This window comes from Streptomyces sp. NPDC005266 (assembly GCF_040607655.1).
In the GTDB taxonomy this organism is placed as follows: Bacteria; Actinomycetota; Actinomycetes; order Streptomycetales; family Streptomycetaceae; genus Streptomyces.
Genome location: NZ_JBEXHC010000001.1, coordinates 1 through 57,156, shown reverse-complemented (window position 1 = coordinate 57,156; position 57,156 = coordinate 1). Strand labels below are relative to the sequence as shown.

Here is a 57,156-nt window from a genome sequence, read left to right as displayed (position 1 = left end):
TCCGCCTGCCGCCAGTTCGCCTCCGAGGCGGCGATCCACTCCGCGCCCGGCTGGTCGACCGCCCCCTTCTCGCGCGGCTGGTCCACCCCGGGCAGCCGCCACCACATCCGCTTCAGCTCATCCCGCGCGGCGTACCCGGCGCCCCCGGCCGCGCCGAGCCCGGCAGCGGTGCCGCCGAGCACCAGGGTGCGTCTGCTCACGCGGCGCCCACCGCCGGTCGTCGTCTCGCTCACGGACCGCTCAACGCGTGGGGGAGGCCATCCCGTTCCGGTTTTCGCGGATCATGGCGGGAACCCTTCGTATGGGACGCGTCGCGCCACTCCGGGAAGGCCGAGGTTGAAGTCAACGTCTGTAACCATGGCCCATGTCTCTCGACGTAATGAGGAGCCGACGTTATGCGCATCGGGTTCGCCCTTCCCCAGTTCGGTGAGCTGAGCCATCACCCGGAGGACATCGCGCGGTTCGCGCGCCGGGCCGAGGAGCTCGGCGCGGACAGCCTGTGGGTGGGAGACCGGCTGCTCACCCCCGTCCATCCGACCGTCGGCTACCGGGGCACCAATGTGATACCGCCGGAATTCCGTAGCGCCCTGGACCCCTTCACCGTGCTGGCCACCGCCGCGGCCGCCACCGAGCGGGTCCAGCTCGGCACCAATGTGATCAACGCGCCCTGGTATCCGCCCGCGGTGCTCGCCCGCTCCTTCACCACCATCGACCGGCTGAGCGCGGGCCGGCTGCTGGTCGGGCTCGGCACCGGCTGGTCACCGGAGGAGTATGAGGCGGTGAACGTGCCCATGGCGGAACGCGGCCGCCGCCTCGACGAATGCATCGACGTCCTGACCGCCTGGTGGACCGAGAACCCGGTCGAGTACCGCGGTGAGCACTGGACCGTGCCCGCCGCCCATGTCGACATCAAGCCGGCCTCCCGCCCCCACCCGCCGATCTACCTCGGCGGCTTCGCCCCCGTCGCCCTGCGCCGGGTGGCCCGGCGCGCCGATGGCTGGCTGCCCTCCGCGCTCGTCACCGCGAAGCCCGGCGGACCCGACCCCTTGGCCCCCTCACCGAGCGCCTGGGCGGGGTGCGCGAGGCGGTCGAGCGGGAGGGGCGTGATCCGGCGCGGTTCGACGCGATCCTGCGGATCAACACGGACACCACCGCCTCCGTCGAGGACATCGTGACCACCCTCGTCCGGGCCGAGCGGGAAGCGGGCATCGAGCACGCCTTCGTGGATCTTCTCTATCTCGCGAAGGAGACCGACCAGGCGCTGGACATCGCACAGCGGGTGCTGGAGCGGGCGCGGGCGAGCTGAGCGGGGGCCGGACCCCATCTCATTAGTCGATGCACATGCGGCGACTTATGCTGGCTGGGTTATGACTGACTTCCCCGGTGCGCCCACAGGTCCCCGCGACGGCCGTCGGCTGCGTGTCCTCGCCGCCATGTCCGGCGGCGTGGACTCCGCGGTCGCCGCCGCCCGCGCGGCCGAGGCGGGCCACGATGTGACCGGCGTCCACCTCGCGCTCTCCGCCAACCCGCAGTCCTTCCGTACCGGCGCCCGGGGCTGCTGCACCATCGAGGACTCGCGCGACGCCCGGCGCGCCGCCGATGTGATCGGCATCCCCTTCTACGTCTGGGATCTCGCCGAGCGCTTCCGCGAGGATGTGGTCGAGGACTTCATCGCCGAGTACGAGGCGGGCCGCACGCCGAATCCGTGCCTGCGCTGCAATGAGAAGATCAAGTTCGCGGCGCTGCTGGACAAGGCGCTGGCCCTCGGCTTCGACGCCGTCTGCACCGGTCACTACGCCACGGTCGTACAGCGCGAGGACGGCACCCGTGAGCTGCACCGCGCCAGCGACATGGCCAAGGACCAGTCATACGTCCTCGGCGTCCTCGACGAGCGTCAGCTCGCCCATGCGATGTTCCCCCTCGGTGACACCCTGACCACCAAGGACGAGATCCGCGCGGAGGCCGAGCGGCGGGGCCTCGCCGTCGCCAAGAAGCCCGACAGCCATGACATCTGCTTCATCGCGGACGGCGACACCCAGGGCTTCCTCGCGGGCCACCTCGGCACGGCCGATGGCGACATCGTCGACGAGGACGGCCGCAAGCTCGGCACCCACGAGGGCGCGTACGGCTTCACCATCGGCCAGCGCAAGGGCCTGCGCATCGGCCACCCCGCGCCCGACGGCAAGCCGCGCTACGTCCTGGACATCTCCCCGGTGAACAACACGGTCACCGTCGGCCCCGCCGAGGCCCTGGACGTCGCCGCCCTGATCGCCATCAAGCCCCGCTGGTGCGGAGCCGCACCGACGGGCCCCGGCACCTACACCGCCCAGCTGCGCGCCCACGGCGGCGAGACCGAGGTGACGGCCGAGCTGGTGGACACCCCGGACGGCGCCGAGCTCCAGGTCACCTTCACCGCCCCGGTCCGGGGCGTGGCCCCCGGCCAGGCGATCGTCCTCTACGACGGCACCCGCGTCGTCGGCTCCGCCACGATCGCCACGACGGAGCGCGCACCGGCTGCCGCCCAGCAGGCATAACCTCGGCCCCACCCGCCACCGCGGCAGGTGGGTCCCGATTCCCGCGCCTGGTTCACCTCGTACGACAGGTGGTAGTGGGCGTCGTCCCGAGTGAACTCCAGCACCCCGCTGCCGCCCGTCACGGTGTGCTCGCCCAGCAGATCGTCGCTGTCCCCGGGCCCGTAGTCGGCCTCGTAGAGCTTGATCACGGCTTTGCCGGTGAAGGTCACGTACTCGTCGAGCGTGTCCGTGGTGCCTTCCTTCATGGAGCGGAAGTCCACGGTTTCGCCGTTGACCTTGAGCACGATGTCGTCGTACGCGGTCCAGTCCTCCTGTTCTCTGCACGTGATCTTTTCAGCCAGGGCTCGGGCATCTCGCACTCCTGTCGTTGTCGAAGATCAACTTCCCTGGCGCACCTTCCGCGCCTTCAAGATCTCAAACGTGGGGGGCGCTCAGAGAAGCCCCGGGGGCGCGGGGGCGCGCGAAGGGGTGTGCACCTGCGCCAATGCCAAACCGCTGGTGCGGCGGGAGGCCGCTGGGACCAGCGAGGCGTATTCGGATAAAGCTGAATCGATACGTCCTCACCAGGCGGTTTGTGGTCACCTCTCCCACGGGGAATCTGGCTTTCAGGAAATCGGGGGGAGAGCACCATGAGGGTTCGTGCGGTATGTCGCCGTCGGGGCAGGGTCGGGCGGGCGATATCCGCCGTGGTGGCGTTGGTCGTCGGGATGGGCCTGCTGGCCGGCGGCTGCGTGAAGAAGGCCGCCGTCGCGGCGGAGGCAGTCGGTGTGGTCGCCGAGTCACCGTTCTTCGCACGGCTGGGCGGCGGTGACCACGACGGGGTCGGGCCCGCGGCGGGCGGCGGGGAGCAATCCGGGGCGAAGAAGGGGCTGTTCGGCGGCAGCCTCAGCAAAAAGCGGTGCAAGACAGGCGCATTGATCAGCTTCCTTCTCGACCCGAAGAACAGGAAGAAGGCGCTGGCCTGGGCCGAGGCGCTGGGCATCGACGTGAGCGACATCAAGAAATTCATCGCCGAGCTGACGCCCGTGCTGCTGGGAAACGACACGCTCGTGCGCAACCACCGCTTCAAGAACGGCAAGGCGGAGGGTTACGACGCCCTTCTCCAGGCCGGTATCGCGGTTCTCATCGACGCGCGGGGCGTGCCCGTCGTCAAGTGCAATTGCGGGAACCCGCTCAAGGAGCCCAAGCACGACCTGGGCGACATCAAGGTGGAAATCCCGGACGATCTGAGCAAGCGATGGAAGCACGACAAGGACAAGGACGTGATCGTCCGCCCAGGCAAGAAGAAGGTCGGGAAATTCGTGCTCCGGGACGTCGACCGGCCCGGCAGGGTCATCGACCGCCCGGTCGGCCCCGCCACCGGCGACACCAGCCGCAAGGACACCGGCGACGACGACTCGCACGGCGGCGACGGTGAGGAAGTCCTCGTCCCCGACCTTCGGGGCGCGTCCCGGGACGAGGCGACCCGTAAGCTGACGGAGGCGGGTCTGACCGCCGAGTTCACCGAGCAGCCCTCGGACACGGCCGGCCCCGGCACGGTCATCTCCCAGAGCCCGGACCCGGCCACCACGCTCAAGCCGGGCGCCACCGTCACCCTCGTCATCGCGGTCGCCACCGCGAGCCCCAGCCCCGAGCCGACGGGCCCCCTGGTGGAGCCCACGGAGCCCGGATCGCCCCTCCCATCGGTGGACCCCACCCAGCTGGCGCCGTCCACCGAGCCAGCGCCGCAACAGACCCCGGGCGAGCTGCCATGAGGGCGTCGGACATGGGATGACGACAGCGTGCGCATGGAACTATTTCCCGGCACGCAGCGACCGCGCTGAGGAGCCGTGAGTCGAGGGACGGTCGCTCAGTAGGTGTAGAGCGCCGTGGTGTCGAGCGCGGTGTCGATCGGCTCGCCGATCGGCACCGGCTCACCGAAGTCGGTCTCCAGCGACGCCTTGTAGTGGTCCCCGCTGGGCAGCGAGTAGAGCAGGCACTTTCCGTCGATGGGGTTGACGACCAGGTAGTACGGGATGTCGGCGAGGGCGTACTTCTTGACCTTCTTCACGGTGCCGTTCTCGGGATTGGACTCCGAGACGACCTCGACGACGAGGATGATCTCGTCGGCGGGGAATTTGGCGAGCCGCGCGGCCCGGTAGGAGGAGTCGGCGATGGAGATGTCCGGCCGGAGCAACGTCGTTCCGTGCCACCCGTCGTGGACGGTGTCGACCTCGGTCATGACACACCACTTGGACATGAGCTGGGCTCCGATGGCCATGACCATCTGCCCGTGAGGGCTGGGGGCCATGGTGCTGACGTGGACCTCGCCATCGATCATCTCGGCGTGGAGTTCCGGAAACGCCGCGTGGAGATGATCGAAGCGCCGCACCTCCGTGGTCCGCGCCCGGCTCTCCCTCGGTGTCGTCACGGTGCCTCCCAGGGGTTGAAGACCCGGGCACCGGTGCGGAGCAGGTGCTTGGTGTTGCGGCTGGCTACGGTCCAGCCATTGGCTAACGCCGTGGCGGCGATGAGAGCATCCGGCGGATCGATGCACGTTCCGGCGCTCTTAAGCGCTTTGTGCAAGGTGAGGTAAGTCGCCGCTTCCCGCTCGCCGATCTCGGCAACCCGCCCTCGGTATTCGTCCCGGAGATGCTCCAAAGCCCTCGCGTACACGCCACGGCGAGCTGGATCGGAAGCCGTGTCGACGCCTATCTGGACTTCACCCAACGTGATGACACTGAGATAAAGGCTGTGCGCCTCCATCGACCGCGCCCATGCCACGACGGCCGGTTCAGGCTTGGGTCTGACGCTTATTTCGGCGATGACGTTGGTGTCGAGCAAGTAGATCACTCGTTGTCCGCCTGTTGATCGTAGGAGCGGGCTCCGAACTCCAGCCCCTCGAACGGAGTCGAGAGCAGAAAATCCAAGAACCCATCAGTCCCCAGCGTCGCCCACCGGTTCAGCAGTGCGGGAAGTTCGTCGATATCGGTCTCCGCGAGTTCCCTGTCGAAGTGGTGTAGCTGATCCTCGGGCAGGGATTCGCGGATCTCGCGAATGGTGCGCAGCGGATGCTTGCCCTCGTTCGCAGCGGTCGAGCGCGGGGCGCCGTCGGGCGAAGATGTCATGATCAACCCCTCTGCTGCTATGCGTGCGGTTTGCATTGCTACTCCTTCCAGGCTAGAGGCCCTGAGCCCCGAAGAGGGCGAGGGCGGTTGGTTCATCCACCGTCATGCGGCGAGTGGTGCGGCGGCCTCTGTTCGCGTCCGGCAGTCTCGGCAGCGCCCTGGGTGAGGTGAGCGGAAGGCGCGGTCGCAGCCCTTGCAGGTCCGCAGTGGGGCGACGGGCCGACGGGGCGGTCCAGTGGCCGGGAGGGACGTGGGCGGGCGCAGGGCGGTCAGGCGGTATGCGAGCAGCCGGGCGGGGCGGCGGTCGATACGCTCCGGGAGCCCGGACGTCAGCGCCTCGGCGATCTCGTAGGGGCGCACCCCGCGATCCAGCCACTCCGCGACGGCGGGGGCCAGCGCCGCCGTCTCCCGCTCAGACAGGACGAGGCGCGGATCCCGGTGACGCAGGGAGCCGAGGACGGCGGCGGCGCGGGCGTCGGGCGGGACATCCGGGCCCGGCGCCGGCGCCGGTTCTGTGGCAGTCCGGACGGGGGCGGGCGGCTTGGCCTCGGGGACGTCGCGCCCCACCCCACCAGGCGCGTCGTACATAAACGTCCGGGTGACGATCCGCCCGTCCGGCCCCCGCTCGACCCTCCGCTCCAGCCAGCCCTCCGCCTCCAGCTCCCTGAGCGCGGCGGAGATGCGGGCCCGGCCCTCCTTGAAGTGTGCGCAGAGCGCGTCGATACGGATGGAGGCGCCATCGGGTAAGGACAGGATGTACGCCGCGACGCCGACGGTCACCGCACTGCCCGCCCGCTGGGCGAGTTTGTTCGAGAGCACGGTGAAGTTGGCGGTGTGCCGGGTGCGGATGTGGATGACGCCGGACGTCGGAGCGTCGGCGGAAGTGCGCATGGGCGCACTAGACTGCGGCTCAGCCATCGGGAAGCTGTTCTCTTCCTGGGTGGTGAGGCCCTCGTTCGGGATGGCAGTCCCGGCCGGGGGCCGTCGTCTGTGTGAGGTTGTCGCGGCGAGCGTAACCCGATCGCTGGCATATTCGCGCCCAAGTCACCCGATGGGGTGAGGAGTTGGGTGGGGTGGGTGGGATTTCTCTACCAGGGTCCTTAGGTAGGGCCCCGCCCCACCGCCTGTCGGCCCCCCGACACCTGGCCCCACCCCACCGGCTTACGGCCGTCCGACATCCGGTCTGACCTGCGGCGCGTACCGTCCCAGCGTTATCAGGAGGCTCGAACGACCGCACGCCCGACCGACAGACACCGACGGGTGCCCATGCCCGCGATGACGCGGGAAGCTCTGCGGGAGGCCGTGCAGGGGCTTGCGCAGTCCGACCTCTGGTTACCGCGGCGCCCTGCCGTCATCCTTCGGTCTCACCGCGTCATCGGCCGTCGGGCTGAGCCGAGTTCAGCCCGCAGAGCGATCCTCGGCGACCCCTCTGACTGGGATCTTCATTACCGAAGGCCCAGCCACCGCCCACCGCCGAAGCCGAGGACCGCACATGCAGCCGCTCCCGCACGTTGAAGAACCCACCGCCGCCCGTCCCGGACGACTCCGCGCCGCATGGCGGGCGGCCCACGAGCCCGTTGCCGGAGTGTCTCGGCAGATGAAACTCGTGGCCTACGCGGTGCCGTTGACCGTCCTGCCCTCCAGCATCTGGCGGCTCCCGGTCGCGTTCGACGACGGCATCGGGGCCGGCGAGCGAGCGTACGTCGTCTTCCTGTCGATCCTGTCCGAAGTTTTGGCGTTCACCGCGATCGGCCTGGTCGCCCGCTGGGGCGAGGTGTTCCCGGGCTGGATCCCGTTGCTGCGTGGCCGCCGGGTCCCGACGAAGGTGGCGGTCGTCCCGGCCGCCATCGGGGCCACAGTTCTCACCCTCCTGTTCACCCTCCTGTTCATTGCCTCAGAGATCAGGGGCACCACGATCCGAGGTGATGACCTGCCGACCGACGCCCCGAGCCAGGCCAGCGGCTGGGAGGCTGCCTGGTTCTCTTTCTGCTACGCGCCGCTGATCATGTGGGGGCCGCTGCTGGCCGTGCTGACCGTCGCGTACTGGAAGCGCCGTCGCGCGGCCGAGAAGGTGCCTGCGGCGGCGTGAGTGCCGGGAAGGCTCGGGTGGCCCCTGACGGTGCTCGCGCGACTCACCCGCCGCCTGGGCTGACGTTCAGTGGCACAGCTCCAGACGGCGAAGCGAACAGCTGACGCAACTGCATGGGCCTTGTAGCCTCTGGCTGCGCGCTCAGTTGTCGGCGGCAATAAGCTGGCGGGCGGCGAAGCCGACGAAGGCCGACCAACGTGCTGCGCCATGCCCGCCTGATGCTCGCCGACCCGAAGGTCCCGCGCGGCGAGTTCCGGTTTCTCTCCGCCCGTCTGGCCGAGGCGCTGCAAGACGCGCTGCGCGTGGCGCGGAGCCGTGAGGGTGTCGGACCCGGCTCGTAGAGTGACCCGCATGAACATCTGCGTCTTCTGCTCCGCCGCCGACCTCGACACGCGCTACACCGACCCCGCCCGTGAGTTCGCCGAGCTGATCGGCAAGGGCGGGCACACGCTCGTCTGGGGCGGGTCGGACGTCGGGCTGATGAAGATCATGGCGGACGGGGCGCAGGAGCACGGCGGGCGGCTGGTCGGGGTCTCGGTGGAGTTCCTGGCCGCGAAGGCTCGGGAGAACGCCGACGAGATGGTGATCGCCAAGGACCTCGCGGAGCGCAAGGCAGCGCTGCTCGCCCGTGCCGACGCGGTGGTGATCATGGTGGGCGGGACCGGGACGCTGGACGAGGCGACCGAGATTCTGGAGCTGAAGAAGCACGGGCTGCACATCAAGCCGGTGGTGCTGCTCAACGCGGCGGGGTTCTACGACGGCCTGAAGCAGCAGTTCCAGCGGATGGAGGAGGAGGGGTTCCTGCCCCGGCCGCTGAGCGAGCTGGTCTTCTTCGCGGAGAACGGGGCCGAGGCGATGGCGTATCTGGAGGCGGTGTAGGGGCGTGTCCGGCGTGGGGGCGCCGGGAGGACCGGGACGAGCGGTCCGGTCGGCGCGGAGGGTCAGTGCGACGGCTTGGTTCGCGGACTGAGAGGATCGCGGGGAGCTCAACAGAAGAATGGGGGATGAGCATGGCCGTGCTCGTTTTGTCCGGCGTCCTTGTGCTGGCCGTCGGAGGGTGCGTCTGCGTCGTGTGGGCGGCGCGGGGCGGCCCGCGCTGGGTGCGTGCGGTGGCCGCCGTGACACTGGGGGCGGGCGAGCTGGTGCGCCGGTCGGGGCATAGGAGCCGGAGTCGGACCGTGGGTCAAAACGGCGACTCGGACGGCTAAGCGGATGCGGTCAAGTTCGCCGCTGATCCCTCGCCGTTCGGCCTGGCCGAGGGCTTGGACGCCGAGAAGGATCAGCACTTGACTTCGCCGTAACCGCTTAGCCCCCACCGGCTCGGACAGCCCGGCCCGCCGTTACAGGATGGGGGCGACCGGCGGGAAGCCCGCGCCCGCTTCGAGGTACGGGATCGCGCCAAGCCCGCAAGATCACGAGGGTGGGCGGGGCCGCAGCCACCGGTGAGGCAAGCTGGGGGGCATGCGAACGCATCTGATCACTGGGGCAGGCTCGGGCATCGGCACGGCGCTCACCGAGCGGCTCGCCGGGCGCGGCGACGAGCTGTGGCTGCTGGCGCGGGACGCCGGGCGGGCGAAGGAGCTGGCGGGGCGGTTTCCGGGGGCTCGTACGGTCGTCGGCGATCTGGCGGATCCGGAGAAGCTGTCCTGGGCGCTGAGCCACCAGTCGCTGCCCGAGCGGCTGGACTCGCTGGTGCACAGCGCCGGGGTGGTCGATCTGGGGGAGATCGGTGAGCTGACCCCGAAGGCATGGAACCGGCAGCTCGCCGCCAACCTCGTGGCCCCCGCCGAGCTGACCCGGCTGCTGCTGCCGCAGCTGCGGCTGGCGCAGGGGCATGTCGTCTTCGTCAACTCCGGTGCCGGGCTGCGCGCCAACGCCCAGTGGGGCGCGTACGCCGCCAGCAAGCACGGGTTGAAGGCGCTGGCCGACGCGCTGCGCTGGGAAGAGAGCGGCAACGGCGTACGGGTGACGACCGTCTACCCGGGCCGCACGGCCACCCCGATGCAGGTGAAGGTGCACCAGCAGGAGGGCAAGGAGTACGAGGCCGAGCGCTGGATCGCCCCGGAGACGGTCGCGACGACCATCCTCACGGCGCTCGATCTGCCGCGTGACGCGGAGATCACCGACCTTCAGGTGCGGCCGCGCGGTTGACGGACCGGGCCGCCCGTCGCCACCGGTTCACGCGGTACCCGCCCCGGCTCGTACCCTTCCCAGGTGAACGAGAAGACCACGAACAGGCACAGCTGGGGCGCGGGGGCCGCGAGCGGCGTCGGATCGATGCCGGGCGGCGACGCGCGGGAGGCCGCGAAGACCGTCACCGGGTCGCTGGAGGCCCTGCCCTACCTTCCGGAGCTGCCCGCGCGGGGGCCCGGCGCGGACATGATCGGGCGGACCGCCGGGATGCTCGTCGAGCTGTACGCGCATGTGGAGCCGAGCGGCTGGCGGATCAGCGACCGGCCGGGGCGGGACACCCGGCGGGCCCGGTCCTGGATGGGCGAGGATCTCGACGCGCTGGAGGAGTTCACCCAGGGGTACCAGGGCGCGCTCAAGGTGTCGGCCGTTGGGCCGTGGACCCTGGCCGCCTCCCTGGAGCTGCGCAACGGGGAGGTCGCGCTGAGCGACCCGGGGGCCTGTCGCGATCTGACGTCCTCGCTGGTGGAGGGGGTGCGCGTCCATCTGGAGGAGGTCCGCCGGAGGGTGCCCGGCGCCGAGGTGGTGCTGCAGCTGGACGAGCCGTCGCTGACGTCGGTGCTGCGCGGGAGCGTCCGTACGGCCAGCGGGTACCGCACGCACGGCGCCGTGGACCGGGGTGTGGTCGAGGGCGCGCTGCGGAATCTGGTGGAGGCCGCGGACGGGCCCGTGGTGGTGCACTCGTGCGCGCCCGCCGTGCCGTTCGCTCTGCTGCGGCGCGCGGGCGTCAGCGGGATTTCGTTCGATCTGTCGCTGCTCACGGAGAGTGAGGAGGAGGCGATCGGGGAAGCCGTGGAGGGCGGTACGGCGCTGCTCGTCGGCGCGGTGCCCGGCACGGACTCCACGTTGTCAGACCCTGCGAGTAGCGTCGGGGGTGTCAGGACGCTGTGGCGCAGGCTGGGGCTGGCGCCGGGGACTCTCGCGGAGTCCGTGGTGATCACTCCGTCGTGCGGGCTGGCGGGCGCTTCGCCCGCGTACGCGCGCGCCGCGCTGGCCCACTGTGTCCGGGCGGCGAGATCGCTCGCGGACAACCCTGAGTAACGGGAGGACCATACGGTGGCCGGCGAACAGCAGTCGACAGTGCCCGCTGAGGTGCGGGACCAGCACGCCAAGCTCGCTGAGCAGATCGAGGAGCACCGCTTCCGGTACTACGTCAAGGACGCCCCGGTCATCAGCGACGCGGAGTTCGACAAGCTGATGCGCGAGCTGGAGGCCCTGGAGGAGAAGTACCCCGAGCTGCGGACGCCCGACTCGCCCACCCAGAAGGTCGCGGGCGCGTACGAGACGGAGTTCACCGAGGTCAAGCACCGCGAGCGGATGCTCAGTCTGGACAACGCCTTCGACGACGAGGAGTTGGAGGCCTGGGCCGACCGCATCGCCAGGGAGCTCGGCGACACCACGTACCACTTCCTGTGCGAGCTCAAGGTGGACGGCCTCGCGGTCAATCTGACCTATGAGCGGGGGCGGCTGACCCGCGCCGCGACGCGGGGCGACGGGCGCACGGGGGAGGACATCACCCCCAATGTGCGCACCATCGCGGTGATCCCCAACCGGCTGAAGGGCGAGGGGATTCCGGAGCTGGTGGAGGTCCGCGGCGAGATCTACTTCCCCCGGGACCGCTTCGAGGAGCTCAACGCCCGCCTGGTGGAGGCTGGAAAGCCGCCCTTCGCCAACCCGCGGAACGCGGCGGCCGGTTCGGTGCGCCAGAAGGACCCCAAGGTCACCGCGAGCCGCCCACTGAGCATGGTGGTGCACGGCATCGGCGCGCGCGAGGGCTTCGACGTCGACCGCCTGTCGCAGGCCTACGAGCGGCTGCACCAGTGGGGGCTGCCGACCGCGGCCCACTACAAGGTCGTGGAGTCCCTGAAGGGCGTCCGCGAGTACATCGAGTACTACCAGGACAGCGAGCACCGGCACTCGCTGGAGCACGAGATCGACGGTGTGGTCGTCAAGGTCGACGAGATCCCGCTGCAGGGGCGGCTGGGCTCCACCTCGCGGGCGCCGCGCTGGGCGATCGCCTGGAAGTTCCCGCCCGAGGAGGTCACCACCAAGCTGGTCGACATCCGGGTCGGCGTGGGGCGCACCGGGCGGGTGACGCCGTACGCGGTGGTCGAGCCGGTCACGGTGGCGGGCTCGGAGGTCGAGTTCGCGACGCTGCACAACCAGGACGTGGTCAAGGTCAAGGGTGTGCTGATCGGCGACACCGTGGTGCTGCGCAAGGCCGGCGATGTCATTCCGGAGATCGTGGGGCCGGTCGTCGACCTCAGGGACGGCACCGAGCGCGAGTTCGTGATGCCGTCCGAGTGCCCGGAGTGCGGTACGCCGCTGCAGCCCGCCAAGGAGGGCGACGTCGATCTGCGCTGCCCCAACGCGCGTTCCTGCCCGGCACAGCTGCGTGAGCGGGTCTACTACCTCGCGGGCCGCAAATGCCTGGACATCGAGGGCCTCGGCTATGTCGCCGCCACCGCCCTGACCCAGCCGCTGGAGCCCGCCGAGCCGCCGATGAAGGACGAGGGGGATCTGTTCGATCTGAAGGTCGAACAGCTGCTGCCCATCAGGTCGTACGTCCTGGACCCGGACAGCGGACTGCCCAAGCGCGACCCCGAGACGGGCGAGGAGAAGGTCGTCACCTTCTTCGCCAACCAAAAGGGCGAGCCCAAGAAGAACACCCTGGTCATGCTGGCCAATATCGAGGCGGCCAAGCAGCGCCCGCTGGCCCGCTTCATCACCGGCCTTTCGATCCGTCATGTCGGGCCGGTGGCGGCCACGGCGCTGGCCCGCGAATTCCGTTCGCTGGACCGGATCGCCGAGGCGAGCGAGGAGGAGCTGGCGGCCGTCGAAGGCGTGGGGCCGACCATCGCCGCCTCGGTGAAGCAGTGGTTCACCGTGGACTGGCACCGCGAGATCGTGGAGAAGTGGCGGCGGGCCGGGGCGCGGCTGGAGGAGGAAGGGGGCGAGGCCGAGGGGCCGCGCCCGCTGGAGGGACTCACCGTCGTGGTCACCGGCACGCTGACCTCATATACGCGGGACGGTGCGAAGGAGGCACTGCAGAGTCGCGGGGCGAAAGTCACCGGATCAGTTTCGAAAAAGACCGATTTCGTCGTTGTGGGCGACAATCCCGGTTCGAAGTACGACAAGGCGATGCAGTTGAAGGTTCCCGTGCTCGATGAGGACGGCTTTGCCGTTCTGCTCGAACAGGGGCCCGACGCGGCGCGAGAGGTCGCGGTGACGCCTTCGGAGGAGCCCGGCGAACCGGAGGAAGAGACAGCCAAGTAGCCCTGGACTCAGCCCATTGGAGTAGTCGGGTCCTGCCAACTTGCGGAGTAGTCCGGCCATCTTGTCCGTTCAGCGGTTCAAAGCTGGCCGGATTACGACTGGGAGCACTTCCCTCTCACAGCCGACGGGCATCACCCTTACAGCGCATACCAGAAGGTTACGGATCGTCGGGTGGCATTCGGGCAACCGCCGCCGATCGCCGCCCGCCATCGCCTTCTGCCGCCTACTGTTGAGGTGTGCGCCTGCCGTGGCGCTGGCACCGCCGGCTGTGAGAGGGACGGGTATGAAACCGACCGAAAGCGCCGCCCCGGCGTCGCGGCTGCGCCGGGCAGTGCTGCCCGCGCTGCCCGCCGCGGCGGTCGCCATGGCCGCTTTCGCACTCGGCATCGGGGTGTTCCGAGTGCTCGACGCGGGCCATGCGCTCTTTCCCGACGGCACCGAGGGCTGGTCGCTCGCCGTGCTCACCGGAATCATCGTCGGGCACCTGGTCGCCCTGGGCCGTGACCGCTGGTGGGGCGGGACCGGATCCGGCGCCGCGTTAACCCTGGCCGCCCTGCTGCTGTACGGCTGGATGCCGGCCATGCTCGTCAGCCTCGCCGTGGTCGTGCTCGTCGGCGCCGCCCGCCGGCATCGCTGGCGGCAAGCGGTGCTGCACGGCGCCGTCGACATCCTCGGGGTCGGCGCCGCCGCCCTCACCCTCGCCGCCTTCGGCACCACCCCCTCCGTCGAACATCCCTGGCGCAGCGCCACCTGGGACGTCTCGGCCATCCCCCAGACGGTCCTGGCCGCCTTCGCCTACCTCGCGATGACCCGCGCCATGCTGTGGTACTCCCTCGCGCCGCCCGGCGCCGGACTGCCCACCGTCGCCCGCACCGCCCTCTTCCGGCAGGCCCTCGTCGGCATCGCGCTGCTCGGCATCGCCCCGCTCGTCGTCGTCGTCGCCGGAGACACCCCGCTGCTGCTCCCGCTCTTCGCGGTGCCGCTGGTCGCCCTCGACTCCACGCTGTGGATCGCCCGGGTGCGCGCCGAGGAGCAACTGCGCGATCCGCTCACCGGGCTGCCCAACCGCCAGTGGCTGCTGGAGCGCACCTGGACCGCGCTGGACGAGGCCGAGCGGGGCGGCACCCGTACCGCGCTCGTCCTCCTCGACCTCGACCGCTTCCGTTCGGTCAACGACACCCTGGGCCATCTGGCGGGCGACCGGCTGCTCCTCCAGATCGCCGAACGACTGCGGCTGGCGCTGCCCGGCGGGGCGGAGGTGGCGCGGCTCGGCGGCGACGAGTTCGCGGTGCTGCTGCCCACCACCGACTCGCTCACCAGCGCCCAGCGCACCGCCCGCGTCCTCGTCGGCGATCTCGGCTCGCCCCTCGACCTGGACGGGCTGACCCTGGTGCTGGAGGCCAGCGCCGGGGTCGCCGTCTATCCCGACCACGCCCTGGACGCCGAGGGGCTGCTGCGCCGCGCCGACGTCGCCATGTACCAGGCGAAGCGGGACCGCAGCGGCGTCGAGCTCTACGAGGCGCGGCGCGACGGCAACACCCCCGACCGGCTCGGCCTGCTCGGCGATCTGCGGCGGGCGCTGGACGCGGGCGACGTGGAGCTGCACTACCAGCCCAAAGTCGGCTTCGACGGCCATGTCTCCGGCCTGGAGGCACTCGTGCGGTGGGACCACCCGGACCGGGGCCGGGTCCCGCCGGACGAGTTCATCGCCATGGCCGAGAGCTCCGGACTGATGCCGCGGCTGACCGAATACGTGCTGGAGACGGCGCTCGGCCAGGTCGCGCGGTGGCGCGCCGACGGTCTGGAAGTGCCGGTCGCCGTCAATGTCTCCCCGCGTGACGTCCACACCCCCGGCTTCGCCGGCGCGGTCGCCGGCCGGCTGGCCCGGCACGGGGTCCCCGCGGGCGCCCTGCAACTGGAGATAACCGAGCACGTCCTGCTCGAGGACCCCCAGCGAGCCGCCGACACCCTGGCGGGGCTGGCCGGGCACGGCGTGAAGATGTCCCTGGACGACTTCGGCACGGGATATTCCTCCCTGGTGCATCTGCGGCGGCTCCCCGTGAGCGAGCTCAAGATCGACCGCTCCTTCGTGGCCCGGCTGGCCGTGGACAACGAGGACGCGGAGATCGTCCGCTGCACGGTCGACCTCGCACACTCGCTGGGGCTGCTGGTCGTGGCCGAAGGCGTCGAGGACGACGAGACCTGGGAGCGGCTGCGGGACCTGGGCTGCGACGCGGTCCAGGGCTGGCTGGTGGCCGCCGCGATGCCGCCGGAGGAGACGACGGCGTGGCTGCGGGCCCGGGGGGAAAGCGGCTGGCGCCGCGAGGAGGAGACCCAGCCGGCGGAGGCCACGGCCCCGGCCGGGCAAGACGCGGACCAACCGGTCACCTAAGCGGATGCGGTGAAGTTCGCCGCTGCTCCCTCGCCGTTCGGCCTGGCCGAGGGCTTGGACGCCGAGAAGGATCAGCACTTGAGTTCGCCGTAACCGCTTAGCGGCCCCCCGACGGCCGAACCGGCCGCAGGCTCCGCCCCGGACCCCACGGGGCACCGCCCGGGCCCCGTCGGGGCCCGGGTACCGCCCAGGCCCCGTCGGGGCCCGTGGGGGCTTCGTCACCGGCCCTCGCTGGGGCGCGGCCCGGGGGCCGGGCGCTGGTGGGTTTCCGCCGGCCGGGGGCCCGGGCCCCCGGCCCGGGACGTGCGCGAACCCCCGGAGGAGAAAGCGTTTCGCACCCGGCGTGGCCGGAGCCATAGGATTGGCCGGGAAAACACTCCACACTCACCCTGAGGATCGCTGCATGCCTGGCATCACGCGCGAGGAGGTCGCCCACCTCGCCCGGCTGGCGCGTCTGGAGCTGAAGGACGAAGAGCTCGACCACTTCGCCGGACAGCTGGACGACATCATCGGCGCGGTCGCCCGCGTCTCCGAGGTCGCCGACCAAGACGTTCCGCCGACCTCTCACCCGCTGCCGCTGACCAATGTCATGCGCGCGGATGAGGTCCGTCCGTCGCTGACCCCGCAGGAGGCGCTGGCCTGCGCCCCCGCGCAGGAGCAGCAGCGTTTCAAGGTGCCGCAGATCCTGGGGGAGGAGTGACCGCCATGACCGATCCGACCAGGCTCACCGCGGCCGAGATCGCCGCGAAGATCGCTTCCGGCGAGGTCACCGCCGTCGAGGTCACCGAGGCTCATCTGGCCCGTATCGAGGCAGTGGACGAGAAGGTGCACGCTTTCCTCCACGTGGACCGCGAGGGCGCGCTCGCGCAGGCGCGCAAGGTCGACGAGAAGCGGGAGCGCGGCGAGGAGCTGGGCCCGCTGGCCGGGGTGCCGCTCGCGCTCAAGGACATCTTCACCACCAAGGGGATTCCGACCACCGTCGGTTCCAAGATCCTCGAAGGGTGGATCCCGCCGTACGACGCGACGCTGACCAAGCGGCTGCGGGACGCGGACGTGATCGTGCTCGGCAAGACCAACATGGACGAGTTCGCCATGGGGTCCTCGACCGAGAACAGCGCGTTCGGGCCGACCGGTAACCCGTGGGACCTGACCCGCATCCCAGGTGGCTCGGGCGGTGGCTCCTCCGCCTCCCTCGCCTCCTTCCAGGCCCCCCTCGCGATCGGCACCGACACCGGCGGCTCGATCCGCCAGCCGGCCGCCGTGACCGGCACGGTCGGGGTCAAGCCGACGTACGGGGCGGTGTCCCGCTACGGCATGGTCGCGTTCTCGTCCTCGCTGGACCAGGGCGGCCCGTGCGCCCGTACGGTGCTGGACGCCGCGCTGCTGCACGAGGCCATCGCCGGGCACGACCCGCTCGACTCGACCTCGATCGACGCCCCGGTCCCGCCGGTCGTCGAGGCGGCCCGCAACGGCGACGTGAAGGGCATGCGCGTCGGCGTGGTGAAGGAGTTCGCGGGCGAGGGCTACCAGGCCGGCGTCATGCAGCGCTTCAACGAGTCGGTGGAGCTGCTGCGCGAGCTGGGCGCCGAGATCGTGGAGATCTCCTGCCCGTCGTTCGACAAGGCGCTGGCCGCGTACTACCTGATCGCGCCGTCGGAGTGCTCGTCCAACCTGGCCCGCTTCGACGCGATGCGCTACGGCCTGCGGGTGGGTGACGACGGTACGAAGTCGGCCGAGGAGGTCACCGCCCTCACCCGTGCGGAGGGCTTCGGCCCGGAGGTCAAGCGCCGCATCATCCTCGGCACGTACGCGCTGAGCTCCGGCTACTACGACGCGTACTACGGCTCCGCGCAGAAGGTCCGTACGCTGATCACCAGGGACTTCGAGAAGGCGTTCGAGCAGGTCGATGTGCTGGTCTCGCCGACCACTCCGACCACCGCCTTCCCGATCGGCGAGCGCGCGGACGACCCGATGGCGATGTACCTTGCCGACCTGTGCACGATTCCGGCGAACCTGGCGGGGAACGCGGCAATGTCACTGCCCTGCGGCCTGGCGCCGGAGGACGGTCTGCCGGTCGGTCTGCAGATCATCGCTCCCGCCATGGCCGACGACCGGCTCTACAAGGTCGGTGCCGCGGTCGAGGCCGCGCTCACCGCCAAGTGGGGCCACCCGCTGCTTGAGGAGGCACCGTCACTATGAGCGCGATCAAGAAGGCGAAGGGCTTCAAGAAGTCCAAGCCCGGCACCTACCTGTCCATCGCGACCTCGCTCTTCGGCGCGGTCAGCGTGTTGAAGCAGGCCAGGAAGGCCCGTACCGAGAACGACAAGCTGCAGCTCGCCGACGCGGTGGTCTCGGCCGCCGCCATCGTCACCGGCGTCGCCCTGCTCGTCCGCGAGCTCAAGCGTCAGGGCGACAACGACGTCCTCGCGGACTGAGAGGTTAGTTTTCCGTGACCGTCACTGAACTGGTGTCGTACGAGGACGCCCTGGCCGCCTATGAGCCCGTGATGGGGCTCGAGGTGCATGTCGAGCTCGGCACCAAGACCAAGATGTTCTGCGGGTGCTCGACGGCGCTGGGCGCCGAGCCCAACTCGCAGACCTGCCCCACCTGCCTCGGCATGCCCGGCTCGCTGCCCGTTGTGAACGCGACCGGCGTCGAGTCCGCCATCAAGATCGGGCTCGCGCTGAACTGCGAGATCGCCGAGTGGTGCCGCTTCGCCCGGAAGAACTACTTCTATCCGGACATGCCGAAGAACTTCCAGACCTCGCAGTACGACGAGCCGATCGCCTTCAACGGCTATCTGGACGTCGAGGTCGACGGCGAGATCTTCCGGGTCGAGATCGAGCGCGCGCATATGGAGGAGGACACCGGCAAGTCCACCCATGTGGGTGGCGCTACGGGCCGTATCCAGGGCGCATCGCACTCCCTCCTGGACTACAACCGGGCCGGCATCCCGCTCATCGAGATCGTCACCAAGCCGATCGTCGGGGCCGGTGAGAAGGCCCCGGAGATCGCCAAGGCGTACGTCACCGAGCTGCGCGAGCTCATCAGGGCGCTCGGGGTCTCCGAGGCGCGCATGGAGATGGGCCAGATGCGCTGCGATGTGAACCTGTCGCTGCGCCCGCACGGCGCCGACAAGTTCGGCACCCGCTCCGAGACGAAGAACGTCAACTCGCTGCGGTCGGTGGAGCGGGCGGCGCGCTTCGAGGTCCAGCGCCACGCCGCGGTGCTGCTCGACGGCGGGACGATCATCCAGGAGACCCGGCACTTCCACGAGGAGGACGGCTCCACGACGGCCGGCCGGGTCAAGGAAGAGGCCGAGGACTACCGCTACTTCCCCGAGCCGGACCTGGTGCCGGTCGCCCCGTCCCGGGACTGGGTGGAGGAGCTGCGGGCCGGGCTTCCGGAGCTGCCGCGGGTGCGGCGCAACCGGCTGCGCGAGGAGTGGGGCATCTCCGGGCACGAGATGCAGTCCGTCCTCAACGCGGGCGCGATCGACCTGATCACCGCCACCATCGACGCGGGGGCGGACGCGGCGTCCGCGCGGAAGTGGTGGATGGGCGAGCTGGCCCGCCGCGCCAACGAGGAGGGCGTGGACCTCGCAACCCTGCCGATCACTCCGGAGCAGGTCGCGCGGGTCACCGCGCTGGTGAAGGAGGGCTCGCTCAACGACAAGCTGGCGCGCCAGACCATCGAGGGCGTGCTGGCGGGCGAGGGCGACCCGGACGCGGTCGTCGCCGCCCGTGGGCTCAAGGTCGTCTCGGACGAGGGTGCGCTCGGCACCGCAGTCGACGAGGCGATCGCCGCCAACGCCGCCATCGCGGACAAGATCCGCGGTGGCAAGGTCGCGGCGGCGGGTGCGCTCGTCGGCGCGGTCATGAAGGCCACGCGCGGCCAGGCGGACGCGGCGCGGGTGCGTGAGCTGATCCTGGAGAAGCTGGGCGTCGAGGGCTGACCGGTTTCCCGGTACGGCGGCGGGGCGTGTCCTACGGCACGCCCCGCCGCCGTCGTTATGGCCAAAGCCCTGGTCAGAGCAACAGCGGATCCAGGTGCGGGACCTCGAACCCCTCGTCGTCGAAGGGGTACAGCGGCCGCTCCACCCGGTGGTGGCCGAGCCGCGGCAGATCCTGGTCCACTCCGCCCGGCGTCAGGGCCAGCCGCCAGTCCGCCGCGATCTCGTGCAGCTCCGGCTCAGGATGGCCGATCTTGACGACGACCAGGTCGTAGGTCCGCGGGTCAAGCTCTCCGAAGTCGGCCAACGTATGGAACGGCTTGCGGCGGCTGACCAGGACCACCGTGACCCCGCCGCGCCGCACGGCGGCGAGGTCGCCGCCGACCGGGTCGTCCCGGCGCAGGGCGACCACCTCGCCGGTGAGGTCGTACGGACCGCCGTGGTCCGGCCCGCTGAAGTGCCCGCCGACACGCAGGTCCACGGTCGAGCCCGGCCCGGCGGCGAAGCACTCCGCGACCGCCGAGGGGTCGGTGATGCCGGGGTGCAGGGCGGTGGTGCGGCCGGCGGCCAGATCGTCGTCGGCCAGCAGCCGACCGAGCACATGGGCGAGGTCACCGGCGCCGCCGGCCGTCGGATTGTCGCCGGAGTCGCTGATCAGGAACGGTCGGGCGGAGGAGGCCACGGCCTCGGCGATGCACGCGTCGGCGCTGCCGGTGGGGCCGGCGAAGCCGAAGTCGCGGCGCATCTCCCAGTACTCGCGGGCGAGGGAGCGGGCCTGCTCGACCGCGAGGACGGGGTCGTCGGCGGTCACGACCACCGCCGCACGGCTGCGCGGCTCGTCCGCCCACGCGCAGCCGGCCCAGATCCCCGCGTCCACGACGCCGGCCATCGCCTCCACGGCGGACAGCCGCCCGTACAGCGACCTGGCGGGCTCCAGGCGGGTGCTGGTCCGCTCGCCGGGCAGCAGCACCGGGATCTGGGCCCAGGCGACATGCGGACGCCCCTTGCCGGAGGCGAGCCGCTCCACGAGCTTGCGGGCGGCGCGCTCGCGGGTCTCCCAGGCGTCCTTGTGCGGGGAGAGCCGGTGGGCGGTGATCAGATCGAGCCGGCCGGCGAACCGGCGGGAGACATTGCCGTGCGGATCCATGGCGGCGGAGATCAGCGCGTCGGGCCCGATCGCCGCCCTCGCGGCCTCGGTCAGATCGCCCTCGGCGTCCGCCATGCCGACGACGCTCATCGCGCCGTGGATGTCGTACACGAGCCCGTCGAGGGGACCGGCCTGCCGTAGCCGCTCGATGAACTCGCCCTTGATCCGGTCGTACCCGGCGCGCTCGACCGGCCCGCCGGGGAGGGCGTCGGCGTGGACGAGGGGCACCCACTCGACACGGCCGCCGAGCCCGCCCCCGGCCTCCGTCCAGGCGTAGCGGCTCAGCAACGCGTCGCCGCGCGTGACGCGGAAGTCGTCGTACGTCGTGCGATGCGGACAGAAGGTGCTGGACTCGATGGCCATGCCACCGACCCCGATCCGCAGACGCCGCCCCCGGGACGCCGCCCCGCCGTCCGGGCTCCGGCCGGCCGGACCGTCGAAGGGGCGGGATGCGGTGGGGGCCATACCGGCGGCGCCCTTCCTGGGACGTGGCGGCGGTTCGGTTCCGTCCTCAGTATGCGGCGAATGTGGGGAACGCCACAAAGTGGACAAAGGATCATTTTGGGGTGACAGAGTGCATGGGTCACAAGCACGTCACGCGCTCGCCACCGTGGGCCCCACCAGGGTCCACGCGAGGCCGGCGCGATATCCGGAAAGCAGCTATGGCCGTACCCGCCCGTCGGCGACTCAGGCGCCGCCTCGCCGTCGCCGTGCTGTGGCTTGCCACCTTTGCCGGGGCCTCCGCCGCAGCGAAGGTGACCGGCTCGGCGCGCTCGCGCACCTACGGCATTCCGGGCGCCGACTCCGTCAAGATCCCGGCCCCGCGCAATACCCGAAAAGGCACTACCCGAAAATGCGCCATGGCCGCACTCGCCCGGTGGTGTCTCAGGCGCCGCTTCGCCGTCATCGCGCTGTGGCTTGCCGTCTTCGCCGGGGTCGCCACCGCGGCGTCCGTGACCGGCTCGGCGTACTCCAACGACTACGACATCCCGGGCACGGACTCCTCGAAGGTCTCGGCCCTGCAGCAGGAGCGTTTTCCCCATCGGGCGGGTGACAGCGACACCCTCGTCTGGCACACCGCGGACGACGCCGGAACGGTCCACTCCGCAGACGTCGAGCACCGGATGACGGCGGCGCTTCGGCAGGTCGCGCAGCTGCCCGGCGTCGCCTCTGTGACCGGCCCGTACGGCACCGACGACACCAGCCGGATCAGCGCGGACCGGCACACCGCCTACGCCACCGTCGTCTTCCGTAAACCGGCCACCGACCTGGGCGAGACCGAGGTGCGCCAGGTCCTGGACACCGCGCGCTCGGCCACCACCGGGACCCACGGACTCCAGGTCGAGATGGGCGGCGCGGGCGCCGGGCTCACCGAGAAGGCCGGCTCGGCCCATCTCAGCGAGGCCATCGGCGTCGCCGTGGCCGCCGTCGTCCTCTTCCTCGCCTTCGGATCGCTCGCGGCGACCCTGCTGCCGATCGCCACGGCGCTCGTCGCCGTCGGCACCGCCTACGCGGGCATCGGGCTGCTCGGCCACGTCATGACCGTCGCCGACTTCGCCCCCATGCTCGGCATGCTGATCGGCCTCGGCGTCGGCATCGACTACGCGCTGTTCATCGTCACCCGGCACCGCACGGGGCTGCGGCAGGGGCTGTCGGTCGCCCAGGCCGCCCAGCGGGCGGTGGCCACCTCGGGGCGTGCGGTGGTCTTCGCGGGTGCGACCGTATGTCTCGCGCTGCTCGGCATGCTCGTGCTGCGGCTGAGCTTCCTCAACGGTGTGGCGGTCGCGGCGGCGCTCACGGTCTCCCTCACCGTCGCCGCCTCCCTCACCCTGCTCCCCGCGCTGCTCGGCCTGATCGGGATGAAGGCCCTGAGCCGGCGCGAGCGCGGACGGCTCGCCGAGCACGGCCCGCGCCCCAAGGCGGCCCGCGGTCCCGCCGCCCGCTGGGCGGCCCTCGTCGAGCGACGGCCCAGGCTGCTGGCCGCCATGGCGACCGCCCTCGTCATGGCCCTCGCCGTGCCCACCCTCTCGCTCCGGCTGGGCACCTCCGACCAGGGCAACAACCCCTCAACCTCGACCACCAGACAGGCGTACGACCTGCTCGCCGAGGGGTTCGGACCAGGTTTCAACGGCCCGCTGACGCTGATGGGCAGCATCGACGGAGCCGACGACCGTATGGCCTTCACCAAGCTGCCCCAGACCCTGCGCACCACCGAGGGCGTCGCCTCGGTGAGCGCCGCGGAGATCGGCGGCGGTGGCGACACCGGCGTCATCACGCTCGTCCCCACGACCGCCCCGCAGTCGCGGGCCACCTCCGAACTCGTCGGGCGGCTGCGCGCCGATGTCCTGCCCACGGCCGAGCAGGGCAGCTCGCTGCGGGTGTACGTCGGCGGGCTGACCGCGGGCTACGACGACTTCGCCGCCGTGATCGTCGGCAAGTTGCCGCTGTTCGTGGGCGTGGTGGTGGCCCTCGGCTGTGTCCTGCTGCTGCTCGCGTTCCGCTCCATCGGCATCCCGGTCAAGGCCGCGGCCATGAACGTGGCCGCTGTCGCGTCGTCATTCGGCGTGGTCGTCGCGATCTTCCAATGGGGGTGGGGGAGCGAGCTGCTGGGCCTGGGCAGGGCGGGCCCGATCGAACCCTTCCTGCCGGTGATCATGGTGTCGGTGCTCTTCGGACTCTCCATGGACTACCAGGTCTTCCTGGTCAGCCGGATGTACGAGGAGTGGCAGCGCACCGGCGACAACCGGACCGCGGTCCGGGTCGGCCTCGCCGAGACCAGCCGCGTCATCAACTCCGCCGCCGTCATCATGATCGCTGTCTTCTCGGCGTTCGTGCTCAGCGGCGACCGGATCATCGCGATGTTCGGCATCGGACTGGCCGCCGCCGTCGCCTTGGACGCCTTCGTCCTCCGTACGCTGCTGGTCCCCGCCCTCATGCATCTGCTCGGCCGCGCCAACTGGTGGCTGCCGGGCTGGCTGGAGCGCCGGCTGCCGCGGATCAGCATCGAGGCGCAGCCGATGCCGCTGCCCCCGCAGGGAGGCCGCATGGCCGGATCCGGGCCCGTGACGAGCCCGGACCGCGAGCTGGCTACGGCACACTCGCCCGTGCCCTAAGGCATCTCCGCAAGGCTCCTCAGCCGCCCGGTCCCACGGCCTAAGGCCCTGGGACGAGCGGCCGCAAGGCCCCTCAGCCGCCCGGTCCCGCGGCCTAAGGCCCTGGGACGAGCGGAGATCAGGCAGCCTCCCGATGTGCCGGACCCCTCTTGGCGACGACAGTGGACGCATCGACGAACCCACCGTCACCAGGGAGATCACGATGTTCCACTACGAGCTGCACCGCATCCGCGAGGCCGAACTGCAGCGTCGGGCCGCCCACCACCGGCTGGTCCGCGCGGCACGGGGCGACGACGACGGCCGGTCCACGGAGCACGCGCCCGGAGGGCGGGTGAAGCCGATGCGGTGGCGCGGCAGCCATCGCGCACGGCGGTCGTACGATACGGCCGCCTGACGGAGGCGGCGCCGTGCTGCCCGCTCCGCTCTCCGCGAGCGGTGCCCGGTTGTCGGACTGCTGTGCGATGCTCAACCTCGTGCACACCACGTCTGTCAGCCCGGTGTTCGTCGGCCGCGCCGAGGAACTGGCCACCCTCACCGACGCGCTCGCCCGCGCCACCGCGGGCGAGCCCCAGGTGCTGCTGGTGGGCGGGGAGGCCGGGGTCGGCAAGACCCGCCTCGTCGACGAATTCCTGGCCGGGGCGGTCGCCGGCGGGGCCGTCACCGCCGTCGGCGGCTGTGTGGAAATCGGCGCCGACGGGCTGCCGTTCGCACCCGTCTCCACCGTGCTGCGCTCCCTGCGCCGCAAGCTCGGCCCCGAGCTGGACGGGGCTGCCGCCGGGCAGGAGGGCGAACTGGCCCGGCTGCTGCCCGAGCTGGGCGAGACCGCCCGCGCCTCTCACGACGAGGACGGCCGGGCCCGGCTCTTCGAGCTCACCGTCCGGCTGCTGGAGCGCCTGGCCCAGGCACGCACCCTCGTCGTCGTCATCGAGGATCTGCACTGGGCCGACCGCTCCACCCGCGAGCTGCTCGGCTATCTCTTCCGCTCCCTGCTCAGCGCCCGGCTGCTGGTCGTCGCCACCTACCGCTCCGACGACATCCACCGCCGCCATCCGCTGCGCCCCTTCCTCGCCGAGATCGACCGGATGCGCGAGGTCTCCCGCATCGAGCTGTCCCGCTTCACCCGGGGCGAAGTGCGGGCGCAGATCGCCGGGATCAACGGGGCCGAGCCCGAGCGCGAACTGGTCGACCGGATCTTCAAGCGCAGCGACGGCAACGCCTTCTTCGTCGAGGAGATCGCCCGCTCGATCAACGAGGGCTGCAGCAGCGGCCTCAGCGAATCACTGCGCGATCTGCTGCTGGTGCGGGTCGAGGCGCTGCCCGAGGAGGCCCAGCGGGTGGTGCGGATCCTGGCCGAGGGCGGCTCCGCGGTGGAGTACGAACTGCTACGCGCGGTCGCCCGGCTCGGCGAGGACGAGCTGATCGACGCGCTGCGCTCCGCCGTCGGCGCCAACATCCTGCGCCCCACGGCCGACGACAGCGGCTACCGCTTCCGGCACGCCCTGGTGCGCGAGGCCGTCGATGACGATCTGCTGCCCGGTGAGCGCTCCCGGATCAACCGGCGCTTCGCCGAGGCGCTGGAGGCCGAGCCCGGGCCGGTGCGGGCCGATGAGCGGGCCGCCCGGCTGGCCAGCTACTGGTACCACGCCCATGACCCCGTCAAGGCTCTGCCCGCCGTGCTCCAGGCGTCCGTGGAGGCGCGGCGGCGGTACGCCCACGCCGAGCAGCTGCGGCTGCTCGAGCGCGCCATGGAGCTGTGGGAGGACGTGCCCAAGGAGATACGCGAGGCGCAGCGCCCCGTCGACTACGCCGAGGTGTACCCCGCGTGCGGCTGCGACGACGAGGCGCTGCGCCATCTCGACCTGCTCGCCGAGGTGGTGGTGGCCGCGCATATGTCCGGGCAGCGGGAGCGGGCGCTGGCCGTCAGCAAGCGGGCGCTGCGGACGCTGGGCGAGAGCGGCGACGACCCGCTGCGGGCCGCCTGGTTCTGGACCCAGAAGGCCAAGCTGGTGGAGGGCCTGGCGCGGGGCGACGGCTGGAAGGAGCTGGCGCGCGCCCAGGAGCTGGTGCGCGGGCTGCCCCCGTCCGCCGTGCACGCGGAGGTCCTGGCGCAGGTGGCGGGCTGGACGATGACCCACCGGCCCGGCCCGGCGGGGCTCGAAGTCGCCGAGCGGGCGGTGGAGTTGGCCCGGATGGTCGGCGCCGAGAGCACGGAGCTGCACGCCCGGCTGACCCTGGGCTACTTCACCGGTGACTCCGGCGACATCGAGCGCGGGCTGGCCGAGATGCGGGAGGTCTGCGCGCGGGCCGTGGCACTCGGCGACATCAGCGTGCTGGGCCGTTGCTATGTCAATCTCGCTTCCGCGCTGGAGGGGGTGGGCCGGTCGGCCGAGGCGGTCGACGTCGCCGAGGAGGGCTCCCGGGTGCTGGACCGGTTCGGGCTGGTCGACTCCCGGGCGTGGGTGCACGGGAACCAGTGCGAGTCGCTGTTCGCCCTGGGCCGCTGGGACGAGGCGGAGGAGGCGGCGCTGAAGACCCGGCGGCTCGCCCTCGGCACCAAGCCGCGCGGCACCGCGTCCAAGCGGCTCACCGAGCTCGCGCTGGCGCGCGGCGACTGGGACGCCGCGGAGCGCGAACTGGCCGCGGCCCGGGAGCACTACGGCATCCATAACACCGAGCCGCAGTACACCCTCCCGATCGCTGGGTACGCCATCGAGCTCGCGGCCGCGCGCGGCCGGATCCTGGACGTCCGGGCCGTGCTGGACCAGGCCCTGGATGCCGGATTCCCGCCCGGGATGCAGCGCTACGTCTGGCCGCTGCTCTACGCGGCGGCCGCGGCCGAATCGGCCGCCCGCGGTCTGCCCACGGCCGAGCCCGGCCGGGGCGAGGTGCTGGAGAGCATCCGGGCCGCCGCCAAGCGGCTGCCGCAGCCCGTGCCGGTCTGGCGGGCCTACGCCGCGCTGCTCCACGCCGAGCTGGAGCGCGCCGAGGGGCAGAACCGGCCCGACCGCTGGGCCGAGGCCACGGCCGCCTTCGCGGCACTTGACCGCCCCTACCCGCTGGCCCGCGCCCGCCACCGCTGGGCCGAGGCGCTGCTGGCCTCGGGGCCCGGCGCGGCGGACCCCGCCGGGCGCGAGCGGGCAGCCGAGCTGGTGATCCAGGCACACACCGTGGCGGAGCGGCTGAGAGCGCGCCCGCTGCGCGAGGAGATCGAGCTGCTGGCCCGGCGCGCCCGGCTGCCCCTGGCCCCCGCCGGGACCCGCGCCGCGCTGACCGCCTCCGCACCCGGCGCCCCCGCGCTCCCCATGGCGCCCGGCTCCCCGGTCCCGGCCCCCGAAGCCGCCGACCCGGCCGATGAGCTGGGGCTGACCCCCCGGGAGCGCGATGTGCTGCGGCTGGTCGCCGCGGGCCGCAGCAATCGGCAGATCGCCGAGGAGCTCTTCATCGCGCCGAAGACGGCGAGCGTCCATGTCTCTAATATCTTGGCCAAGTTGGGTGTCTCGGGTCGGGTGGAGGCGGCGGCCATGGCGCATCGGTTGCGGCTGGTGGATGGCTTGGCTGATGGAGTGGTGGTGCGCTGAGCGGTCGGCCCGGGGGTGGGGGCGCGGCTGGGGGTGCGGGGGTTATCCCCCGGGCGGTCGCGGTATCGCGCCGAAGACGGCGAGCGTCCATGTCTCCAATATCTTGGCCAAGTTGGGTGTCTCGGGTCGGGTGGAGGCGGCGGCCATGGCGCATCGGTTGCGGCTGGTGGATGGCTTGGCCGATGGCGCGGTGGTGCGCTGACGGCGCCCGGAGCCCGATCAACCCTCGTCGCGGGGGCGGATCACCACACGGCCGGATTCCAGGTCTATGGGGCCCTTCCCCGGATCGTTGCTGCCCACCTCGTCCAGCGTGACCTCCAGCCGGTTGCGCTCTTCGTCGGTGTGCTTGCGGCTGGGCGAGAACAGTTCCTCGATGAGGTTGAACATGGCGACCCCCTGGGGCGTGTGGCTGGTGCCAGTGTAGGCAGACCACTCGCAGAACGGGCGCGCCAGGACAAGTGCGGCGAACGTGGCGGCGCGAAACCGCCCGGAGGCCGAACCGTCGGGCCGTCAGCGGATGTCCAGCCGCAGAATCCGATCGTCCTCCTTCCCCGGCTCACCGCGCCCGTCCGTATTGCTCGTCGTCAGCCACAGCCCCCCGCCGTCCGCCGGCACCACACTGCGCAGCCGCCCGTACTTCCCGGTCAGGAAGGACTGCGGCTTCGCCACCGGCCGCTCGCCCTTCAGCGGAATGCGCCACAGCCGCTTCCCGCGCAGCCCCGCCGTCCAGATCGAGCCCTTGGCGAACGCGATGCCGCTCGGCGAGGCGTCCTTGGGCCTCCACTGCTCGACAGGATCGACAAAGCCCTTCTTGCCGGCCTTGCCCTCGACTTCCGGCCAGCCGTAGTTCTTCCCCGGCTCGATCAGATTGAGCTCATCCCAGGTGTCCTGGCCGAATTCGGATGCCCACAGCCGCTTGTTCGTGTCCCAGGCCAGACCCTGCACATTGCGGTGGCCATAGGAATAGATCACCGAATCGGCCTCCGGATTGCCGTGCGCGGGCTCACCGTCCGGGGTCATCCGCAGAATCTTGCCGCCGAAGGAGTCCATGTCCTGGGCGAGCCCGCGGTCACCACTCTCGCCCGTGCCCACATAGAGCATCTTGTCCGGACCGAAGGCGATCCGGCCACCGTTGTGGATCGTGCCCTTGGGGATGCCCTTGAAGATCGTGTCCGGCGCGCCCAACTGATCGCCCGCCGGGCGCTTGTCGTCGTACATCATCCGGGCGATGCGATTGTCGGAATCCGTGGTGAAGTAGGCGTACACCATGTGGTCCGAGCCGAAGTCGGAGGAGACCGCCAGCCCCAGCAGACCGCCCTCACCCGCGGCGGAGACCCCGGGGACGGACCCCAGCTCGGTCTTCTTCCCGGTCTTCGCCGAAATCCTGAAGATCTTCCCGGTGTCCCGCGAGGACACCAGCAGATCCCCGCCGGGCAGCGGAGCCAGCCCCCACGGCGAGTTCAGCTTCGTGGTGAGCGTGCGCACCACCTTCACCGAGCCCTCCTTGGGCGCCGCGGACTCGCTCGGAGAGGGTGCGCCCGACGCGGTGGCGGGGCTCCCCGGCTTCGCGGAACCGGACGTCCGGGCGCCGGGGTTCATGAGGCTGTCGTCGTCGGACGAACACCCCGCGACGAGCATGAGCGCGGCAGCGGCGGCGAGAATGGGGGTGACGCGAGGACGTCGCACGGTCGGATTCCTCTCCCTGGGCACGTGTGCCGCGGCACGGCACTGATTCTTATACACCGCTGCCCCGCGCCCGGTTCCCGTCGCACCGCCGTTCGCGGCCCGACACGGATGCGGTGAAGTTCGCCGCTGATCCCTCGCCGTTCGGCCTGGCCGAGGGCTTGGACGCCGAGAAGGATCAGCACTTGACTTCGCCGTAACCGCTTAGTCCCACGACCCCCGCGCCGGCGGCAGCTCCGCGATCTCCGCGAGGTCCTCGCGCGTCAGCATCACCTCGGCCGCCGCGGAGTTCTCCACCGCCCACCGCTCCCGCTTCGTCCCCGGCACCGGCACCACATGCGGCCCCTGTGCCAGCAGCCACGCCAGGGCCACCTGCGCCGCCGTCACCCGCTCCCCGTGCCGCCGGGCCACCCGCCGCAGACCGGCCACGATCGGCTGGTTGGCGGCCATCATCTCGGCCGTGAAGCGCGGATGCCGGGCCCGCATGTCCTCCGGTTCGAAGCCCTGCCCCGGAGTCAGCGTCCCACTCAGAAAGCCGTTGCCGAGCGGCATCGCCGCCAGGAAGCCGACCCCGCGCGAGGCACACCACGGCACCAGCGCCTCCAGCGCCTCGGGCGACCACACCGACAGCTCCGCCTGCACACAGCTGACCGGGAACACCTGCTGCACCCGCTCCAACTGGCGCACGGTCGCGTCGTGCATTCCGGCGCCGGCCCGCCGCTGTGCGCGCGCGCCCACGGCGCACAGCCCCAGCGCCCGTACCTTCCCGGCCGCCACCAGCTCGGCCATCGCGCCCCAGGTCTCCTCTATGGGCACCTCCGGATCGGCCCGGTGCAGCTGGTAGAGATCGATCACATCGGTCTGCAGCCGCCGCAGCGAGGCGTCGCACGCCCGCTTCACATATCCCGGCCGCCCATTGGCCACGATGTGCTGCTCACCGACCAGCAGCCCGCACTTGGTGGACACGAAGGCGTCGGCCCGCCGCTCCTTGAGCACCCGCCCCACCAGCAGCTCATTGGTGAAGGGCCCGTACATGTCGGCGGTGTCCAGCAGGCTCGCGCCCGAGTCGAGCGCGGCGTGCACGGCGCGTACCGAGCTCTCGCCACTGCGCTGCGAAGCGGTGTACGCCCAGCTCATGGGCATGCATCCGAGGCCGATCGCGCCCACCTCGAGCGCCGCCGCTCCGATTGTCCTGCGCTCCACCTGGCCTGACCCTCCCGTTCCCTCGCACCAAACTAACCTCTGCCGAACGCCAGTGATCGCTTAGCCTCCAGGTATGAGCGCATGTGACCTGGTGTGGCTGCCCATACCGCCCGACGAGATCGACGGTCTTCCCGGCAGCCTCGACTACGCCCACTGGGACGGCGGCCCCGACTTCCCCACCGACCCGGCCCGCTGCACCTTCTACTGCGTCCCGTACATGAAGAGCGTGGAGGTGTGCGTCCGGCCGCTGCCCGCCATGGCCAATCTGCGCGTGGTACAGACACTCACCGCCGGGATAGACCACATCAAGCCGGCGATGGCCGACCTCAGGCCCGGCGTGCGGCTGTGCAACGCGCGCGGGGTGCACGACGCGAGCACCGCCGAGCTGGCCCTGACCCTCATCCTGGCCTCGCTGCGCGGCATCCCGGACTTCGTCCGCGGCCAGGACGCCGAGGAGTGGCGCTCAGGCTTCCGTCCGGCGCTCGCCGACAAGTCCGTCCTGATCGTCGGGTACGGGGCCATCGGCAGCGCGGTCGAGGACCGGCTTGTGCCATTTGAGTGCGAGCGGGTGGCGCGCGTGGCGCGCTCCCCGCGCACGACCGAGCGCGGTCCGGTGCATCCGATCGACCAATTGCCCCGACTGCTTCCGGAAGCGGATGTGGTGGTGCTCGTCACCCCGCTCACCGAGGCCACCCGCGGGCTGGCCGGGGCTGATTTCCTCGCGAGCATGAAGGACGGGGCCCTGCTGGTGAACGTCGCGCGCGGCCCCGTGGTGGACACCGATGCGCTGCTCGCCGAGGTGGAGAGGGGCCGGCTGCGCGCGGCGCTGGACGTGACCGAGCCGGAACCACTGCCCGCCGGGCATCCGCTGTGGCACGCTCCAGGGGTGCTCATCACCCCGCATGTGGGCGGCCCCTCGTCGGCCTTCCTGCCGCGCGCCAAGCGGCTGTTGCGCGACCAGCTGACCCGTTTCGCGAACGGCGAGTCGCTGCGACATCTCGTCGCGACGACGGGGTAGACATGCCTCTGGCAGCACATACAGGCACCGAATGACTCCACTCCGTATATACAACACCGTAGTCGGTTACGGACCGTAGATGGCCTATGTCCCTGAGTGACCAGTCTGGTGTATCGTCCCGAGCGGGGGCTGCGCCACTGACCTGACGGCGTCAGCGATGGACCGGAACTCGAGGGGGGCGACGGGCGATGTATGGCCGATGGACCAACGACCCGACGCAGCGCAGGCGTCGACCGCGACATTTCCGCGCTGCCGCGCGGCTCTCGAACTCGATGAGGCCCTCGGGGATACGGCACCCGTGGCCGAAGCGGTCCTCCGCGCACAGGACGGACGTCCAGTGAGCGCCACCGGGGCGGTGCTCGCCCGGCCGTCGGTGTCCGGCGGCGGAGCGGGGCTGCTGCCGCAAGTGGTCCTCGCGCTGGCCTGTGGCGGCTATGCGGCGGGCGCGGTCCTCGGCTGGGGCTCGTCCGAACTGGCCGTGTTCATGGGTGACTTCGGTCTGAGCGCCGCGGCCCTCGCCGCCGCCGCGTCCTGTCTGTGGCACGGCCGCCGGCACGCGGGGCGGATGCGCCCGGCCTGGCTGCTGTTCGCGGCCTCCTCCGCCATGGCGGCGCTGGGGAACGGCGTGTGGGGCTGGTACGAGGTGGTGCTCGGCACTGCCGTTCCGTCCCCCTCGCCCGCCGACTTCTGCTTCCTGCTCTTCGCCCCGCCCGCCATCGTCGGCATGCTGGTGCTCGCCAAGCGCCCGACGACCCGGGCGCGCTGGATCTGTCTGGGGCTGGACGCCTGGCTGATCGCCGGCTCGCTGGTGACCCTGTCGTGGAGTCTCGCGCTCGCGCACACCGGCCAGTTCGGCGGCGACGGCGAGTCCGTGGCCCGCAGGGCCTTCTCGCTCGCCTATCCGCTGCTGGACATCGTGCTGGTCAGCATGGTGATCGTGCTGCACTTCCGGCGCTCGTCGGCCAACCGCTCCGCGATCAACACGGCGATCGGCGCCTTCGCGCTGACCGTGCTGTGCGACGCGCTGTTCACCTCGCCGATGCTGCGTGAGCACTACCGCTCGGGGCAGATCCTGGACGCCGGGTGGTTTGCCGGTTCGATGCTGCTGGCGTACGCCCCGTGGGTGGCCCGGCGCGAGGCCGCCGAGACCCCGCCGCCGGTGCGCCGTTCCACCCAGCCGAGCCGCCCCATCGCGGGGTCGCTCGCCGCGCTCGCGCCGTATCTCGCCGCCGCCGTCTGCACGCTGGGGATCCTGTTCAATGTCATGGACGGCCGGCCGATCGACGGCGTGGTGCTCTTCACCGCCTGCGCGGTCGTGCTCGCCCTCGTCGTCCGCCAGGCCATCATGCTGATGGACAACATCGCGCTCACCCAGAAGCTGGCGGAGAAGGAGAACCACTTCCGCTCCCTGGTGCAGAGCTCCAGCGATGTGATCATGATCGCCGCGCCCACCGGGATCCTGCGGTATGTCAGCCCGGCCGCCTCCGGCGTCTACGGCCGTGACGCGGACGAGCTGGAAGGCTCCGAGCTGGCCTCCCTGATCCACCCCGAGGACCTGGGGCCGGTCGTCCACGAGGTCCGCCGGTTCCTGGCGGCCTCGCCCGGGGAGGAGCCCACCACGCGCATCGAGTGCCGGTTCCGCTCCGGCTCCGGCGACTGGCTCAACGTGGAGTCGACGATCAACCGCCACCACGGCGGGCTGATCTTCAACAGCCGCGATGTCACCGAGCGGGTCCGGCTTCAGGCCCAGCTCCAGCACAACGCCGAGCACGACCCGCTCACCGACCTGCCCAACCGGGCCCTGTTCACCAAGCGGGTGCGGCACGCGGTCGGCGGCCGGCGCCGTACCGACATGGGCACCGCCGTGCTCTTCATCGACCTCGACGGTTTCAAGGCCGTCAATGACACGGTCGGCCACCACGCGGGCGACGAGCTGCTGGTGCAGGCCGCCCGCCGGCTCCAGGAGTCCGTGCGGTCCGGATCCGGCGACTGCGCGGCCCGGCTCGGGGGCGATGAGTTCGCCGCCCTGATCGTCGGCGACGGCGACGGGGACTTGGGCGCCCGGGAGTGCCGCATCATGGAGATCGCCGACCGGCTGCGGGTCAGGCTCTCCCAGCCCTACCGGGTCGAGGGCGGCACCGAGGTGCGGGTGGCCGCCAGCATCGGCGTCGCCTTCGCCGAGCCCGGCGTCAGCCCCGGCACCCTGATGCGCAACGCGGATCTGGCGATGTACCGCGCCAAGGCCGCGGGCAAGAACCGGGTCGAGCTCTACGCCCCGCAGATGCAGGCGGAGGTGGCCCGTCGCGCCGAGGTCGCGACGAGGCTGCGCGCCGCCCTGCACGACGGTGAGTTCGTGCTGCTGCACCAGCCCGTCGTGGAGCTTGCCAGCGGCCGTATTACGACGGTCGCGGCGCAGGCCCGCTGGCGCTCGGCCCAGGGCATCCTGTTCACCCCCGCCGAGTTCCTCCGGGTCGCCGACAACGGCCGTGGCGGCGGCGAGGATTCGGCCCGCACCACCGAGCTGGCGCGCTGGATGCTGGAGGCGGCCGTCGAACAGGCCGCCCAGCGCCGCCGGGACGGGCTCCCCGTGCCCGTATGCGTACGGCTGCCCGCCAGCCGTCTGGTGGACAAGTTCATGCCGCCCAAGGCGGTCGAGACCCTGCTCGCCCGGCACGGGCTGCCGTCCGGCGCGCTGATCCTGGAGCTGACCGACAGTGACCCACGGGTGCCGCTCGACGAGCTGGAGCACCGGCTCGGCGCGCTGCGCCGGCTGGGGGTGCGGATCGCCCTCGACGGCTTCGGCAGCGGCTATGCCGCGATCAGGTCGCTGCGCAGGCTTCCCATCGATGTGCTGAAGCTGGACCCCGGTCTGGTCGAGGGGGTCGTCGAGTCGTCCCGGCTCCACAAGATCACCGCCGGGCTGCTGCGGATCGCGGGCGATCTCGGTATGCAGTCCATCGCGGAGGGGGTCGACCTCCCCGAGCAGATCGTCACCCTGCGCGGTATGGGATGCACCCATGCCCAGGGGACGGCCTTCAGCGGGCCGCTGGACGAGCACCGGTTGCGCCGGGCCCTGGCCCGCGGCGGTTATCCGGTGCCGCGCTCGGACGCACCGGTGCTCGTCGGGGGTGCGCTCCCGGCCCGCCACGGCGGGCACGGCGGGCACGGAGGCACCCATGGACCGCGCCGTACGGAGCCGCACACCCATCCCCCAACCCGTTCAAATACTGAGACGCCCGTCCCACCCACTTGACACCCGATATGCGCCGGGGGGAGGGTCTGTGTCATGCGCACCCGAATTCTCGTACTTGGACAGCGCGTCGGCTGAGCAGGTGCTCCATGAAGCCCTGCGGACCCTCACCGGCGCGCTCCCCTCGCTTGCCTTACGGCACGAGGGGTTTTTTGTTGCACTGACGCCTTGTGCACCGCCCTCCCTCCCGCACCGAACCTCATCTTCGAGAAGAGAATGCCGATGACCGAGCAGGCCACCGGGGCCCACCATCCCCAGCCTCGGCCCCGTAACGGCGGACCGCAGTCCGCCCCCGTCGAGCACGTCACGGGCGCGCAGTCCCTCATCCGCTCGCTCGAGGAGGTCGGCGCCGACACCGTGTTCGGCATTCCCGGCGGCGCGATCCTCCCCGCGTACGACCCGATGATGGACTCCTCGAAGGTCCGGCATGTGCTCGTCCGCCATGAGCAGGGCGCGGGCCACGCCGCCACCGGTTACGCACAGGCCACGGGCAAGGTCGGGGTCTGCATGGCGACCTCGGGTCCGGGCGCCACCAACCTGGTCACCCCGATCGCCGACGCCCATATGGACTCGGTCCCGATCGTCGCGATCACCGGCCAGGTGGCCTCCAAGGCGATCGGCACGGACGCCTTCCAGGAGGCGGACATCTGCGGCATCACCATGCCGATCACCAAGCACAACTTCCTGGTCACCAAGGCCGAGGACATCCCCCGGACGATCGCCGAGGCGTTCCACATCGCCTCCACCGGCCGCCCCGGCCCGGTCCTGGTCGACATCGCCAAGGACGCTCTGCAGGCCAAGACCACCTTCTCCTGGCCGCCGCAGACCGATCTCCCCGGCTACCGCCCGGTCACCAAGCCGCACGCCAAGCAGATCCGTGAGGCCGCCCGGCTGATCACCCAGGCCAAGCGCCCCATGCTGTACGTGGGCGGCGGCGTCCTCAAGGCGCAGGCCACCGCCGAGCTGAAGGTCCTGGCCGAGCTGACCGGGGCGCCGGTCACCACCACCCTGATGGGGCTCGGCGCGTTCCCGGACAGCCACCACCTCCACCTCGGGATGCCCGGCATGCACGGCACCGTCGCCGCCGTCACCGGTCTGCAGAAGGCCGACCTGATCATCGCGCTCGGCGCACGCTTCGACGACCGTGTCACCGGCAAGCTGGACTCCTTCGCTCCGCACGCCAAGATCGTGCACGCTGACATCGACCCGGCCGAGATCGGCAAGAACCGCGCGGCCGACGTGCCGATCGTCGGTGACGCCCGCGAGGTCATCGCCGACCTGGTCGTCGCGATCCAGGCCGAGCACGAGGCGGGCCGCGCCGGCGACTACACCCGCTGGTGGGAGGACCTGAACCGGTGGCGCGAGACCTACCCGCTCGGCTACGACCAGCCTGAGGACGGCAGCCTCGCCCCGCAGCAGGTCATCCAGCGGATCGGGCAGCTGGCCCCGGAGGACACGATTTTCGCCGCGGGCGTCGGCCAGCACCAGATGTGGGCGGCCCACTTCATCGAGTACGAGAAGCCCGCGACGTGGCTGAACTCGGGCGGCGCCGGCACCATGGGCTACGCCGTTCCGGCGGCCATGGGCGCCAAGGCCGGTGCGGCCGGCCGGACGGTCTGGGCGATCGACGGCGACGGCTGCTTCCAGATGACCAATCAGGAGCTGGTCACCTGCGCGCTGAACAACATCCCGATCAAGGTCGCGATCATCAACAACGGCGCGCTGGGCATGGTCCGCCAGTGGCAGACCCTCTTCTACAACCAGCGCTACTCCAACACCGTGCTGCACTCGGGCCCCGATGCGGACGGGACCCAGCAGAGCGCGGGCACCCGTGTCCCCGACTTCGTGAAGCTCTCGGAGGCCATGGGCTGCGTGGGGCTGCGCTGCGAGGACCCGGCCGACCTCGACGCGATCATCGAGAAGGCCAACTCGATCAACGACCGGCCGGTGGTCGTGGACTTCATCGTCCATGAGGACGCCATGGTCTGGCCGATGGTCGCGGCCGGCACCTCCAACGACGAGATCCTGGCGGCGCGCGACACCCGCCCGGACTTCGGCGACAGCGAAGACGACTGAGGCCAGGACCGAGAGAGAAGAGAGATCGAGCCCATGTCCAAGCACACGCTCTCCGTCCTGGTGGAGAACACCCCCGGCATCCTCGCCCGGATCGCCGCCCTGTTCTCCCGCCGCGGCTTCAACATCGACTCGCTCGCCGTGGGCGTCACCGAGCACCCGGACATCTCCCGGATCACTATCGTGGTCAATGTCGAGGAGCTGCCGCTGGAGCAGGTGACCAAGCAGCTCAACAAGCTCGTCAACGTCCTGAAGATCGTCGAGCTGGAGGACGGCGCGGCGATCCAGCGTGAGCTCGTCCTGGTGAAGGTCCGCGCCGACAACGAGACCCGCTCCCAGGTCGTCGAGATCGTCCAGCTGTTCCGCGCCAAGACCGTGGACGTCTCCCCGGAGGCCGTGACCATCGAGGCCACCGGCGGCAGCGACAAGCTCGAAGCCATGCTCAAGATGCTGGAACCGTATGGCATCAAGGAGCTCGTGCAGTCCGGCACCATCGCCATAGGGCGCGGTGCCCGTTCCATCACGGACCGGAGCCTGCGCGCACTCGACCGGTCCGCCTGACCAGCGGGGGCGCCGGACACGCGCCGGACCGCATGGCGAGACCCCGAACCCTTCCCCCGCCCGCCCGTCATACGGTGGGACGCACAACCCACACGCTAGGAGAAACCCGAAGTGGCCGAGCTGTTCTACGACGACGACGCCGACCTGTCCATCATCCAGGGCCGTAAGGTCGCAATCCTCGGCTACGGCAGCCAGGGCCACGCCCATGCGCTGTCGCTGCGCGACTCGGGCGTCGACGTCCGGGTCGGTCTGCACGAGGGCTCGAAGTCCAAGGCCAAGGCCGAGGAGCAGGGCCTGCGCGTGGTCACCCCGGCCGAGGCGGCCGCCGAGGCCGACGTGGTCATGATCCTGGTCCCGGACCCGATCCAGGCCAAGGTCTACGAGGAGTCCGTGAAGGACAACCTGAAGGACGGCGACGCGCTGTTCTTCGGCCACGGCCTCAACATCCGCTTCGACTTCATCAAGCCCCCGGCCAATGTGGACGTCTGCATGGTCGCCCCCAAGGGCCCGGGCCACCTGGTCCGCCGCCAGTACGAGGAGGGCCGTGGCGTGCCGTGCATCGCGGCCGTCGAGCAGGACGCCACCGGCAACGCCTTCGCGCTGGCCCTGTCGTACGCCAAGGGCATCGGCGGCACCCGGGCCGGCGTCATCAAGACCACCTTCACCGAGGAGACCGAGACCGACCTCTTCGGTGAGCAGGCGGTCCTGTGCGGCGGCACCGCGGCGCTGGTCAAGGCCGGGTTCGAGACCCTGGTCGAGGCGGGCTACCAGCCGGAGATCGCGTACTTCGAGTGCCTCCACGAGCTGAAGCTGATCGTGGACCTGATGTACGAGGGCGGCCTGGAGAAGATGCGCTGGTCGATCTCCGAGACCGCCGAGTGGGGCGACTACGTCTCCGGTCCGCGGATCATCAACGACTCCACCAAGGCCGAGATGAAGAAGATCCTCGGCGAGATCCAGGACGGCACCTTCGCCAGGAACTGGATGGCGGAGTACAACGCCGGTCTGCCGAAGTACAACGAGCTGAAGAAGGCGGACGAGAACCACCTGCTGGAGACCACCGGCAAGGAGCTGCGCAAGCTCATGAGCTGGGTCGACGACGAGGCGTAAGAGCCTGGTGGCACGGGCGGCCGTGCCCCGGGTGTGGCGGGGGTCCCCGAAACCCCCGCCACACCCGGTTCGCGGTGTCCACCGTGTCACACCACGTGCGGGTGATCCTGCCGCATTGGCGCAATACGCTCGCCCGACCGCCACTACACTCATTTGCAACAAGCGCGTCAGGCTCACAGCGTCGTGCGTCTTCAACGCGGCTGACCCCTTCACCGCCAGCGGCCGTCGGGACGGCCGTCCGCTGAGGACTAGTGAGGACTGAAGACCACGTGAGCACTGCTTCCACCGGTAAACCCGTCGTACTCATCGCCGAAGAGCTGTCGCCGGCCACCGTCGACGCCCTGGGCCCGGACTTCGAGATCCGGAGCTGCAACGGCGCGGACCGGGCCGAGCTGCTGCCCGCCCTCGCCGATGTGGACGCCATCCTCGTCCGCAGCGCGACCAAGGTCGACGCCGAGGCCATCGCCGCGGCGAAGAAGCTGAAGGTGGTCGCTCGCGCGGGCGTCGGCCTGGACAACGTGGACGTCTCCGCCGCCACCAAGGCGGGCGTCATGGTCGTCAACGCGCCGACGTCCAACATCGTCACCGCCGCCGAGCTCGCCTGCGGTCTGCTGGTGGCCACGGCCCGCAACATCCCGCAGGCCAACGCCGCGCTGAAGAACGGCGAGTGGAAGCGCAGCAAGTACACCGGCGTGGAGCTCAGCGAGAAGACCCTCGGCGTCGTCGGCCTCGGCCGCATCGGTGTCCTGGTGGCCCAGCGCATGTCCGCGTTCGGGATGAAGGTCGTCGCGTACGACCCCTATGTGCAGCCCGCGCGCGCCGCGCAGATGGGCGTCAAGCTGCTCTCGCTGGACGAGCTGCTCGAGGTCTCGGACTTCATCACGGTCCACCTCCCCAAGACCCCCGAGACGGTCGGCCTGATCGGCGACGAGGCGCTGCGCAAGGTCAAGCCGGAGGTCCGGATCGTCAACGCGGCCCGTGGCGGGATCGTGGACGAGCAGGCGCTGGCCGCCGCCCTCAAGGAGGGCCGGATCGCCGCCGCCGGTCTGGACGTCTTCTCCAAGGAGCCGTGCACCGACTCCCCGCTGTTCGAGTTCGACAATGTCGTCGTCACCCCGCACCTGGGCGCCTCCACCGGTGAGGCCCAGGAGAAGGCGGGCATCGCGGTCGCCCGCTCGGTGCGGCTGGCCCTGGCCGGCGAGCTGGTGCCGGACGCGGTGAATGTGCAGGGCGGTGTCATCGCCGAGGACGTACGGCCCGGGCTGCCGCTGGCCGAGCGGCTCGGCCGGATCTTCACCGCGCTCGCGGGCGAGGTGGCGGTCCGGCTCGACGTCGAGGTGTACGGCGAGATCACCCAGCACGATGTCAAGGTGCTGGAGCTCTCGGCGCTCAAGGGCGTCTTCGAGGACGTCGTCGCCGAGACCGTGTCGTATGTGAACGCTCCGCTGTTCGCCCAGGAGCGCGGTGTCGAGGTGCGGCTGACCACCAGCTCGGAGTCCTCGGAGCACCGCAATGTGGTGACGGTGCGCGGCACCCTGGCCGACGGCGAAGAGGTCTCGATCTCCGGCACCCTGGCCGGTCCCAAGCACCTTCAGAAGATCGTCGCGGTGGGCGAGTACGACGTCGATCTGGCGCTCGCCGACCACATGGCCTTCTTCCGCTACACCGACCGCCCGGGCGTGGTCGGCACGCTCGGCCGGATCCTGGGCGAGGCGGGCATCAACATCGCGGGCATGCAGGTCTCGCGTGCGGCGGCGGGCGGCGCGGCCCTGGTCGCGCTGACCGTGGACGACACGATTCCGCAGCCTGTGCTCACCGAGATCGCCGAGGAGATCGGCGCCACCTCGGCCCGGTCGGTCAACCTGGTCTGACCCGGCCGTCCTACGGCCCCACTGGGCCCGGCCTCCGCTGAGAGCGGAGGCCGGGCCCATGTTCTTTGGTACGGCTTCTTTTGTACCGCGAACGGTTTTTCATCGCGGGGCGGGGTTCCCTGCTCGCTTCCGCGACGTCAGGCGCCGGACACCGTCATCGGCGCCATGTCGCCACGGTCCGGCGAGGTACCGCCGTCCGGCGGGGGCGCCGCCTCGTCCTCGGGGGTGGCGACCGGTACCCGGCGCAGCGTCACGGCCGCCAGGACCGCCGCCGCCACCAGGACCGCCGCCCCGGCCAGGGACGCGAGCTGCATGCCGTTGGTGAACGCCTCGCGGGCCGTGCCGAGCACCTGCTCTCCGGTCCGTCCCTTCAGCTGCCCGGCCACCGCGATGGCGGTGCCCAGCGTCTCGCGCACCGCGTCGAGTGCGTCGACGGGCAGCCCGGCGGGCACCGCGTCCTTGACGTCGCCGCGGTAGACGGCGGTGCCGACGCTGCCGAGCACCGCCATGCCCATCGCCCCGCCGAACTCCTGGCCGGTCTCCAGCAGGGCGGCGGCCGAGCCCGCCCGCTCGGTCGGGACGGTGCCGATCGCCATGTCGGTGACCAGCGCGATCACCATGACGATGCCGCTGGCGAGGACGGCGGCGCCGATCAGGACGGTCCACAGCGAGTCCGTACCGGCCAGTGCCAGCACCCCGTAGCCGATGGCGCCGATCAGAAAGCCGGTGCTGATGACATAGGCGCGGTTCGCGCCGCGCTGGACGACCGCGCTCGCGATCGGTGCGGCGAAGCCGACGCATACGGACGGGAGCAGGCTCCACAGCGCGGCCTCCAGCGGGCCCTTGCCGAGCACCGACTGCAGATACTGGGTGGTGAAGTAGGCCGAGCCCATCATGGCGAAGCCGGCCAGGGAGTTGATGGCGATCGACGGGCCGAAGCCGCGGTTGCGGAACAGCTCGGGACCGATCATCGCATCGCGCCGGGTGAGCTGGCGGCGTACGAAGGCGGCGCCGATGACGAGACCGGCCGCGATGGACAGGGCCGGCGGGGCGCTGAAGGCGTTGTCGGCCGCCATCTTCTTCAGCCCGTAGATCACCGGGAGTACGGCGCCCATCGACAGCGGGACGCTGAGCAGATCGAAGCCACCGGGCTGGGGGTCCTTGAACTCCGGCACCAGGATCGGCACCAGCGCCAGCAGCAGCACCATCGCCGGGACGTTGACCAGGAAGACCGAGCCCCACCAGAAGTGATTCAGCATCACTCCGCTCATCACCGAGCCGAGCGCGACGCCGCCCGCCATGGCCGACGACCAGATCGCGATCGCCTGACCGCGCTGCTTCTCGTCGCGGAACATGTTGCGGATCAGCGCCATCGTCGACGGCATCAGGGTGGCGCCGCCGACCCCGAGCACCGCCCGCGCGGCGATGAGCATCTCGGCGCTCTGTGCGTACGCCGCCGCGACCGAGGCGGTGCCGAAGGCCACGGCCCCGAACATCAGCAGCTTCCGGCGCCCGAACCGGTCGCCGAGCGACCCCATCGTGATGAGCAGCCCGGCGAGGGCGAAGGCGTAGATGTCGAAGATCCACAGCTGCTGGGTGGAGGTGGGGTGCAACTCCCGGCTGATGGCCGGCACCGCGAAGTACAGCACCGACACGTCCATGGAGACCAGGAGGAGCGGAAGCATCAGGACCGCGAACGCGGTCCATTCCTTGCGTCCGGCGCGAGTGCCGGGGGGAGTCGAAGTCATGCCGGTGAATATACGAGCGTCTTAAACGCTTGTCTAGTACGAGCGTATAAGACAGTGGTCTAGGACGGTCGTATGGGCTCGGGATAGGCTGGGGCCATGGGACATCGAGAGGATCTGCTGGCCGGTGCCAAGCGCTGCCTGCTGGACAAGGGCTGGTCCCGCACGACCGCGCGGGACATCGTGGCGGCCTCGGGCGCCAACCTGGCGTCCATCGGCTACCACTACGGGTCCAAGGACGCCCTCATGAGGGAAGCGCTCTTCTCCGCCATGGGCGACTGGGCGGATGACGTCCAGCGATCCCTCGAGGAAGACGCCGCGGCAGACGGCGCCGACCCCGACACCGGCCTGCAGCAGCGCTTCGAGACCGGCTGGACCCGGGTGCTGGAGCTCTTCGGCAAGCATCAGGCCGTCTGGCGGGCCCAGTTGGAGGCCATCCTGCAGGTCCAGAGCGACCCCGAGCTGCGCGCGGCCTTCGGCCGGGCCCAGCCGGAGGGGCGCCAGGGGCTGGTGGGGCTCCTCCACGGCATCGACGAACGCGACGTCGACGAGGAGACCTCCCGGATCATGGGCTCGTTCTATATGACGCTGGTGAGCGGAATGGTCGTCCAGATGGCCATCGACCCGGATCTCACGCCCAGCGCGCAGGACCTCATGGAAGCGATGCGCCGGATCATGGGGGGCGGTCTTCCGGCCCCCTCCGACTCCGCTTGACCTTGACCATTGGTCAGGCCCCAGCGTCCGGTGTCACCGGGCGCGGTGCCCGGCACGGAGGAAGGGGGGAGCCCGTGGCCCCGAGCCTGCTGAGCATCGGCGCGTTCTCGCGCCGGACGCGGCTGTCGCCCAAGGCGCTCCGGCTCTACGACCGGCTGGGCCTGCTGGCCCCCGACCGCGTCGAGGAGACCACCGGCTACCGCTGGTACCGCGTCGACCAGGTCGAGCGGGCGCGTCTGGTGGCGCTGTTGCGGAGGCTGGACATGCCGCTCGCGCGGATCGGCCGGGTGCTGGAGCTCTCCGGAGAGCAGGCGGCGCGGGAGGTGGCGGCCTACTGGGCCGCCGTCGAGGAACGCACCGCCCAGCAGCGCGCCCTCGCGGCGCACCTCCGTGACCGACTGTCAGGCAGGAGACCCGACATGTACGACGTCACCATCCGCGAGGTCGGCGAGCAGACCTTCCTCACCGAGCGCAGGCATCTTCTCGTGGCCGATCTCCCCGCGTGGATCGGCGCCACCCTCGGCCGGCTGGAGGCGGCCGCCCGCGAGTGCGGTGGCATCGCCGGCTCGCCGATCGTCCGCTACTACGCCGAGGTGAGCGACGAGAGCGACGGCCCGGCCGAGGCCTGCGTCCCAGTGGCCGACCCCGCCGCGGCCGAGCGCTACGCGGCCGCCCACCGCACCGTCGCCGTCAGCCATGAGCCCGCTCACCGGGAGGCCCGCACTCGTCTCGCCAAGGCGCAGGTCGCCCATCCGCAGATCGACTCCGCCTACGACGCGGTCGAGCGCTGGACCGCCGATAAGGGCCTGACCGTCACCGGCCCCTGCCGCGAGGTCTACTTCGCCGACTGGGAGGCGGCCGGCCCCGAGGACGAGGTGTGCGACGTGGCGTTCCCGGTGGAGTGACTCAGGGCGCGGCCCGTCCACCGACGGGCCCCCACCCGGCGTGACGACGGCGCGGGGCGCGTGCTGGACCGTGTCGGAAACCTGGCAGCCGAGCCGGGCCGCGAGGCAGCGCGTCGCAGGCCGGCTCGGTGTCACCGGGGCGGGGACGGCCTATGGCGGCCCGAGCCGGGCGGCCTACGGCGGGCCGAGGCGGGCGGCCTTGAGGGCCATGTGGAGGAGGAGGCGGTCCTCGCCCGCGTCCAGGTCGAGGCCGGTCAGCTGCTTGACCCGGGAGAGGCGGTAGTAGAGCGTCTGCCGGTGGATGCCGAGCCGCTCGGCGGTGCGGCTTGCCTGGCCCGCGCAGTCGAGGAAGGTTTCGGCGGTGCGGGCGAGTTCGGCGTGCGAGCGCTCCAGCAGGGGGCGTACGGCCGCGTCGGGCTCGGCCCAGGGCAGGCTGGCCAGCAGCCGGTACGGGCCGATGGCCGACCACTGAGCGACCGGCCCGAGCCGTGCGTCCGCCCGCGCGGCCCGCGCCGCGGCCAGGGCCTCGCGCCAGGTGGCGGGCAGATCGTCCAGCCCGCGCCGGGGCCCGCTGACCCCGGCGGCCGTCCGGGGCCCTCGGCCCTTGGGCGTGGCCGTGGCGCGGGGGGAGCGCAGCAGCTGTTCGGCCGTCACCCGGGCCGGGTCCAGGGCGGTGGCCGCGCGCAGCCGGATCAGGGCGGCGAGCCCCGCCTCCGCCGCCCCGTCGTCGGGGAGCACGCAGGCGGCCGCGATGCCCGGCAGATGGGGGAGCCCGGGGTGGTCGGCGTCTTCGCCCGTCCCCGGGGTCCAGGGCACGACCGCCACCAGCGCCAGCGGCCCGTCGGCCGCCCCGCGCAGCGCGGCGCGCAGCCCGGCGCGGGCTGCGTCCCGGCCGGCCGGCGATCCGGTGAGGGCGTCGTGCAGCAGCTCGCCGAGCTCCTCGCCGGCCCGCGCCTCGGCCGCCAGCAGGGCGCCGATGCGTGTCGCGGTCTCCATGGCCCGGGCCAGCCGCGGATCCGGTGCGGCGGTGGGACCGCCGAGCTCCAGATCGGAGAGGTGGCCGTCGTCCAGGAGCCAGACATAGCCGTGCACCACCCCGCGGTGGCGCACCGGCAGGCAGATACGGCCCATGAAGACCCCGGCCGCCGGGTCGGGCGGGATGCGCAGCGGGGCCTGTGCCCGTGCGATCCCGAACGCCTCGAACCAGGCCCGGACCGCCGCGGTCGAGCGGCGCTGGAGGATGGAGCGGGTACGGACGGGGTCCAGCGCCGGCTCCTCGGCGTCGTCGCTGTCGTGGGCGCCGAAGGCGATCAGGGCGAAGTCGCGGTTCTCCAGGGTCGCGGGCGCGCCGAGCGCCGCCGTGATCTCGTCCACGAGCTGCTGGTAGTCGTCTCGCACCGGGCTCTCGCCTCCTTCCCGATCCGGTCTTCAGCCTCTCATACAGATGTCTGAGATCCCGGACACCGATGCGTGACAGCTGTCGATGGCCGGGGTTCCGAGAGATCCTTAGATTTCACGGTGAGTTGAGGTTGCCGTTCGTCGGCCGTCATCGTGGAGGTGTTCCCGTGCTGGGACCCGTGCTGCTCGCCGCATCCCGCAGTGCCGCCATCCGCCGTCTCGTCTCCGCCGCGCCGGTCACCCGCCAGATGGTGGACCGGTTCGTCGCGGGGGAGCGGCTGGCCGATTCGCTGGCGGCGGTGCGCTCGCTGACGGGCCGCGGCCTTGAGGTCACCCTGGACCATCTGGGTGAGGATGTCACCGACCGGGCCGAGGCGCTGCGCAGCCGTGACGCCTATCTCGCGCTGACCGAGGCGCTGGCCGCCGAGGGGCTCGGCGGGCGGGCGGAGATGTCGGTGAAACTGTCCGCCTTCGGGCAGGCGCTGCCCGGCGGCCATGACATCGCGCTGGCCAACGTCACCCCGGTGGTGGAGGCGGCGGCCGAGGCGGGCACGACGGTCACCCTCGACATGGAGGACCACACCACCGTGGGCTCCACCCTCGCGATCCTGGGCGAGCTGCGCTCCCGGTTCCCGCAGACCGGTGCGGTCGTCCAGTCGTATCTCTTCCGGACCGAGGACGACTGCCGCGCGCTCGCTGGGGAAGGCTCGCGGGTGCGACTGGTCAAGGGCGCCTACAAGGAGCCCGCGAGCGTCGCCTACCAGGGCAAGCGCGAGGTGGACCGGGCGTATGTGCGCTGTCTGAGAATCCTGATGGCAGGCAAGGGCTATCCCATGATCGGCTCGCACGATCCGCGGATGGTCGCCATCGCGCAGGACCTGGCGCACCGCCTCGGGCGCAAGCTCGACGAGTACGAATTCCAGATGCTGTACGGGATCCGCGAGGCCGAGCAGGAGCGGCTGGTAGCGGAAGGTCACCGTATGCGGGTTTACGTCCCGTATGGAACAGACTGGTATGGGTACTTCATGCGCCGCCTCGCGGAGCGCCCCGCGAACCTCGCGTTCTTCCTGCGCTCGCTGGTCAGCCGCGGCTGACAGCGAGCCTCCCCCTCCGCCTGAGCGGATGCGGTGAAGTTCGTCGCTGATCCCTCGCGGTTCGGCCTGGCCGAGGCTTGGACGCCGAGAAGGATCAGCACTTGACTTCGCCGTAACCGCTTAGTGAACCCCCTCCGCCTAGTGGAACTCGTAACCCGACGATCGAAGGAGACAACGGCCACCATGGACGCTGTGACCCAGGTCCCCGTGCCGGTGAACGAGCCGGTGCACACCTACGCCCCCGGCACTCCGGAGCGCGCCCGCCTCGAGACCAAGCTCAAGGAGCTCACCGAGAACCCGATCGACCTGCCGATGACCATCGGCGGCGTGAAGCGGATGGGCGGCGGCGAGCGCTTCGACGTCGTACAGCCGCACAATCACTCGGCTCGCCTGGGCACCTATGCGAACGCCACTCAGGCGGACGCGCAGGACGCGATCGACGCGGCGCTCGCCGCCGCCCCGGCCTGGCGCGCGCTCAGCTTCGACGACCGTGCCGCGATCATCCTCAAGGCGGCCGATCTGCTCTCCGGCCCGTGGCGGGAGACTCTCGCCGCCTCCACCATGCTGGGCCAGTCCAAGACCGCGCAGCAGGCGGAGATCGACACGCCCTGTGAGCTGATCGACTTCTGGCGCTTCAACGTCCACTTCGCCCGCCAGATCCTGGCCGAACAGCCGGTGACCAACTCGCCCGGCGTCTGGAACCGCACCGACCACCGGCCGCTGGAGGGGTTCGTCTACGCGATCACGCCCTTCAACTTCACCGCCATCGCGGGCAACCTGCCCACCGCCCCCGCCCTGATGGGCAATGTGGTGGTCTGGAAGCCGTCCCCGACCCAGACGCACGCCGCCGTGCTGCTGATGGAGCTGCTGGAGGAGGCGGGGCTGCCCAAGGGCGTCATCAACCTGGTCACGGGTGACGGCAAGGACGTCTCCGAGGTGGCGCTGGCCCACCCCGACCTCGCGGGCATCCACTTCACCGGCTCGACCCGCACCTTCCAGTACCTGTGGAAGACGGTCGGCAACAACGTCGAGAACTACAAGACCTATCCGCGGCTGGTCGGCGAGACCGGCGGCAAGGACTTCATCGTCGCCCATCCCTCCGCCGACCCGGCGGTGCTGAAGACGGCGATGACCCGCGGCGCCTTCGAGTTCCAGGGCCAGAAGTGTTCGGCCGCCTCGCGTGCCTACGTGCCGCGCTCGCTGTGGGAGAACGGTCTCAAGGAGCAGTTCGCCACCGAAGTCAACGGCCTGACCATGGGTGATGTGACCGACCTCGAGAACTTCATGGGCGCGGTCATCGACGAGCGTGCCTTCGCCAAGAACAAGGCGGCGATCGACCGGGCGAAGTCCGACCCGACGATCGAGGTCCTCGCGGGCGGTACCTACGACGACAGCGAGGGCTGGTTCGTCCGCCCGACCGTGCTGGTCTCCACCGACGCCGACAACGAGATCTTCAAGGACGAGTACTTCGGCCCGATCCTGGGTGTGCTCGTCTACGAGGACGACGAGTACGACGTGATGCTCCAGCAGATGGAGTCGGCCTCCCCGTACGGGCTGACCGGCGCCGTCATCGCCCAGGACCGCGCCGCGGCCGCCGCCACCTGTGAGGCGCTGCGCTTCGCGGCCGGCAACTTCTACATCAACGACAAGCCGACCGGCGCCGTCGTCGGCCAGCAGCCCTTCGGTGGCGGCCGCGCCTCCGGCACCAACGACAAGGCGGGCGCCAAGCAGAACCTGATGCGCTGGACGTCCACCCGCTCCATCAAGGAGACCCTGGTCCCGCCGACGGACTACCGCTACCCGCACATGGGCTGATCCCCCCGGGGCGCGCCCGCGCCCTTGTTCCCCGCCCCCGAACCGCCTCCGCGCGGGTCGGGGGCGCTGTGGTGTGCGGGGCGCGAACGCCGCAAAGCTGTGGACGTTTCCGGCGTGGCGGTGCTAGCGTCTGGCAATCAAGTAGGCACTATTTACTGTGGTTAACGTGGGTTACCCAAGAGCGGATGTCGCCCACGCGCGGCCGGATTGATCAAGGCGGTCGAGGTCGGACGGGGGTCGGCCTCGGCCTGCGCGCGTCTCAGATAGTAGGACGTCCGACTAATTGTGCAGACACTGACGCTCCGCTGCCTTATTTTTGTGGGAGCCGAACGTCTCGCTCCATCCAGCGATGGCGGCTGCGGCCGGTGCATATGCGCAGGTGACCCCTGCCGCACTCAGGCCCCCGCCCCTTCCGGCAGCCACCTTCTCGGGGATTCCTCCCGGTCCATCGGGGTTCAGCAGAGGAGATGTGATCATGGCCGAGACGACTGTCCGCAGGACTCGCCGCAAGATCGACAACACCGACCGCAAGAAGGCGGCCGCCGCCCTCCAGCGCGCGCTCGACCGCCGCGACAACGGCGGCGCCACCGGCCACTGAGGGCGGCAGCGCCACCGGCCGGCCATCTCTGGGAGCGACGTCAGGAGCGGCGGGTGCGCGTGATCTCGAAGTGGTCCACGCGCTCGCCCGACTCCGCCAGCGTCGTGACCGTGAGCTTCGGCCGGGGGCCCGGCTCCACCTTCACCGCGATGAAGGAGAAGCCGGTGTAGCGGACCCGGGACCACTCCACGGTGTCCCGGTTCTTCTCCCCGTCCTTGGTCCAGTGGTAGGTCTTCACCTCTTCGAGATCCTTGACGTGCCCCTCATAGCTGTCGGGCACCGGGAACTCGTAGAGCTTCGCGCCCGCCCCGCCGGCCGTCACATAGACGGTCCCGTCGCGCACCGCGTCGGCGTTCCCGCCGATCGGGACCCGGCGGGCGACCTTGCCGCCCCGGATGGCGTCGGTCCGCTCGTAGACATGGTTGTGGCCGTTGATCACCAGATCCACCTGGTGCTTGTCGAACAGCGGCACCCATGCGTCGCGCACCCCGCCGTCGGAGGCGTGGGCGCTGGTCGTCGAGAAGGCGCAGTGGTGGAAGAAGACGACCAGGAAGTCGATGCCGGGCCGCTTGCGCAGCTGTTCCAGCCGCCGGTCCAGCCACCGGGTCTGCGCGCCGTGCGTATAGCCCTTGTTGGCGGGGATCTCGTACGAGACGTCATTGGCGTCGAGTGCGATCACGCCCACGTTCCCGTGGACGAACGAGTAGATGCCCGGTGCCTTCCGCGGATCCGGTCCGTTGCCGGGGAGCGACCAGCGGGCCAGTTGACCGCCGTAGCCGTCGGGGGAGTACCAGGCCTCCATGTCGTGGTTGCCGGTCGTCACCATCCACGGCACGCTCGACGCCACCGAGTCGGTCTGGGCGAGGAAGTTGTCCCACACGCGGGCGTCGTAGAGGTCCGACTTCTCGCCGTGGCCGGTGGTGTCCGCGTAGCACAGGTCCCCGGCGTGCAGATGGAACGAGGGGTTCTGGCCCAGGATCAACTGGTCGTTGGCGAGCGCGTCATAGCTGACGCCCTGGTCGCCGAAAGCGGTGAAGACGAACGTCCCGGGCTTGTCGGGCGCGGTGCGGAAGGTGCCGACGGAGGAGAAGCGGCGGGGGTCGGCCGGGTCGTAGCCCTGGTGGCCGACGCCGTAGTAATACGTGGTGCCGGGGCTCAGCCCGGCCACGTCGGCGTGCACGTAGTACTGGTCGACCGCCGGGAGCTTGTCGCCGAGCGACGGGGTGTGCAGATGGCGCACCTCGGCCTCGATCCCGCGGCTCAGATCCAGCGGCCCGGGGCCGATCCGCACATACGGCTTGCGCACGGCGAACGGCACCTGCCAGGAGATCCGCATCTGCGTCCTCGGGTCGGCACCGAAGGCGAGATGGCGGCCGAAGGGGGCGACGTGCGAGCCGTCGACGGTCACGACTCCCGGGCTGACGGCCGCCGCGCGGGACGGCTTGGGGTCGGCGGCGCACGCCGAGCCGCTCAGCAGTCCGGCGCTCGCGACCGCGCCCGCCGCCCCGCCGCCGCGCAGCACGCGGCGGCGGGAGAACCGGGCCCGCAGGTATTCATGCTGCTCGGCCATGGTCATGCGGCCGGCGAGCGGCTCCGGGATGCCGAACCGTGGTGTATCCATGGGACGCAATGTCCCCCCGGCGGGCAACCGCCTACCGTACGTGGGGTGAACGCAGGCTTTCGGGCCAGCGGTATGTCCGAATGGCGGACACCTTGTGTCAGCCAATGGGACGAGCGGTAAGGTCCGGGTATGTCTCGCTCCCTTCGCCTCGCAGTGATCCCCGGTGACGGTATCGGCCAGGAGGTCGTCGCCCAGGGCCTGAAGGTCCTCTCCGCCGCCCTCCCTCAGGACGTGAAGCTGGAGACGCGGAATTATGACCTCGGCGCCCAGCGCTGGCACGCGACCGGCGAGACCCTGCCGGACTCCGATCTGGAGACGCTGAAGGACCACGACGCGATCCTGCTCGGCGCGATCGGCGACCCGTCGGTGCCCTCGGGCGTGCTGGAGCGCGGGCTGCTGCTCAAGCTGCGCTTCGCCTTCGACCACTACGTCAATCTGCGTCCCTCGAAGCTCTTCCCGAACACCGCGACCCCGCTGGCCGGCCGCCCCGACATCGACTTCGTGGTCGTGCGCGAGGGCACCGAGGGCCCGTACGTCGGCAATGGCGGCTCCCTGCGCACCGGAACCCCGGCCGAGGTCGCCACGGAGGTCAGCCTCAACACGGCCTACGGCGTCGAGCGGGTGGTCCGCGACGCGTACGCCCGTGCCGCCGCGCGCCCGCGCAAGAAGCTGACCCTGGTGCACAAGAACAACGTCCTGGTGCACGCCGGTCACCTGTGGAAGAACATCTTCGACAAGGTCGGCGCGGAGTACCCCGAGGTCACCACCGACTATCTGCATGTCGACGCCGCGACGATCTTCTTCGTCACCCAGCCCGAGCGGTTCGACGTCATCGTGACCGACAACCTCTTCGGCGACATCCTGACCGACCTCGCCGCCGCCGTCACCGGCGGCATCGGGCTCGCCGCGAGCGGCAACATCAACCCCTCCGGCGCCTTCCCGTCGATGTTCGAGCCGGTCCACGGCTCCGCGCCGGACATCGCGGGCACCGGCAAGGCCGACCCGACGGCGACCGTCCTCTCGGTGGCCCTGCTCCTCCAGCACCTCGGCTACGAGAGCGAGGCGGCCCGTATCGAGACGGCCGTCGCGGAGGACCTCGCGGAGCGGGACGCGGCCACGCCGCGCACCACCGACGAGATCGGCGACGCGCTCGCCGCCCGCGTATCGGGCTGACCCAGCCTGTGCCCGTGCGCGGCTGGGTGCGACCATCGACCTGGGCCGCGCACGCGCACGCGTCGTCCTTCACCCTCGGCCCCACGTAAACGATCAGAGATAATCGCTCGTGGGGCCGCTGTGGGAGGGGAAGCTCGGACGTCCTAGTACCCGATCGGGGCAGGATGGTGTGAGCGCGCGGTCCGCGACAACCGAAACGGTGAAGGACTACCACTCATGACGACGCCCACGATCGAGCTCAAGCCCTCTTCCCATCCGCTGTCCGACGCGGAGCGTGAGAAGATCCTGGCCAACCCCGGATTCGGCCGCCACTTCACCGACCACATGGTGACCATCAAGTGGACGGAGGGCCGCGGCTGGCACGAGGCCCAGCTCGTGCCGTACGCCCCGCTCTCGTTCGACCCGGCGAACATGACCCTGCACTACGCGCAGACCATCTTCGAGGGACTCAAGGCCTACCGGCAGCCCGACGGCACCGTGGCGAGCTTCCGCCCCGAGCAGAACGCCGAGCGCTTCCAGGCCTCGGCCCGCCGCATGGCCATGCCCGAGCTGCCCGTCGAGACCTTCATCGCGGCCTGTGACGCGCTGATCACTCAGGACAGGGCCTGGGTGCCGGGCAACGGGGAGCAGTCCCTCTACCTGCGGCCGTTCATGTTCGCCACCGAGGTCGGGCTCGGCGTCCGGCCCTCCAATGAGTATCTGTTCGTCGTCATCGCCTCCCCGGCCGGCGCGTACTTCTCCCGTGGGGTGCAGCCGGTCTCGGTGTGGCTGTCGGAGGAGTACGTCCGTGCCGCGCCCGGCGGCACCGGCGCCGCCAAGGCGGGCGGCAACTACGCCGCCTCGCTGGTGGCCCAGGCCCAGGCCGCCGAGCAGGGCTGCGACCAGGTGGTGTGGCTGGACGCCATCGAGCGCCGCTGGATCGAGGAAATGGGCGGGATGAACCTGTACTTCGTGTACGGGAACCGCATCGTGACCCCCGAGCTGTCCGGTTCGCTGCTGCCGGGCATCACCCGCGCTTCGCTGCTGCGGATCGCCGAGGACCTCGGCTACGAGGTCTCCGAGGGCCGGATCTCCGTCGAGGACTGGCGTGCGGCCACCGAGGACGGGAGCCTGACCGAGGTCTTCGCCTGCGGCACGGCGGCCGTGATCACCCCGGTCGGCTCGGTGAAGTCCGCCCGCGGGAACTGGACGGTGGCCGACGGGCAGCCCGGCGAGGTGACGATGAAGCTGCGCACGGCCCTGCTGGACATCCAGACCGGCGCCGCCCCGGATACCCACGGCTGGATGCACCCCCTGGGCTGATCGCAGCTCCGGGGTTGACGGCCGCGGTTCGCATCCTGAGACGGATGGGAGCGCGGGGGCGGAATGTGCCAGACTGCCCCCGTGCTCTCGTTCGCCATGATTATTGGCAGCAGGCGCGCCGGTCCGCAGTGACCGCCCCGTACGACCCGGTACGGCGCGGCCACCGTGCCCCAGACCCGCGCGCAGACCTCTCGCACCCGCGAGGGGTCTTTTCGTTTTCCGGACCATCCCACCGGATGCGAAGCGTGAGGGATCATAGGAGGAGCGCGGAACCGGTTATTCCGGTTAGACCGAGATCCATCCGACAGGAGTGCCAGACCACCATGAAGGATCTGCCCGACGACAGTTTCCATGTCTTCGACACCACGTTGCGCGACGGCGCGCAGCGCGAGGGCATCAACCTGACGGTCGCGGACAAGCTGACCATCGCCCGGCACCTGGACGACTTCGGCGTGGGCTTCATCGAGGGCGGCTGGCCCGGCGCCAACCCGCGCGACACGGAGTTCTTCGCGCGGGCCCGCGAAGAGATCGACTTCAAGCACGCACAGCTCGTCGCGTTCGGCGCCACCCGCAAGGCGGGCGTACGCGCCGAGGACGACGCCCAGGTCAGGGCGCTGCTCGACTCCCAGGCGCCGGTCATCACGCTGGTGGCCAAGTCCCACGACCGCCATGTGGAGCTGGCCCTGCGCACCACGCTGGAGGAGAACCTGGAGATGGTCCGGGACACGGTCGCGTATCTGCGCTCCCAGGGCCGCCGGGTCTTCCTGGACTGCGAGCACTTCTTCGACGGCTACCGGGCCAATCCCGGTTACGCCAAGCAGGTCGTTTCCGCCGCGCACGAGGCGGGCGCCGACGTCGTCATCCTCTGCGACACGAACGGCGGCATGCTCCCCGGGCAGATCGACGCGGTGGTCCGTACCGTCCTGGCCGACACCGGCGCGCGGCTGGGCATCCATGCCCAGGACGACACCGGCTGCGCTGTCGCCAACACCCTCGCCGCGGTCGACGCGGGCGCCACGCATGTCCAGTGCACGGCCAACGGGTACGGGGAGCGGGTCGGAAACGCCAACCTCTTCCCGGTGGTCGCGGCCCTGGAGATCAAGTACGGCCGACGGGTGCTGCCCAAGGGCGCGCTGGAGGAGATGACCCGGATCTCACACGCGATCGCCGAGGTCGTCAACCTGACGCCGTCCACTCACCAGCCCTATGTGGGTGTTTCCGCCTTCGCCCACAAGGCCGGGCTGCATGCCTCCGCCATCAAGGTCGACCCGGACCTGTACCAGCACATCGACCCCGAACGCGTCGGCAACACCATGCGGATGCTCGTCTCGGACATGGCGGGCCGCGCGTCGATCGAGCTCAAGGGCAAGGAACTGGGCATCGACCTCGGCGGCGACCGGGCCCTGGTGGGCCGGGTGGTCGAGCGGGTCAAGGAACGCGAACTCGCGGGCTACACCTACGAGGCCGCCGACGCCTCCTTCGAACTGCTGCTGCGCACCGAGGTCGAGGGTCGGGCCCGCCGCTACTTCCGTGTCGAGTCCTGGCGGGCGATCGTCGAGGACCGCCCGGACGGCACCCACGCCAATGAGGCGACCGTCAAGCTGTGGGCGAAGGGCGAGCGCATCGTCGCCACGGCGGAGGGCAACGGCCCGGTCAACGCCCTGGACCGGGCGCTGCGGGTCGGCCTGGAGCGGATCTATCCGCAGCTCGCGAAGATGGAGCTGGTGGACTACAAGGTCCGCATCCTGGAAGGCAAGCACGGCACCGAGTCCACGACCCGGGTGCTCGTCTCGACGACGGACGGCCAGGGGGAGTGGTCGACCGTCGGCGTCGCGGAGAACGTGATCGCGGCATCCTGGCAGGCGCTGGACGACGCCTACGCCTACGGACTGCTGCGGGCCGGGGTGGAGCCGCAGGAGTAGCGGACCGTGTGGGAGTCCGCGGCCCCGGCAGGGCACGAGGGGGGTGTAGCCCTGCCGGGGCCGCGGAGTATGAGGGGGCGGGATACGCGAGCGGTCTCGCTCGCCCAAGCTCGTTTAAGTTTGAACAACTATGAGGGTAGCAGGGGCCCGGCGACGCAAGGGGGTGGGGCGGGGCGGAAGTACCCCGTCCGGCGGTCCTTCCGCTCCGGCGGGCGCCGCCCATCCGGGTGGTCAAGCCGCGAGATGACCGGTCGGGCTGCGGAAGTTTGTGGAGTGCCGACAGCGTCGATTGTCCTTGAGAGCGCCAGGTGGCGCGAAATCCGCTGCCCAGTTCTGTTCTGCCTGCCCACCAAATCGCGCCCGACGTTGTATGAAATTGACATGCGTTTCCGGGGGTCCGGGAACGTACCGTCGATGCATGACCAATCTCGAAGGTGCGCCCGCTGAGGCGAGTCTCGAAGGTGCGCCCGCTGAGGCGAGTGACGTTCGCGGGCGCGTCGCCGAGCTGCACGCGATCCGCGAGCAGGCTCGGCGCGGCCCGAGCGAGCGGGCGACCGAGGCTCAGAAGGCCAAGGGGAAGCTGACGGCTCGCGAGCGGATCGATCTGCTGCTGGACGAGGGTTCCTTCACCGAGGTGGAGCCGCTGCGGCGGCACCGCGCGAGCGGGTTCGGGCTGGAGGCGAAGAAGCCCTACACCGATGGGGTCGTCACCGGCTGGGGGACCGTCCACGGACGGACGGTGTTCGTCTACGCACACGACTTCCGGATCTTCGGTGGGGCGCTGGGGGAGGCCCACGCGACGAAGATCCACAAAATCATGGACATGGCCATCTCGGCCGGGGCACCGCTGGTGTCCCTCAACGACGGCGCCGGCGCCCGCATCCAGGAGGGTGTCTCGGCGCTCGCGGGCTACGGCGGCATTTTCCAGCGGAACACCAAGGCGTCCGGCGTCATCCCGCAGATCAGCGTGATGCTCGGCCCGTGCGCGGGCGGGGCGGCCTACTCCCCGGCGCTGACGGACTTCGTCTTCATGGTCCGTGAGACCTCCCAGATGTTCATCACCGGACCCGATGTGGTCCAGGCGGTGACCGGTGAGAAGGTCTCGCAGAACGGGCTGGGCGGCGCGGATGTGCACGCCGAGACCTCCGGTGTGTGCCACTTCGCCTACGACGACGAGGAGACCTGCCTGGAGGAGGTGCGCTACCTGCTGTCGCTGCTGCCGCAGAACAACCGGGAGAACCCGCCGGCCGCCCCGTCCGACGACCCGGCGACCCGGCGCGGCGACGCGCTGCTCGACCTCGTCCCGGCCGACGGCAACCGCCCGTACGACATGCGCAAGGTCATCGAGGAGATCGTCGACGACGGCGACTACCTCGAGGTCCACGAGCGCTGGGCGACCAACATCATCTGTGCACTGACCCGGCTGGACGGCGCGGTGGTGGGCATCATCGCCAACCAGCCGCAGTCACTCGCCGGGGTGCTGGACATCGAGGCGTCGGAGAAGTCCGCGCGCTTCATCCAGATGTGCGACGCCTTCAACATCCCGCTGATCACGCTCCTCGACGTGCCCGGCTTCCTGCCCGGTGTCGACCAGGAGCACGGCGGGATCATCCGGCACGGCGCCAAGATGCTCTACGCCTACTGCAACGCCACCGTGCCGCGGATCTCGGTCATCCTGCGCAAGGCGTACGGCGGTGCCTACATCGTCATGGACTCCCAGTCCATCGGCGCCGACCTGACCTTCGCCTGGCCGACCAACGAGATCGCGGTGATGGGTGCCGAGGGCGCCGCCAACGTGATCTTCCGCCGTCAGATCGCCGAGGCCGACGACCCCGAGGCCATGCGCGCCCGCATGGTCAAGGAGTACAAGTCCGAGCTGATGCACCCCTACTACGCGGCCGAGCGGGGCCTGGTCGACGACGTCATCGACCCGGCCGACACCCGTGAGGTCCTCATCCGGTCCCTGGCGATGCTGCGCGACAAGCACGCCGATCTGCCGTCCCGTAAGCACGGCAACCCGCCGCAGTAGTTGTGACAAGGGAGACGAGACAACCGTGAGCACGCCCAGCGATATCGCCGATACCGTCACCGCCGGTTCGGCGGCCGCCCTGGTCCGCGTCGAGAAGGGCCACGCCGACGCCGAGGAGCTGGCCGCGGTCACCGCGGTGCTGCTCGCCCGCGCGGCCGCCACCGCGGGCCACCACCGCGCCGGCGGTACGGTCCGCCCGCCCCGCAGCGCCGCGCGCTGGCGTCGGCTGGAGCGCCGGCCTGCGTTCCGAGCCCCGCACAGCTGGCAGGGCTGAGCCCGCCGCCATCGCCTCCGGACGGCCGCACACCGCCCGGGCGCACCGGCTGGACACACTGCCCGCACCACGCACAGATCCCCTGTTCTCCTCGGAGAGCAGGGGATTTTGGCTTCTTCGGGCTGAGCCCGCCGCCATGGCCTCCGGACGGGGGCTGAGCCCGCCGTCATGGCCTCCGGACGGGGGCTGAGCCCGCCGCCATCGCCTCCGGACGGCCGCACACCGCCCGGGCGCACCGGCTGGACACACTGCCCGCACCACGCACAAATCCCCTGTTCTCCTCGGAGAGCAGGGGATTTTGGCTTCTCGGGCGACTCGGCTACCTCAGCCGGGCCATCAGGGCGTGCTCGACCAGGGTGATGAGTGCGCTCTTGGCCTCGCTGCGGTGGCGGGCGTCGGTGACGATGATCGGCGCGTCG

Annotated in this window: 49 protein-coding genes and 1 pseudogene (1 of these 50 only partly in view); 36 read left to right on the top strand and 14 right to left on the bottom strand. The window is 70.9% G+C overall.

Annotated features, from left to right (window positions below):
• Window positions 1-233 carry the 5' end (the start) of a peptidoglycan recognition family protein gene (locus tag ABZU99_RS00250; RefSeq protein WP_355950677.1) on the bottom strand. It extends 445 nt beyond the left edge of the window, so the window shows 233 of its 678 coding nt (coding positions 1-233); the start codon lies at window positions 231-233; the stop codon falls past the left edge of the window.
• A gap of 162 nt (window positions 234-395) precedes the next feature.
• Here ABZU99_RS00250 and ABZU99_RS00245 point away from each other — a divergent pair, with 162 nt between their 5' ends.
• The 3 genes from ABZU99_RS00245 to mnmA all read left to right on the top strand — a co-directional run bounded on the left by ABZU99_RS00245 (window position 396) and on the right by mnmA (window position 2,534).
• Entirely contained in the window at window positions 396-1,175 is a 780-nt protein-coding gene (locus ABZU99_RS00245) for a TIGR03619 family F420-dependent LLM class oxidoreductase (protein ID WP_355950674.1), read from the top strand.
• Window positions 1,172-1,306 (top strand): hypothetical protein, encoded by a 135-nt coding sequence (locus ABZU99_RS00240; protein ID WP_355950671.1) that lies wholly within the window; start codon window positions 1,172-1,174, stop codon window positions 1,304-1,306. Before ABZU99_RS00245 ends, ABZU99_RS00240 begins: the two co-directional genes overlap by 4 nt.
• A 61-nt stretch (window positions 1,307-1,367) precedes the next feature.
• Window positions 1,368-2,534 carry a tRNA 2-thiouridine(34) synthase MnmA gene (mnmA, locus tag ABZU99_RS00235; protein WP_355950668.1) on the top strand — a complete coding sequence of 389 codons (1,167 nt, stop codon included), beginning with the start codon at window positions 1,368-1,370 and terminating at the stop codon, window positions 2,532-2,534.
• Here the strand turns inward: mnmA and ABZU99_RS00230 are convergent.
• Window positions 2,456-2,893, bottom strand: coding sequence for a hypothetical protein (locus tag ABZU99_RS00230; RefSeq protein WP_355950665.1), 438 nt, complete (start codon window positions 2,891-2,893; stop codon window positions 2,456-2,458). The genes mnmA and ABZU99_RS00230 overlap by 79 nt on opposite strands.
• Before the next feature lie 327 nt (window positions 2,894-3,220).
• Here ABZU99_RS00230 and ABZU99_RS00225 point away from each other — a divergent pair, with 327 nt between their 5' ends.
• Window positions 3,221-4,288, top strand: a complete 1,068-nt coding sequence (locus ABZU99_RS00225) for a DUF6777 domain-containing protein (protein ID WP_355950662.1) — start codon at window positions 3,221-3,223, stop codon at window positions 4,286-4,288.
• A gap of 95 nt (window positions 4,289-4,383) precedes the next feature.
• Here the strand turns inward: ABZU99_RS00225 and ABZU99_RS00220 are convergent, their stop codons facing one another.
• The 4 genes from ABZU99_RS00220 to ABZU99_RS00205 form a co-directional block, all read right to left on the bottom strand.
• Complete coding sequence (locus ABZU99_RS00220; RefSeq protein ID WP_355950659.1) at window positions 4,384-4,944, bottom strand: Uma2 family endonuclease; 561 nt, start codon at window positions 4,942-4,944, stop codon at window positions 4,384-4,386.
• A complete protein-coding gene (locus ABZU99_RS00215; RefSeq protein WP_355950656.1) occupies window positions 4,941-5,366 on the bottom strand; it encodes a type II toxin-antitoxin system VapC family toxin in 426 nt (141 codons plus the stop codon). Before ABZU99_RS00215 ends, ABZU99_RS00220 begins: the two co-directional genes overlap by 4 nt.
• Window positions 5,363-5,677, bottom strand: coding sequence for a hypothetical protein (locus ABZU99_RS00210; RefSeq protein ID WP_355950653.1), 315 nt, complete (start codon window positions 5,675-5,677; stop codon window positions 5,363-5,365). The genes ABZU99_RS00215 and ABZU99_RS00210 overlap by 4 nt, the downstream gene beginning before the upstream one ends.
• Before the next feature lie 66 nt (window positions 5,678-5,743).
• On the bottom strand, window positions 5,744-6,559 hold the full coding sequence (locus ABZU99_RS00205) for a hypothetical protein (protein WP_355950650.1): 816 nt from the start codon (window positions 6,557-6,559) through the stop codon (window positions 5,744-5,746).
• 574 nt (window positions 6,560-7,133) lie between these two features.
• Between ABZU99_RS00205 and ABZU99_RS00200 the strand changes: the two genes are divergently transcribed.
• From ABZU99_RS00200 to gatB, 12 genes are all read left to right on the top strand, one after another.
• A complete protein-coding gene (locus ABZU99_RS00200) occupies window positions 7,134-7,730 on the top strand; it encodes a hypothetical protein (protein WP_355950647.1) in 597 nt (198 codons plus the stop codon).
• Between the two features lie 197 nt (window positions 7,731-7,927).
• Window positions 7,928-8,071: a hypothetical protein gene (locus ABZU99_RS00195; RefSeq protein WP_355950644.1), complete on the top strand. Its 144-nt coding sequence runs from the start codon at window positions 7,928-7,930 to the stop codon at window positions 8,069-8,071.
• A gap of 10 nt (window positions 8,072-8,081) precedes the next feature.
• Entirely contained in the window at window positions 8,082-8,609 is a 528-nt protein-coding gene (locus ABZU99_RS00190; RefSeq protein WP_355950641.1) for a TIGR00730 family Rossman fold protein, read from the top strand.
• Between the two features lie 131 nt (window positions 8,610-8,740).
• Complete coding sequence (locus tag ABZU99_RS00185) at window positions 8,741-8,938, top strand: hypothetical protein (protein ID WP_355950772.1); 198 nt, start codon at window positions 8,741-8,743, stop codon at window positions 8,936-8,938.
• A gap of 253 nt (window positions 8,939-9,191) precedes the next feature.
• Window positions 9,192-9,881, top strand: coding sequence for an SDR family oxidoreductase (locus tag ABZU99_RS00180; RefSeq protein WP_355950638.1), 690 nt, complete (start codon window positions 9,192-9,194; stop codon window positions 9,879-9,881).
• A 63-nt stretch (window positions 9,882-9,944) separates the two neighbouring features.
• A complete protein-coding gene (locus tag ABZU99_RS00175; RefSeq protein WP_355950635.1) occupies window positions 9,945-10,961 on the top strand; it encodes a methionine synthase in 1,017 nt (338 codons plus the stop codon).
• A 15-nt stretch (window positions 10,962-10,976) separates the two neighbouring features.
• Entirely contained in the window at window positions 10,977-13,196 is a 2,220-nt protein-coding gene (ligA, locus tag ABZU99_RS00170; RefSeq protein WP_355950632.1) for an NAD-dependent DNA ligase LigA, read from the top strand.
• A gap of 283 nt (window positions 13,197-13,479) precedes the next feature.
• Window positions 13,480-15,588 carry a bifunctional diguanylate cyclase/phosphodiesterase gene (locus tag ABZU99_RS00165; RefSeq protein WP_355950629.1) on the top strand — a complete coding sequence of 703 codons (2,109 nt, stop codon included), beginning with the start codon at window positions 13,480-13,482 and terminating at the stop codon, window positions 15,586-15,588.
• A 403-nt stretch (window positions 15,589-15,991) separates the two neighbouring features.
• The gene (gene gatC, locus ABZU99_RS00160; RefSeq protein WP_355950626.1) at window positions 15,992-16,288 is read left to right on the top strand and encodes an Asp-tRNA(Asn)/Glu-tRNA(Gln) amidotransferase subunit GatC; all 297 of its coding nucleotides are present in this window, start codon (window positions 15,992-15,994) and stop codon (window positions 16,286-16,288) included.
• 5 nt (window positions 16,289-16,293) lie between these two features.
• Window positions 16,294-17,787: an Asp-tRNA(Asn)/Glu-tRNA(Gln) amidotransferase subunit GatA gene (gatA, locus tag ABZU99_RS00155; RefSeq protein WP_355950623.1), complete on the top strand. Its 1,494-nt coding sequence runs from the start codon at window positions 16,294-16,296 to the stop codon at window positions 17,785-17,787.
• Window positions 17,784-18,023, top strand: a complete 240-nt coding sequence (locus ABZU99_RS00150; protein WP_355950620.1) for a hypothetical protein — start codon at window positions 17,784-17,786, stop codon at window positions 18,021-18,023. The genes gatA and ABZU99_RS00150 overlap by 4 nt, the downstream gene beginning before the upstream one ends.
• 14 nt (window positions 18,024-18,037) lie before the next feature.
• A complete protein-coding gene (gatB, locus tag ABZU99_RS00145) occupies window positions 18,038-19,543 on the top strand; it encodes an Asp-tRNA(Asn)/Glu-tRNA(Gln) amidotransferase subunit GatB (RefSeq protein ID WP_355950617.1) in 1,506 nt (501 codons plus the stop codon).
• Between the two features lie 73 nt (window positions 19,544-19,616).
• Here the strand turns inward: gatB and ABZU99_RS00140 are convergent, their stop codons facing one another.
• The gene (locus tag ABZU99_RS00140; RefSeq protein ID WP_355950614.1) at window positions 19,617-21,152 is read right to left on the bottom strand and encodes a M81 family metallopeptidase; all 1,536 of its coding nucleotides are present in this window, start codon (window positions 21,150-21,152) and stop codon (window positions 19,617-19,619) included.
• A gap of 395 nt (window positions 21,153-21,547) precedes the next feature.
• On the opposite strand from ABZU99_RS00140, the gene ABZU99_RS00135 reads away from it, so the two are divergent.
• The 4 genes from ABZU99_RS00135 to ABZU99_RS00120 all read left to right on the top strand — a co-directional run bounded on the left by ABZU99_RS00135 (window position 21,548) and on the right by ABZU99_RS00120 (window position 27,580).
• On the top strand, window positions 21,548-23,800 hold the full coding sequence (locus ABZU99_RS00135) for an MMPL family transporter (RefSeq protein ID WP_355950769.1): 2,253 nt from the start codon (window positions 21,548-21,550) through the stop codon (window positions 23,798-23,800).
• A 202-nt stretch (window positions 23,801-24,002) separates the two neighbouring features.
• Window positions 24,003-24,194, top strand: coding sequence for a hypothetical protein (locus ABZU99_RS00130; protein ID WP_355950611.1), 192 nt, complete (start codon window positions 24,003-24,005; stop codon window positions 24,192-24,194).
• Between the two features lie 67 nt (window positions 24,195-24,261).
• Window positions 24,262-27,378 carry an AAA family ATPase gene (locus ABZU99_RS00125; RefSeq protein WP_355950766.1) on the top strand — a complete coding sequence of 1,039 codons (3,117 nt, stop codon included), beginning with the start codon at window positions 24,262-24,264 and terminating at the stop codon, window positions 27,376-27,378.
• A complete protein-coding gene (locus tag ABZU99_RS00120; RefSeq protein ID WP_355950608.1) occupies window positions 27,266-27,580 on the top strand; it encodes a LuxR C-terminal-related transcriptional regulator in 315 nt (104 codons plus the stop codon). The genes ABZU99_RS00125 and ABZU99_RS00120 overlap by 113 nt, the downstream gene beginning before the upstream one ends.
• Window positions 27,581-27,597: 17 nt before the next feature.
• Here the strand turns inward: ABZU99_RS00120 and ABZU99_RS00115 are convergent, their stop codons facing one another.
• From ABZU99_RS00115 to ABZU99_RS00105, 3 genes are all read right to left on the bottom strand, one after another.
• Window positions 27,598-27,765 carry a DUF6191 domain-containing protein gene (locus tag ABZU99_RS00115; RefSeq protein ID WP_355950605.1) on the bottom strand — a complete coding sequence of 56 codons (168 nt, stop codon included), beginning with the start codon at window positions 27,763-27,765 and terminating at the stop codon, window positions 27,598-27,600.
• Between the two features lie 123 nt (window positions 27,766-27,888).
• Window positions 27,889-29,064, bottom strand: coding sequence for a PQQ-dependent sugar dehydrogenase (locus ABZU99_RS00110; protein WP_355950603.1), 1,176 nt, complete (start codon window positions 29,062-29,064; stop codon window positions 27,889-27,891).
• A gap of 201 nt (window positions 29,065-29,265) precedes the next feature.
• Window positions 29,266-30,264, bottom strand: coding sequence for an aldo/keto reductase (locus ABZU99_RS00105; RefSeq protein ID WP_355950600.1), 999 nt, complete (start codon window positions 30,262-30,264; stop codon window positions 29,266-29,268).
• 73 nt (window positions 30,265-30,337) lie between these two features.
• On the opposite strand from ABZU99_RS00105, the gene ABZU99_RS00100 reads away from it, so the two are divergent.
• From ABZU99_RS00100 to serA, 6 genes are all read left to right on the top strand, one after another.
• Window positions 30,338-31,282, top strand: a complete 945-nt coding sequence (locus ABZU99_RS00100; RefSeq protein ID WP_355950597.1) for a 2-hydroxyacid dehydrogenase — start codon at window positions 30,338-30,340, stop codon at window positions 31,280-31,282.
• Window positions 31,283-31,619: 337 nt separating this feature from the next.
• A complete protein-coding gene (locus tag ABZU99_RS00095) occupies window positions 31,620-34,535 on the top strand; it encodes an EAL domain-containing protein (protein WP_355950594.1) in 2,916 nt (971 codons plus the stop codon).
• Window positions 34,536-34,748: 213 nt separating this feature from the next.
• Window positions 34,749-36,608: an acetolactate synthase large subunit gene (locus ABZU99_RS00090; RefSeq protein ID WP_355950763.1), complete on the top strand. Its 1,860-nt coding sequence runs from the start codon at window positions 34,749-34,751 to the stop codon at window positions 36,606-36,608.
• Between the two features lie 33 nt (window positions 36,609-36,641).
• Window positions 36,642-37,166: an acetolactate synthase small subunit gene (gene ilvN, locus ABZU99_RS00085; RefSeq protein WP_355950591.1), complete on the top strand. Its 525-nt coding sequence runs from the start codon at window positions 36,642-36,644 to the stop codon at window positions 37,164-37,166.
• Window positions 37,167-37,277: 111 nt separating this feature from the next.
• Window positions 37,278-38,276 (top strand): ketol-acid reductoisomerase, encoded by a 999-nt coding sequence (gene ilvC, locus ABZU99_RS00080; protein ID WP_355950588.1) that lies wholly within the window; start codon window positions 37,278-37,280, stop codon window positions 38,274-38,276.
• Between the two features lie 269 nt (window positions 38,277-38,545).
• A complete protein-coding gene (serA, locus tag ABZU99_RS00075; protein ID WP_355950585.1) occupies window positions 38,546-40,147 on the top strand; it encodes a phosphoglycerate dehydrogenase in 1,602 nt (533 codons plus the stop codon).
• Window positions 40,148-40,284: 137 nt separating this feature from the next.
• Here the strand turns inward: serA and ABZU99_RS00070 are convergent, their stop codons facing one another.
• Complete coding sequence (locus tag ABZU99_RS00070; RefSeq protein WP_355950582.1) at window positions 40,285-41,895, bottom strand: MFS transporter; 1,611 nt, start codon at window positions 41,893-41,895, stop codon at window positions 40,285-40,287.
• A 96-nt stretch (window positions 41,896-41,991) separates the two neighbouring features.
• Here ABZU99_RS00070 and ABZU99_RS00065 point away from each other — a divergent pair, with 96 nt between their 5' ends.
• Together ABZU99_RS00065 and ABZU99_RS00060 are read left to right on the top strand one after the other, a co-directional pair.
• Entirely contained in the window at window positions 41,992-42,606 is a 615-nt protein-coding gene (locus tag ABZU99_RS00065; protein ID WP_355950579.1) for a TetR family transcriptional regulator, read from the top strand.
• A gap of 74 nt (window positions 42,607-42,680) precedes the next feature.
• Window positions 42,681-43,511 (top strand): MerR family transcriptional regulator, encoded by an 831-nt coding sequence (locus ABZU99_RS00060; RefSeq protein ID WP_355950576.1) that lies wholly within the window; start codon window positions 42,681-42,683, stop codon window positions 43,509-43,511.
• A gap of 174 nt (window positions 43,512-43,685) precedes the next feature.
• On the opposite strand, the gene ABZU99_RS00055 is transcribed toward ABZU99_RS00060, so the two are convergent.
• Window positions 43,686-44,909 carry a helix-turn-helix domain-containing protein gene (locus tag ABZU99_RS00055; RefSeq protein ID WP_355950573.1) on the bottom strand — a complete coding sequence of 408 codons (1,224 nt, stop codon included), beginning with the start codon at window positions 44,907-44,909 and terminating at the stop codon, window positions 43,686-43,688.
• A gap of 167 nt (window positions 44,910-45,076) precedes the next feature.
• Here ABZU99_RS00055 and ABZU99_RS00050 point away from each other — a divergent pair, with 167 nt between their 5' ends.
• The 3 genes from ABZU99_RS00050 to ABZU99_RS00040 all read left to right on the top strand — a co-directional run bounded on the left by ABZU99_RS00050 (window position 45,077) and on the right by ABZU99_RS00040 (window position 48,416).
• Window positions 45,077-46,003 (top strand): proline dehydrogenase family protein, encoded by a 927-nt coding sequence (locus tag ABZU99_RS00050; RefSeq protein ID WP_355950570.1) that lies wholly within the window; start codon window positions 45,077-45,079, stop codon window positions 46,001-46,003.
• A 183-nt stretch (window positions 46,004-46,186) separates the two neighbouring features.
• Complete coding sequence (gene pruA, locus ABZU99_RS00045) at window positions 46,187-47,818, top strand: L-glutamate gamma-semialdehyde dehydrogenase (RefSeq protein WP_355950567.1); 1,632 nt, start codon at window positions 46,187-46,189, stop codon at window positions 47,816-47,818.
• A 475-nt stretch (window positions 47,819-48,293) separates the two neighbouring features.
• On the top strand, window positions 48,294-48,416 hold the full coding sequence (locus ABZU99_RS00040) for a hypothetical protein (RefSeq protein WP_355950564.1): 123 nt from the start codon (window positions 48,294-48,296) through the stop codon (window positions 48,414-48,416).
• A gap of 40 nt (window positions 48,417-48,456) precedes the next feature.
• Here the strand turns inward: ABZU99_RS00040 and ABZU99_RS00035 are convergent, their stop codons facing one another.
• Window positions 48,457-50,037, bottom strand: coding sequence for a metallophosphoesterase family protein (locus tag ABZU99_RS00035; RefSeq protein ID WP_355950562.1), 1,581 nt, complete (start codon window positions 50,035-50,037; stop codon window positions 48,457-48,459).
• 129 nt (window positions 50,038-50,166) lie between these two features.
• On the opposite strand from ABZU99_RS00035, the gene ABZU99_RS00030 reads away from it, so the two are divergent.
• The 5 genes from ABZU99_RS00030 to ABZU99_RS00010 all read left to right on the top strand — a co-directional run bounded on the left by ABZU99_RS00030 (window position 50,167) and on the right by ABZU99_RS00010 (window position 56,737).
• On the top strand, window positions 50,167-51,210 hold the full coding sequence (locus tag ABZU99_RS00030; protein WP_355950560.1) for a 3-isopropylmalate dehydrogenase: 1,044 nt from the start codon (window positions 50,167-50,169) through the stop codon (window positions 51,208-51,210).
• A gap of 216 nt (window positions 51,211-51,426) precedes the next feature.
• Window positions 51,427-52,512, top strand: coding sequence for a branched-chain amino acid aminotransferase (locus tag ABZU99_RS00025; protein WP_355950557.1), 1,086 nt, complete (start codon window positions 51,427-51,429; stop codon window positions 52,510-52,512).
• Window positions 52,513-52,835: 323 nt separating this feature from the next.
• Complete coding sequence (gene cimA, locus ABZU99_RS00020; protein WP_355950554.1) at window positions 52,836-54,434, top strand: citramalate synthase; 1,599 nt, start codon at window positions 52,836-52,838, stop codon at window positions 54,432-54,434.
• Between the two features lie 418 nt (window positions 54,435-54,852).
• Window positions 54,853-56,463 carry an acyl-CoA carboxylase subunit beta gene (locus ABZU99_RS00015; protein ID WP_355950553.1) on the top strand — a complete coding sequence of 537 codons (1,611 nt, stop codon included), beginning with the start codon at window positions 54,853-54,855 and terminating at the stop codon, window positions 56,461-56,463.
• A gap of 25 nt (window positions 56,464-56,488) precedes the next feature.
• Window positions 56,489-56,737, top strand: coding sequence for an acyl-CoA carboxylase subunit epsilon (locus ABZU99_RS00010; protein WP_355950552.1), 249 nt, complete (start codon window positions 56,489-56,491; stop codon window positions 56,735-56,737).
• Between the two features lie 319 nt (window positions 56,738-57,056).
• Here the strand turns inward: ABZU99_RS00010 and ABZU99_RS00005 are convergent.
• Window positions 57,057-57,156 (bottom strand): annotated as a pseudogene (locus ABZU99_RS00005) (ATP-binding protein); the annotation flags it as partial.

Bases quoted from the DNA above. Each gene is read 5' to 3' on its own strand.
- ABZU99_RS00090 (WP_355950763.1), top strand. From the start codon at position 34,749: ATGCCGATGACCGAGCAGGCCACCGGGGCCCACCATCCCCAGCCTCGG.
- ABZU99_RS00030 (WP_355950560.1), top strand. From the start codon at position 50,167: ATGTCTCGCTCCCTTCGCCTCGCAGTGATCCCCGGTGACGGTATCGGC.
- ilvN (WP_355950591.1), top strand. From the start codon at position 36,642: ATGTCCAAGCACACGCTCTCCGTCCTGGTGGAGAACACCCCCGGCATC.
- cimA (WP_355950554.1), top strand. From the start codon at position 52,836: ATGAAGGATCTGCCCGACGACAGTTTCCATGTCTTCGACACCACGTTG.
- ABZU99_RS00150 (WP_355950620.1), top strand. From the start codon at position 17,784: ATGAGCGCGATCAAGAAGGCGAAGGGCTTCAAGAAGTCCAAGCCCGGC.
- ABZU99_RS00025 (WP_355950557.1), top strand. From the start codon at position 51,427: ATGACGACGCCCACGATCGAGCTCAAGCCCTCTTCCCATCCGCTGTCC.
- ABZU99_RS00205 (WP_355950650.1), bottom strand. From the start codon at position 6,559: ATGGCTGAGCCGCAGTCTAGTGCGCCCATGCGCACTTCCGCCGACGCT.
- ABZU99_RS00070 (WP_355950582.1), bottom strand. From the start codon at position 41,895: ATGACTTCGACTCCCCCCGGCACTCGCGCCGGACGCAAGGAATGGACC.
- gatA (WP_355950623.1), top strand. From the start codon at position 16,294: ATGACCGATCCGACCAGGCTCACCGCGGCCGAGATCGCCGCGAAGATC.
- ABZU99_RS00115 (WP_355950605.1), bottom strand. From the start codon at position 27,765: ATGTTCAACCTCATCGAGGAACTGTTCTCGCCCAGCCGCAAGCACACC.
- ABZU99_RS00190 (WP_355950641.1), top strand. From the start codon at position 8,082: ATGAACATCTGCGTCTTCTGCTCCGCCGCCGACCTCGACACGCGCTAC.
- ABZU99_RS00125 (WP_355950766.1), top strand. From the start codon at position 24,262: ATGCTCAACCTCGTGCACACCACGTCTGTCAGCCCGGTGTTCGTCGGC.
- gatC (WP_355950626.1), top strand. From the start codon at position 15,992: ATGCCTGGCATCACGCGCGAGGAGGTCGCCCACCTCGCCCGGCTGGCG.
- ABZU99_RS00135 (WP_355950769.1), top strand. From the start codon at position 21,548: ATGGCCGCACTCGCCCGGTGGTGTCTCAGGCGCCGCTTCGCCGTCATC.
- mnmA (WP_355950668.1), top strand. From the start codon at position 1,368: ATGACTGACTTCCCCGGTGCGCCCACAGGTCCCCGCGACGGCCGTCGG.
- ABZU99_RS00065 (WP_355950579.1), top strand. From the start codon at position 41,992: ATGGGACATCGAGAGGATCTGCTGGCCGGTGCCAAGCGCTGCCTGCTG.
- ABZU99_RS00200 (WP_355950647.1), top strand. From the start codon at position 7,134: ATGCAGCCGCTCCCGCACGTTGAAGAACCCACCGCCGCCCGTCCCGGA.
- ABZU99_RS00120 (WP_355950608.1), top strand. From the start codon at position 27,266: ATGTCTCTAATATCTTGGCCAAGTTGGGTGTCTCGGGTCGGGTGGAGG.
- ABZU99_RS00180 (WP_355950638.1), top strand. From the start codon at position 9,192: ATGCGAACGCATCTGATCACTGGGGCAGGCTCGGGCATCGGCACGGCG.
- ABZU99_RS00100 (WP_355950597.1), top strand. From the start codon at position 30,338: ATGAGCGCATGTGACCTGGTGTGGCTGCCCATACCGCCCGACGAGATC.
- ABZU99_RS00165 (WP_355950629.1), top strand. From the start codon at position 13,480: ATGAAACCGACCGAAAGCGCCGCCCCGGCGTCGCGGCTGCGCCGGGCA.
- ABZU99_RS00035 (WP_355950562.1), bottom strand. From the start codon at position 50,037: ATGGATACACCACGGTTCGGCATCCCGGAGCCGCTCGCCGGCCGCATG.
- ABZU99_RS00015 (WP_355950553.1), top strand. From the start codon at position 54,853: ATGACCAATCTCGAAGGTGCGCCCGCTGAGGCGAGTCTCGAAGGTGCG.
- pruA (WP_355950567.1), top strand. From the start codon at position 46,187: ATGGACGCTGTGACCCAGGTCCCCGTGCCGGTGAACGAGCCGGTGCAC.
- ABZU99_RS00040 (WP_355950564.1), top strand. From the start codon at position 48,294: ATGGCCGAGACGACTGTCCGCAGGACTCGCCGCAAGATCGACAACACC.
- ABZU99_RS00210 (WP_355950653.1), bottom strand. From the start codon at position 5,677: ATGCAAACCGCACGCATAGCAGCAGAGGGGTTGATCATGACATCTTCG.
- ABZU99_RS00185 (WP_355950772.1), top strand. From the start codon at position 8,741: ATGGCCGTGCTCGTTTTGTCCGGCGTCCTTGTGCTGGCCGTCGGAGGG.
- ABZU99_RS00140 (WP_355950614.1), bottom strand. From the start codon at position 21,152: ATGGCCCCCACCGCATCCCGCCCCTTCGACGGTCCGGCCGGCCGGAGC.
- ABZU99_RS00130 (WP_355950611.1), top strand. From the start codon at position 24,003: ATGTTCCACTACGAGCTGCACCGCATCCGCGAGGCCGAACTGCAGCGT.
- ABZU99_RS00245 (WP_355950674.1), top strand. From the start codon at position 396: ATGCGCATCGGGTTCGCCCTTCCCCAGTTCGGTGAGCTGAGCCATCAC.